This window comes from Chromobacterium sp. CCUG 30098, from assembly GCF_059916605.1.
Genome location: NZ_JAUCGS010000001.1, coordinates 1 through 57671, shown reverse-complemented (window position 1 = coordinate 57671; position 57671 = coordinate 1). Strand labels below are relative to the sequence as shown.

Below are 57671 nucleotides of genomic sequence, written 5' to 3'. Positions count from 1 at the left end.
GCTGGCGCTGGGTCTTCTTCGTCAATCTGCCGGTGGGTCTGGCCAGCCTGTGGTTCGTCTGGCGCTATCTGCCGGCGATGCGCCGCGCCGGCGCCGCGTCCAAGCTGGACTGGCAGGGCGGACTGCTGATCGCCGCGCTGCTGGGTTCGATGCAATTGCTGGTGGAATGGCTGCCGCTGCACAAGCCGCTGTGGCTGATGGCCGGCCTGGGCCTGAGCGGCCTGGCCGCGCTGGCCGGCCTGCTGTGGTGGGAGCGGCGCTGCCCCAACCCGCTGCTGCCCTTGGACATGCTGAGCCACCGCAGCCTGGCGCCCTTGTTCGGCCTGTCGCTGTTGCTGGGCGGCGGCATGTTCGCGGTGATGTACTACGCGCCGCTGATGTTCCAGGGCGGCTTCGGCCTGTCGCCCAACCAGGCCGGCCTGCTGGTGACACCGCTGGTGGTGTGCATCACCCTGGGCAGCATCCTGAACGGCCGCATCGTCACCCGGTTGCGCCGCCCCACCTTGCTGCTGGGCCTGGGCTTGCTGCTGTTCGCCTTCACCGCCGGCGCGCTGGCCTGGGTGGACGCCGGCACCGCGCACTGGCTGGTGGCCGCGCTGATGGCGGTGGGCGGCTTGGGCCTGGGCCTGTTGCTGCCCAATCTGACCATCTTCGTGCAGCAGAGCGCGCCGCGAGAGCAACTGGGCGTGGCCACCGCCATGATTCAGTCCACGCGGATGATAGGCGGCATGTTGGGCACCGCGCTGGTGGGCGTCTTCGTCACCCACCGCTACGTCGCCGGCGTCGACGCCCTGCCGGCCGCGCCGCAGTGGCAGGCCTGGCTGCGTGATCCGCAAATCCTGCTCAGCCCGGACACCGCCGCCCGTTTCGAACAACTGACGACGGCGGCCCGGATCAACGGCGGCGCCTTGCTGGACGCCTCGCGGCTGGCGCTGGTGGACGCTATTCACCTCAGCCAGTGGCTGGTGGCGGCGTTGGCGGTGCTTGGCTTATTGCTTGTGCGGCGAGTCCCGCATGTAGAATTGCGCGATGTCAAAACCAAGACGGCGGTAATCCATGACTGAACGCGCTCCCAATCTGCTGCAGCAAATCGGCCGCACCGGCCGCGCCATGTACGCGGCGTTTGAACAGCAGGTGGGCTATCCCTTGCCGCGCTGGCGCATTCTCGCCGCGCTGACCGATCTGGAGCAGGCGACGCAGAAACAGCTGGCCACCCGGCTGATGATGGATCCGGGCGCGTTGACGCGGCAGTTGAAGGGCATGGAGGAGGAGGCTCTGGTGCGGCGCATCACCGATCCGGCCGACAACCGCCAGACCCTGGTGACGCTGGCGCCGGCCGGACAGGCGCTGATAGAGGAGGTGCAGCCCAAGCGCGAGGCGTTTTTCCGGCATGCGCTGGCGGATATTCCCGCCGAGCAGATGGAAACCGCGCTGGAGGTGATGCACCGGCTGGAGCAGCGCTTCCGCGGCCAGGATTAGAGCCGGCGCCGCCGGCCGGCGGCGCTCATTCCTGCGGCTGCCACTGATAGGTTTTCAACACCGCCTTGATGCGGCCGCTTTTCTGCAGACGGTCTATCGCCTGGTTCAGCTGCGCCACCTTGATGTCGGAATGCGGCGCCACCGCGCACATGGTGGGCATGAAGGTGACCACCAGCGGGTGCAGCTTGAACTGCGCCGCGTCCTGCGGCCAGTTGCGCGCCCAGGCGGCGAACTCCAGTTCCGACACGATGGCGGCGTCGCTCAGCCGCTTTTGCACCGATTTGATCAGCAGCTCCATCCGCGCCTCCTCGTTGTGAGAGGCCGGGTTGCCGCGCCAGAAGCGCTCCAGCGTCGGGTAGTTGTAGCCGCGTATGGTGACGATGCGCTTGCCGGCGAGGTCGTTCACCTGGCGCACCTCGGTGGCTTGCTTGAGCGTCAGCGGACGCTCCAGCTGCGGATAGATCTCATGGGTCCAGCCCAGCCGCGCGGCGTTGCCGAACCAGTCCGGATTGGCGTTGCAGACGATGTCCACCCGGCCCGATTCGATGGAGGCCTCCACCCGCTTGCGGGCGATCAGAATGAATTCCGGACGCAGGCTCAGCTCAGCCGCCAGCATCTCGCCGATATCCTTGGACAGGCCGCCGCGCAGGTGCTCGCCGTCCGGCGACAGCATCACCACCGGCGCCGCGTCGGTATCCGCCACGCCTATCCGTAAACTGCCCGCCGCCCACGCCTCCCCGCACCATGCCGCCGCCAGCCCCGCGAGCAGCCACAGCTTATTCGTAATGGCCATATGGATGTTCTCTCTTTATTCTTAAGCAAGCGCCCGGACAGTTGATTGCGAGTGTTAAGATGAGCTTTTGAGTCCGTTGCGCTTGTTATCGTTGTAGACAAAAAAAGTTCAGCCGCCATGACAAAAACATCCTCGCATCCCCTCCGGCAACACCTATCCCAACGCATTCTGATCCTGGACGGCGGCATGGGCACTATGATCCAGCGCCATCAGTTGGAGGAGGCCGATTATCGGGGCGAGCGCTTTGCCGATTGGCCCAGCGACGTCAAGGGCAACAACGATTTGCTGGCGCTGACGCGGCCGGACGTGATCGGCGGCATTCACCAGGCCTATCTGGACGCCGGCGCGGACATCATCGAAACCAACACCTTCAACGCCACCTCCATCGCCATGGCGGATTACGCGATGGAAAGCCTAGTGTGGGAAATCAATCATGCCGCGGCCAGGCTGGTCAAGGAACTGTGCGAAAAGGCCAGCGCCGCCAATCCGGCCAAGCCGCGTTATTGCGCCGGCGTGCTCGGTCCCACCAACCGCACCTGTAGCATCAGTCCGGACGTCAACGACCCGGGCTACCGCAACGTCAGCTTCGACGAACTGGTGACGTCCTACACCGAGGCGATAGACGGCCTGGTGCAAGGCGGCGCGGACCTGCTGCTGGTGGAAACCATCTTCGACACCCTGAACGCCAAGGCGGCGGTGTTCGCCATTCACAAATACTTCGACGAGCGGCCGGACACGCCGCGGCTGCCCATCATGATCTCGGGCACCATCACCGACCAATCCGGCCGCACCCTGACCGGTCAGACCACCGAGGCCTTCTACAACTCGCTGTCCCACGCCGACGCGGTCAGCTACGGTCTCAACTGCGCGCTGGGCCCGGACCTGCTGCGGCCCTATGTCGAGGAGATGGCGCGGGTGTCCGCCGGCTATGTGTCGGTGCACGCCAACGCCGGCCTGCCCAACGCCTTCGGCGGCTACGACCTGGAGCCGGAGGCGATGGGCGTGTACGTCCGAGAATGGGCGGAGTCCGGCCTGATCAACATCGTGGGCGGCTGTTGCGGCACCACGCCGGAACACATCGCCGCCATCGCCCGCGCGGTGGACGGCGTCGCGCCGCGTCCGCTGCCGGCGATAGAGGCCAAGTGCCGGCTATCCGGCCTGGAGCCGTTCAACATCGGCGACGGGGATCTGTTCGTCAACGTCGGCGAGCGCACCAACGTCACCGGCAGCCGCGCCTTCGCCAAGCTCATCCTCAACGGCGACTACGCCACCGCGCTGGACGTGGCGCGCCAGCAAGTGGAGAACGGCGCCCAGGTCATCGACATCAATATGGACGAGGGCATGCTGGACGCCCACGCCGCCATGGTGCGCTTCCTCAACTTGATCGCTTCCGAGCCGGACATCGCCCGCGTGCCCATCATGATCGACTCCTCCAAGTGGGACGTGATCGAGGCCGGCCTCAAGTGCATACAGGGCAAGGGCATCGTCAACTCGATCTCCATGAAGGAAGGCCGGGACAAGTTTGTCGAACAGGCGCGCTTGATCCGCCGCTACGGCGCCGCGGTGATCGTCATGGCCTTCGACGAAGCCGGCCAGGCCGACACCTACGCCCGCAAGATAGAAATCTGCGAGAACAGCTACCGCATCCTGGTGGACGAAGTGGGCTTCCCGCCGGAAGACATCATTTTCGACCCCAATATCTTCGCCGTGGCCACCGGCATCGAGGAGCACGCGCGCTACGGCCTGGACTTTATCGAAGCCACCGGCTGGATCAAGCAACAGCTGCCGCACGCCAAGATTTCCGGCGGCGTGTCCAATGTCTCCTTTTCCTTCCGCGGCAACAACAAGGTGCGCGAGGCCATCCACGCCGTCTTCCTCTACCACGCCATCCAGCGCGGCATGACCATGGGCATCGTCAACGCCGGCGCGCTGGAAGTCTACGACGAGGTGGACCCGGAACTGCGCGAACGCATTGAAGACGTGGTGCTGATGCGCGCGCCCAAGGACGGCGGCGACGCCACCGAACACCTGATCGCGCTGGCGGAAAAATACAAGGGCGAAGCCGCCGGCGAGAAAAAGGGCGAAGACTTGGCCTGGCGCGCGCTGCCGGTGGAAAAGCGGCTGGAGCACGCGCTGGTCAAGGGCATCACCACCTTCATCGTCGAAGACACCGAGGAAGTGCGGCAGAAAGCCGCGCGCCCCATTCATGTGATCGAAGGTCCGCTGATGGACGGCATGAACGTGGTGGGCGATCTGTTTGGCGCCGGCAAGATGTTCCTGCCGCAGGTGGTCAAATCCGCGCGGGTGATGAAGGCCGCCGTCGCCCACCTGGAGCCCTTCATCGAAGAGGAAAAGATCCGTCTGGGCCTGGCCGACGCGCCGGCCAAGGGCGTGATCATCATGGCCACGGTCAAGGGCGACGTCCACGATATCGGCAAGAATATCGTCGGCGTGGTGCTGCGCTGCAATAACTACCAGGTGATCGACCTGGGCGTGATGGTGCCCTGCCAGAAAATCCTGGACGCCGCCATCGAACACAAGGCCGACATCATCGGCCTGTCCGGCCTGATCACCCCCAGCCTGGAAGAAATGAGCCATGTGGCCAAGGAAATGCAGCGCCAGGGCTTCAGCGTCCCGCTGCTGATCGGCGGCGCGACCACATCCAAGGTCCACACCGCGGTCAAGATCGCCCCGCACTACCAGCACCCGGTGATCTACGTGCCGGACGCCAGCCGCGCCGTCGGCGTGTGCTCCAACCTGCTGTCCGACACCCTGCGCGACGGCTTCGTCGCGGAAAACCAGGCCGAGCAGGACCGCGCGCGCGAAGGCCACGCCAATAAGGCGAGCCGCAAGGTGGTGAGCCTGGAACAGGCGCGCGCCAACAAGGAGGCGATAGACTGGGCCGTCTACCAGCCGCCCACGCCGCAATGGCTGGGCGTGCGCCGTTTCGAGCGCTACCCGCTGGCCGAGATCGCCGCCTACATCGACTGGACGCCGTTCTTCCAGAGCTGGGAGCTGGCCGGCCGCTTCCCGCGCATCCTGAACGACGAGATCGTCGGCGAATCCGCGCGCGCCTTGTATGAGGACGCGCAAGTGATGCTCAAGCAGATCATTGCCGAGAACTGGCTGGGGGCTAACGCGGTGATCGGCCTGTTCCCGGCCGCCAGCGTCAACCACGACGATATTGAAATCCGCGATCCGGACAAGCGCGCCAGCCTGATGAGCTGGGTGGGCCTGCGCCAGCAACTGCCCAAGATGGACGGCAAGGCCAACTGGGCGCTGGCCGACTACATCGCGCCGCGGGACAGCGGCGTGCAGGACTATATCGGCGCCTTCGCCGTCACCGCCGGCATCGGCATCGAGCCGCACGTCAAACGCTTCGAGGACGCCGGCGACGACTACTCCTCCATCCTGCTCAAGGCGCTGGCGGACCGGCTGGCCGAAGCCTTCGCCGAACTGATGCACGCCCGTGTGCGTCGCGAGTTCTGGGGCTATGCCGCCGCCGAGCAGCTGGACAACGAAGCGCTGATCGACGAAAAGTACCAGGGCATCCGCCCCGCGCCCGGCTACCCGGCCTGCCCGGACCACACCGTCAAGACCGCGCTGTTCGAGCTCTTGGACGCGCCGGCCATCGGCATGACGCTGACCGAAGGCTATGCGATGCTGCCCACCGCCGCCGTGTCCGGCTTCTACCTCAGCCATCCGGCCTCGCGCTATTTCGGCGTGGGCAAGATCGAGCGCGACCAAGTGGCCAGCTACGCCCAACGCCGCGGCGTCAGCGTGGAACAGGCGGAACGCGACCTCGCCCCCAATCTGGGCTATGACGCCTGAGGCGGGCAAGCCCTGGCCCAGGCTGCTGTTGGGCAGCCTGATCTTCGGCGTCGGCGCCTGGTTGCTGTTCAGCTTCCGCGACCGCTACGTGGTGCTGTTGCTGGCCGGCGCGCTGCTGGCCTGGCAAGCGCTGCCGGCCGGCTTTAAAACCCGCGCGCTGCTGTTGAGCGCGGCCGCCTGTCTGCTGGACTTAGCCGTCTCCGGGCTGGGTCTGTACCGCCTCGTCGGCGTCGGCGGCCTGCCCTTGTGGCGAGTCGTCTTGTGGCTGAGCTTCAGCTGTTGGTGGTTGCGGTTGCTGGCGGTCTGGCGGCCGTCGCCGCGTCTGCTGGCGCTGGTCGGCGCGCTGGCGGGGCCGCTGCTCTGCTGGTGCGGCTTGCAACTGCGCGCCCTGCAAGCCGGCGCGCCGCTGTGGCTGACGTTGCTGGCCTTGGCGCCGTTATGGGCGGCCTTGCTGGCCTGGACGCCGCGCTTGCTGCCGATGGACCAAGGATCGGCGGCGCAGGCGTGATTGTGGATAAGAAGGCGGTTCTTGCCGACCTGTGGATAAACTAATGCGTTGTCGCGTTCATGCCTTGAGCGCATTTGGCGTCCCCCTGAATAAAAACCGCATCGTTTACGATGCGGTTTTTATTTATTTAATCCGAAAAATCATAATTCAATCCAAAGTTAATTAAATATGGATTATTAAAACTGTTTGGGAAGCGGTGAAAATTAACAAAGCGGCTATTTCAGTTTCAGCACAATCGTATCGCGGCGCGTCACAGGCGGATTAGCCGTGTGCGCAGTAAGAAGTTTTAATAAAAACTTATGACTTTGTTATTTTAACGGCGGCCTGGCATGGAAAATTCACACATGAAAATCATTTCGAAAATCACATAATCATTGCAACCGGACGGCAGGCTCGCAACGAGGAATTGGCAGATTCCGAGCGAATCAAGGCGGCCTCGTCCGGTATTTTTGGATGATGAAAACCGCAATAACGATTTTGAAAAGGATATTCCGTGAATAAACTCATTGTCGCCGCATGCCTGTTGGCCAGCGTGCAATTGACCGCCGCCGCGCCGTTCTCTCCCACCGAAACCCATTACGTCAAATTGGATTTCCGCGGCTCGTCCGGCGGCAATATCTGCGGCGGCTCGCTGGTGGGGCCGGACCTGGTGCTGACCGCCTCGCACTGCATTCTGGACAACTGGAACAGCGTGACCGCTCATTACGGCCGTCACTTCGCCCAGCGCGTGGAAACCGCGCGCAACAACGCCAAGCCCAACTGGATCAAGTTCGACCACAACGGCGTGGCGGTGGACCTGGCCCTGCTGAAACTATCCCGCCCCATCGCCGGCCTTGACGGCGCCAGAACGGTGCCGGTGGTGGCGCAGGAGGACTGCAACGGCGCGATAGGCGCGATGCAAGCCAATCTGCGGATGGCGGAGACCGGCGGCCAGCTGGCGGCCAGTCTGATGGACGTCCGCGTCGCCAATATCCAGCGGCTGGGGCCGTCGCCCTTGGCCAACGGCGTGTCCCTGCTGGCCAACGGCACGGTGGGCCGCGGCGGGGACTCCGGCAGCCCGTTGCTGTCGCCCAAGGGCGTGCAAGTGGGCGTATACAACGGCAACGCCGGCAATGTCTCCGCCTACGCCGCATTGTGCAAATACGCGGGCAGCATCAAGGCCTGGTCCGATGTGCTGAGCCCGTCCGGCAGCCAGACCCCGCCGCCCGGCGACTGGGTGTGGCCGGACGCCGCGCGACGCTGAAACCGCGCGTCCAATACGAAAGCAGCCCTTGGGCTGCTTTTTTTGCGTTGGAGTCGTTGAACAGCTTCTTCGCCGTTCAGAACACCTCGATATCGGTCAGATGATGGCGGCCGGTGCGGTTTTCCTGGCAGAAAACCTTGACGCGCACGGTCAGGCGCGACTCCGGTTTTCCTATCCTCGACATGCTTCTTGTACGAACAACTCTACAAACGCATAATCTGCCGTTTTGAAAATAATTCTCAATTACAAAAATGCACTCGCGCCTTGCTCTCTCTCTCATTCTGGCGGGCAGCCTGGCTGTGGCCGCCTGCTCCGGCGGCCCGGCCGCCCAGCCGGTCCGCACCGGCGTCTTCGTCGATAGCCCGGTAGCGGGCCTGGACTACGACAGCGGCAGCCATGCCGGCAAGACCACCGCCAACGGCGAATTCCGCTATCTGGACGGCGAAACCGTCGTCTTCCGCATCGGCCAGCTGGAACTGGGCCGTAGCCTGGGCGCGCCCCAGCTGACTCCGCTGCAACTGGCCGGCAGCCAGAACCCGGCGGATCCCAAAGTGCTGCGCCAAGTGCAGCTGCTGCTGACGCTGGACGAAGACGACAACCCCAACAACGGCATCCAGATCAGCGCCGACACCGCCGCCCGCTTCCGGCGCAGCATGCGCTTGGAACAGGCCGGCGATCTGCAAACCCTGCTGGACAGCGCCGGCATCGCCCGCAGCGTGGTGGCCGCCGACTACGCGGCCAGCCACTTCCGCCTGAGCCTGGCCGTGCTGCACGAACAGCCGCCCGGCCCGCGCTTCACCGCACTGGCCGAAGCGGACGGCGCACCGCTGACCGACGCCGGCGAACGCGCCGGCTGCGTGAAAGACAAGCAGACCGGCCTGATCTGGGAAGTGAAATCCGTGCAAGGCCTGCGTAGCCAATTCCACAGCTATTACGCCAGCGCCAGCCGCAATCCGGAACGCCCGGCCCAATGCGAACCCGGTCAGGAAGACTGCCTGGCCGTCACCTACACCGAAGCCGTGAGCAAGCAAAAACTATGCGGCTTCGAAGACAGCGAAGAAGACATCGCCGCGGAACGCGGCTGGCGGCTGCCCACCGAGCGCGAACTGAAAACCCTGCTGGACTGGAGCCAGTACGACCGCTCGCGCGGCCTGCCGGCCATGGACCGCCACGTCTTCCCGGACGCCGAAGCCGCCTTCTACTGGACCGCCACCAGCCGCCGCGGCGAAGGTTCGCTGGCGGTGGCCTTCGACGACACCCACCGCACCCTGCCCAGCGTCAGCCTCAGCCTGGGCCAGCCGGCGCGGCTGCGCCTGGTGCGTGGCCCCAAACTGGCCGACGATCCCAACCCGGAACAGAATCCGCCTAAGCCGCCGGCCTACATTCCGGTCAGCGCCGACGGCCAACTGGCCGCACCGGCCCAGGCCGCCTGCGTCGACGACAACCAGCATCCGGACGGTTGGCGCGACATCATCCTGTGGCAGGCCCGGCCGCGGCCGGCCGGCGCGGCCAGCCTCAACCCGGCGCTGGCCGCGCTGCAACAGCAGCGGCTATGCCAGCAGGACAACTGGCGGCTGCCCACCGTGGCCGAGGCCATCCGCTGGCTGCAACTGCAACAGGACCCGGACTATCCCGGCGCCAATGCCGCCGCGCGGGTATGGGCGCGCGACGCCGGCGGCGAACTCTACGGCCTGGACCGCGACGGCGGGAAACAGAGTGCTGCCCGGCTTGCTGCTGAGGCCGAGCAGCCGCTGCTGGTCGCCCTCTCCATCCGTCCGGCCAAACCGCCGCTGCCGGACAGCGACGGCGAGGCGCCGGACGCCGCCCAGCTGGCGCAATGGCGGACCAGTTACAGCCAATACCAGCCAGGCGCGGAGCGCCAGGCGGCTTGGCCCGCGCCCACGCTGGACGCGTCGGCGCAAGCCGGCTTCCGTGATCTGGGCCTGCTGCCCGCGGCGCCGTTTCCGGCCGACAACCCCTATAGCGCCGCCAAGGTTGCGTTGGGCGACAAACTATTCCGCGATCCCCGGCTGTCCCGCAACAACCGCATCGCCTGTATCAGCTGCCACGCGCCGGAACACGGCTGGAGCGATCCGCGTCCGGTGTCCCAAGGCCACATCGGCCAATTGGGCGGCCGCAACGCCATGACCCTGCTCAACACCGCCTACGTCGGCTCGCTGTTCTGGGACGGCCGCGCCGTCAGCCTGGAAGAGCAAGCCAAGGGCCCGGTGGTCAACCCGCTGGAAATGCATCAGCCGCTAGGCCAGGCGGTGGCCAAGATCGCCGCCGTGCCGGAATACGCGCCGCTATTCGCCGCCGCCTACGGCGACAGCCGGGTGGATCTGGACCGCATGGCCAAGGCCATCGCCACCTTCGAGCGCACCCTGATCAGCCAGGACAGCGCCTTCGACCGCTTCCTCAAGGGCGAGCGCGCCGCGCTGAACGACCAGGCGCTGTGGGGCCTGCACCTGTTCCGCACCAAGGCGCGCTGTATCAACTGCCACAACAGCCCGCTGCTGTCCGACAACCAGTTCCACAACACCGGTCTCAACTACATCGGCCGCGACAAGGAAGACCTGGGCCGCGGCGGCGTCACCGGCTTGCGCGCCGATCTGGGTAAATTCCGCACCCCCACCCTGCGCGATCTGCTCTACACCGGCGACTACATGCACACCGGCGACATGCCGCTGGATGAAGACGGCGCCGGCGTGATCGAGTTCTACAACAGCGGCGGCAATCTGGTGGAAGCGGTGGGCGTGGAAAAATACACCCTGCCCAAGCCCTCGCCGCTGCTCAAGCCGCTGGGCCTCAGCACCGCGGAAAAGCAGGCGTTGCACGCCTTCCTGCAAGCCTTGTCCGGCCCGCCGCGGCTGCGGCCGGCCAGCGAAGCCGAGCTGTTCCACCGCTGAGAAACGCTTACGCTCAGCCATGGCCCGGCCTCGCCGCCGGGCCGCGTTCGCGCTGGAATCCACTGGCGCAAACGCCGTTTACGGTTTATTTCAAAATATCGCGCCATGACATGCGCGTGTTTTGCAAGTGGAAACCGTGAACAACAAGGGGAGATGCGATGGCGTGGTCTTTGCAAAGAGCTTTCAATAACGCCGGGAACGGCGCCAACGCCGCCGGGGTGTGCGAGGCCGCGGTCTGCCTGTGGCTCAAGCACATCCAGGACCGCGTGGGCAAACGCAACTGGGGCAGCAGCGCCGGCGACTACCTGCCCACCACCCAACAGGCGGACGCGCTTTACCAGCAGTTCGACAACGGCGCCTATCTGTTCCGCTTCGCCTCCTACCTGGAGCAGCAGGTCTATCCCTCGGTGGCCGCCCACAATCGGGTGGGCGACGCCAATCACGCGGAAACCTTCGGCCTCACCTTCTGCCACTACTGCAACAACGCCCACGGCGCCAGCGCCCAAGCCTGGCAAGACATCATCGAAAATCGGATGGTGCGCGGCGACGCGCTGTTCCTCAACCTGATGCATAACGGCGGCGCTTCCGGCCACGCCGTCGGCGTCTATAAGGGCAGCGACTATATCTGGGTGTTCGATCCCAATAGCGGGCTCTACCGCGGCAATGTCAGCGCCGGCTGCTGCCGTGCGGCGGACTTGTTCCGCGCGGCGCAATACCTGGCCGGGCTGACTACCGGCTACTGGAACGAGACGGTTTACTATGGGCTGCATATGCGGGCCTGAGCCGAGCGCCGCGTAAGACCGCGGCGTGCGGGCGGGTGAGCGAAATTTGATAGCAAGGAAACAGGGGTTTACTCACTATCGAAACCATTCGCTTCATCATCCCGCTCGTTTCAGCCCATGACCACACTCAATCTCAATACCTTCGTCCAGGCGGCTAGGCTTGGCGGCAGAGTCGTCGTCAATGAAAAGACGCCTGAACCCACGGTGACCGTCGCCAGCCAAGGCTTCAAGGGTCGGCTCTATGCCTGCCTGTCCCAACTACCGCTGCTGAAAAACCTGGAAGCCGTCAAAAGCTATAGCCAGCGCGTACAGGCTGAAAACCAAACCGCTCTGGGCGTCTTCATCAACACGCTCTCCCGGCGTTATGGCCAGGAAAGCGCCCAAGCGGCGCTGGACAGCATGGGCCGGCTCCAGGGCGCGCCGCTCAAGCAGCGGGTGGTGGAGCAACTGATTGCCGTGGCCGAACGCTTTCATGGCCAGGGCGACGCCAAGCCCTTGGCGCGGCAAGTCGTATTCCGCTCTTGGGAATGCAAGGGCATGGATCATCCCGGCCACGCCTCCGTCACCATCAAGAACAAAATCGATGTGAACGCCAATAAGCATGTGCAGGAGCACATCAGCTGGTGGCCGTTTAGCGACGCCCAGGGCGGGCAGATCGGCCGTCTGTTTGGCCAGCGGCAGGGTGGTTCCCTGAGTAGCTACCGGGAAGACAAGCAAGAAGAGGTTTCCAGCCGAACCGCGCAGAAACTCAGCGACGGCGAAGACGCGCGTCAGCAACTGGGTACCGCGGGTTATAAAGCCGCCAGCCAGGAGCTGATGGCCAAAGCCCAGTACTACCCCCGCGCTGAACAAAAACGCACGCGGGACGGCGGCTGGGGCGTCAGCGCCCGCAAAGTCTATCTGCCGATGATGGGACGCAATAAAGAAGTCGCCGCCAGCGGCAAAACCGCCAAATTCGTATTGTTCGGCCTCAATGAAAAAGCCATCCTCCACGAGGCCCGCCACGTCAAGCAAGAAGCCGCTGAAGGCCGGATTGGCTATACCCTGGCCAGCACTGAGGAAAACTGCGCTTCCATGGCGCTGCGCATGCTGCGCGCCGGCGGCGCGGAAAACTTCGTGCCGTTCAGCGCCAGCTGGGTAACCGAAGACCCCAACAAGGCCCATGCCTATGCCGAGCGCCTGCAAGCCAGGATGGACAGCCTCAACCGCCAGGTCGCCGACATCGGCGAGCGTTGCAGCGGCATGCTGCAACAGCCCGGCGTCAAAACGGAATGGGACGCTTTCCTCAATCAGGGCCGCATGGGCGAACTCAAGAGGGAAATCAGTCAGCTCAAGCAACAAATCAACAAGGAAAGAAGACCGGAAGCCCAAGCCGTGCAACGCCAAGCGCTGAAGGAGCGCAATGCCCAGCAAGTCTTTCGCATCGGCGCCCACTTCGAGCAACTGGCCGTCGGCAGAGCGGACGCCCTGGCGCTGGCCAAGGCCATGCGGGAAGGCGCCCCCAGTATTGACGACGACGCGGCCGTCCTCACCCGTAAAACCGCCGGACTGGTGGAGGCGTTGCACCACTATCAGGAGAGCCATCCCCAAGGCGCGGAGCAACTGAGCCTTGCCGCCCACGCCATGATCAAACGCAGCGAAGAGCTGATGGGCCTCGCCATTCAATAAGCGTTGTGGACCCTTGCCGGTTTGCTCACAAGGTATCTCTATGGACAAAAATGCAGAACTTCTAGACAGCCTGGGCCGCGCCATCGGCATGGAACTTACGCTGGACCCGCACGGCCAGTGTTTCCTGCTGCTGGACCAGCGCTTGATGCTCTCTATTCGCAGCCTGCCCGACAGTCTCATCCTGTACGGCATGCTGGGTGAATTCAGCGCCAACGGCAGTGCCGGGTTCTGGCAACAAGCGCTGGCCCTTAATCTGACGCTGGCCGAGGCCGGCGAGGGCAGCTTGGCGTTTGACGACAGCACCGGAGCCGTCATGCTGGTCAAACACTTGCCCAGCGATACGCTATCGTCCCATGACTTCATCGAAGCCGTGGACCGATTCGCCGCTCGCTTGGAACAGCTGATCGCCTCGTTGGGAGAGATGGAAAGCTTCGATGCGCCCACCGGCTTGCGTTGCTGATTGAGGAAGTCTACCCCCAGGCTTCCTCCTGCTCTTGACCCCACCCGCCACAGCGGCAACAATCCGCCCTGTGCCGCGCAATGGCGGTACTGGGTAGAGCAAACCCGATTTTAGTAAGGCCAGACACCTCGTTCGCGAGGTGTCCGAACGTCATTGGCACGACCTTTTCAAGGGCGGGCAATGGCGGGGAGGCCTATGGCCTGCCGGTCCTTACTACCGGTTTTGCTCACCCTGTCATGTGCCCGCCACCCTGAAGCAAACGGGGTGTTCTGGAATCCCTAGTAAGGAGGTCCTGCCATGAGTAATCCGTATTTTCCCCCGCGCCGCCGCTATAAAGGCGTATCAAGAGAAGCCGTCGAAACCCTGTTGCCCTTCGTCAGCTTCATCCCCGGCCGCACTTATCCCCATTACTGGCAGATCGAGCCCAGCTACGACTCTTATCCACAGGCCTGCGCCGACGGCCGCGAATACGCCGCCCATCTGCTGCAATGGCTGAAGGACAATCCGCTGTTGGTCGGCTCCGGCCTGCTCGGTCGCATCGCCCGCGACATCGACTTCGCCAATGCGCAGCAGCGCGGCGTTTGGGTGGCCTTCTTCAACCATCTGGAACGCGTGCTGGCGTTGGGTCTGCGTCGCCTGGACGTGTTCGCCCATGTCGATGGCCAGCACGACTACCACCGCGCGGTGGAGGCGAGTTTTGAGTTGGAGGGGAAGGTGAGGAAGGTAGCGTTGACGCTTAAGTAAGCCAGAGAGGAGGAGAAGCCCGGCGTTGCTGGGCTTTTTTTCAGTTAAATCCATACTCTATTAGATCAATAAAGCATATGAGTTTTCTAAAATAAGTTGCATAGGAAGAAGCGGAAATTTTATTTTCATTCTCTAAAATGAAAAGCTTTACTGTTTCGATGTCTATTTGATCAGTTTTTTGAAATGGGATCAAGATGGCTGCTTTTTCTGCAGATGTTGATTCTATTATTTCTCTAGTGTTTTTTTCATGAAAATAAGAAGAAAAATATTTCTTATATTGACTGGTTCTATAGCTTTCTATGCTGTGTCTAAAGAGTAGTTTTCCAATGGGTGAAAATTCTGATTGATTCAATTCATCTGATGAATTTATATTGCATGACCGTAAATACCTAAAGCCAGGGATGTATTTGTTCGGTAATTTTTCAAAGGAGGGGTATGATTCTCTTAATAAGTCATCTGGTTTGAATTTGCTATCTTTTCTTATTATATCAAGGAATATGTCATTAATTGATACTCCTTTATATCCTGTTTTGGCTAACTCTTGTTGTTTTGATGCTACGCCAACACCAACTACAAATTCGACGTCTTCCTTGTTTTCAATTTCATCAATGTCGACGAGTGCGAGTCTCTTTTCTGGTTCACTTGATTTTACCAAATCATACATTTGTTCTTTGCAGTATCTTAATATTCTAGCAGGGATCTTCCTTTTTGTTGTTTCTATAGCCTCATATATGTCAATAAAGTCATTGGTTTTTATTACGGTGATATTGAGTCGAGAGTCACCAATTGCCATTAAGGATGGTTGTATAGAGGGGGTGTTGTCTGTTGACCTTTGGATGAATATTAAGTTCTTCCCGAATGCATCTAGCTTATCTTGTCCAAGGCAGTTTACAATTGAGGAAATAATGTTTTGAATATTTTTATCACTAATTGAATATCCAATAAATATAATTGGATGTTCAATGAATATGGTTATTAGTTTGGCAGCAAGGTATGGGTTTTTTTTATCAAAGCTTTCATAATCCTCTTTCGTTAAGATGAGAGAGTTTGGTTGGCTAGAGCAGCCATGTATTTTGTAGATTTCAGCAATTGACTGAGGGTTTGAAAAAAGCAACTCTTCTTGGCCAATAAAAACTTTGTAATCTGGAAATAGTTCTTCTAAAAATAAATCCCAATTGGTTGTTATAATGCCGTCGACGTTTATATTTGATAGCGCTTTTAGCTCTTGGCTTAGTTTTTGATCCTTCGGTTGGTTGTGACTCAGGTTTTTTAGGTAATGTGCTATTTCATGCTTTAAAGCGGAAGAGACTCCATTTATGCCTTGGGAGAATTTTTCTCTTGAGGTTCTGAAGCAGTCTTCTTTCCACCAAGCCTCATTAAAATCTTTTGACATTTCACTTGCTGCACTTGGCAAGTCTTGATTGTGCTGCGAAGAGTAATAGCCAAACTCTTTAATGGAAGTGCAAAATTTGCGTAGGAGCTCATCCCATTGTTCAAGGCCTATATATCGTCTTGAAAACCCAGAGCCGATAAATAAAAAGGGGGCACCAGAGTTTTTCCCTAACAAATTTGTCAACGCTTGGGTAATATGGGAAGTCATATATCGCCATTTGCTTGGAATAATTTGAAAAAAGCTTAATACAATTAAGCCACACCCACACTTCCATGCGTCACAAACCCCGGCCGTTGAATCAGGCGCTGATAATAGGTGTGCGCATGCGGCAGTTCCGGCTTGTCGAAAGGCGTCAGTTGCCAGCGATGGATGGACAGGCCGAGCACGATGTCGGCCAGGGTGAAATCGTCGCCGCAGATATAGGGCGTATCCTGCGAAGCCAGTTGGCGGTCCAGGATGGCCATATAGTGGCCCCACTGTTGAATGCTGGCCTGGATCCGCGCCGGGTCCTGATGTTCCGGGCTGTGGCGGCTGAGGCCGTGGAAGGCGTAGCCCCAGGAGCCGTTCAGCTCGGTGGCCTGCCAGTCCATCCACTTTTCCACCTGGGCGCGGCTGCGCGGATCGGTGGGCAGCAAGTGGCTGGCCCGGCGCGAGTCGGCCAGGTAGCGGCAGATGGTGTTGGATTCCCACAGCACCAGGCCGTCGTCCACCACCGCCGGAATCAGCGCATTGGGGTTGAGCGCCAGAAATTCCGGGCTGCTGGCCGGCTGGAAGCCGCGGCCCCAGTCTTCGCGTTGGTAGTCGATGCCGATTTCATGACAGGTCCACAGCACTTTGCGGACATTGATGGAACTGGTGCGGCCCAGGATGCGCAGCATGGAAATCTCCGGCGATGATGTTGGGATGGACCGGAGCAGTGTAGTCCTGCAGAGTGGGGGTATGCCATTGAAATGGCGAGTTGTGGCGAGGATGCGCCAGCTTGGCCGGGAGCCGAGGGGTCGGGCTTGGCAAGTGCAAGGCCCTTGTCATATGATGGCTGTCGATTTGGGCCGATAGCTCAGCTGGGAGAGCGCTGCGTTCGCAATGCAGAGGTCGGGAGTTCGATCCTCCTTCGGTCCACCAATTCCCCCTTCTTGTTTTTCCTGCGTGCAACAGGCACGAGGGAGTTCGTAAGCATCGGGATAAGGTCCGTGCCTATAACACTGAACTGCGTATCGCTATCCATGCAAACCCGCCGAACGGCGGGTTTGTCGTTGCTATGGTGTGCTTATTTTGAAGTCGTCGTCCAGCGCCACTCTCTAAGAATGTGTTTACGATCTCGCGAGCTAAGGCGAGACAAGGCGAAAACGAGCGAAAAAGCGGAATGTACTCGTGGTACATGAGCATTTTGAGCTCGGTTTCAACGCCGTATCGCCGACGCGCAGCAGATCGTAAACAGGTTCTAATGGACGAAGGTTCGGCCAGGGCGGTAATCCCCCTCAAGGAAAGCAATGATAGCTTCCAAGCTACTGCTACTGGCTGAACACCAGTGCTGGTCCGCCCTAGCGAGTGCTCATCAACCTAGCGGCGGTGTGCGCGGCGGGATCAGGCGCTTGTTGCCGGTGGCTTCAAAGGCGCCAGCGAAGCGCAGCAGGGTGTTGTCATCATAGGCGCGCCCCGCAAAAGTCAGCCCCACCGGCATGCCGATATCAGCCATTACCCCCATCGGTACGGTAACCGTCGGGACGCCAAGATGACGGATGGCGAGGTTGCCATTGGCTACCCAGACGCCGTTGCTCCAGGCGATGTCGGCGGAGCGCGGATTGACGTCCGCGTCCGCCGGGCCGACGTCGGCCACGGTGGGAAACAGCACCGCGTCCAGCTTTAGCTGATCCATCCAGTCTTCCAGATCCAGCTTGCGGGTCTTTTCCAGACCACGCAGACCATCCGGCACGCTTTCAATCCGGTCATAGGACTTGAGGCCCCGCTTGGCCATGTTGACGTACTCGTCCATGCCGGCGGCCAGGTCTCCTTCGCGGTTTGGCAAGGTGCCCGGATCGTGCGGGAAGATCTTCGGACCATCCACGTCAGCCAGTTTGTTGAGCTTGGGGTCGCCGTTGGCGCGCAGGAACTCATCGAAGGCCCAACCGGACAGCTCCCACAGCTCGTCATTGAGGAACTCGGCTGAGACGATGCCGCGGTTGAATACGGTGGGCGCGCCGGGACGATCGCCTTCACAGTTGGAAACCAGCGGAAAATCCACTTCGATGACTTCTGCTCCGGCGGCTTCCAGTGCCTGACGGGCCGCGTCCCAGAGATCGATCACCGACGCGCGGGTATGGATGCGCTGTCCGGTGGGGCCGCCAATGCCAGGCGCCTCGCTGGTGCCGGCCAGTTCGTCCTTGTTGATGTACATGCGTGGTATGCCAAAGCGCTTGCCTTTGAGTATCTCGGGCTGAGCCAGCAGGTCGGAATAGGAATCTGGCCGGACCGCCGAGGCTTTGGGAATCTCCACCCAGGACTGCAGGCGCCATAGGTCGCCACGGCTAATCGAGTCGTCGGCGACGATGACGTCGAGCACTTCGAGCAAGTCTGCCATGGTGCGGGCGTACGGCACGACAACGTCCATGGTCGGTGTCAACGGCCAGTTGCCGCGTACCGAGATGACCCCGCGCGACGGTGTATAGGCGCACAGGCCATTGTTCGAGGCCGGGCCGCGGCCGCTCGACCAGGTCTCCTCGGCCATGCCGAAGGCGGCGAAGCTGGCGGCCGTAGCGCTGCCGGCGCCATTGGAAGAGCCGGAGGCAAACGGTGCGGTCAGGTAGTTGGCGTTGTAGGGGCTTTCGGCGCGGCCGTAGCAGCCGCGCTGCATGCCGCCATTGGCCATGGGCGGCATATTGGTCTTGCCTAGGCAGATGGCGCCGGCTGCGCGCAGGCGCGCTATGGTGAAGGCATCGTGTTGGGCGACCAGATCCTTGAACGCCGGGCTGCCTGAAGCGGCGGTCAGCCCCTTCACCAGATAGCTGTCCTTGGCGGTATAGGGGATGCCGTCCAGCGGGCTCAGTGTTTCACCACGGGCGCGACGGGCATCGGACGCCTCGGCCTCCTTGATAGCATCCGGATTACGCACCACCACCGCATTGAGCCTAGTCTCCGTCGCGGGGCCATCGTAGGCCTCTATCCGCGCCAGATAGGCCTTGACCAGTTCAACCGCTGTCGAACGCCCGGATTCGAGCGCTGCGCGCAGCTCGGCAATGGATAGCTCGGTCACCTCGATCATGCTACTACCTCCACTAATAAGACGGATTTCACCCCGATCGGGGTGACCGTTTCCTGCATGCACAGGCGGGTCATGCCGCACGGTAGCCGGCGCACGCATGGGTTGTTCTGCAATATGGCGGCTAATCTACAAGAGATAGCGTCATGCGGGAAAATGATTCATTTTGATGTACTTATTCATACGGCGAATACCGGGGCGGCGTCATGTTGTGCGCCGCATCATCGGATTCGATGAGCTTGCGCATCAAATCGCGCAGCCAGTGCAGCGCAGGATTACTATCCTGTACTGGGTGCCAGATGCAGTTAAGGTGATAGCCTGGCAGTTCTTCCGGCAGCGCAACCATTTTCAACGGCCAGTAGCCCGCTATCATCGCCGCTACTTTCTTAGGCAGGATAAACAAATGATCGGTGTTGCTGACAATGGCGGCTGCAGCCATATAGCTTTGGCTGTGCACCGAAATCTTGCGTTGCAAGCCGCGCTCGGCAAGAAAATCATCCATTGGCGACTCCTGATTGCCTAGCGGCGCGTGGAAGACATGCGGCAAGGCAATCAGATCCGGTAGTGTCAGCCTATCGCTCTGGAGAGGGTGGTCATGGCGCAAGATGCCGATCAGCGGCTCCTTCAGCCAGGTTTCCCGGCACAGATAGCTGGGGATGGACATGTATTCGTCAAAACCCAGCAGGAAGTCGATTTCACCGTCGGCAAGCGCCAGTTCCGGAATGTCTTCCCGCAGGATGGTGATGTCGATATGAACGTTAGGCGCGGCCTCCGCCAGTTTTTTCACCAGGGGCGGAATCAGCACGCACTCTACATAATCCGTGGTGCACAGGGTGAAGCGACGCACCGATGTTGCCGGGTCAAAGGCCTCCGGCTGGCTGAAATGGCTTTGCAGCAGGCTGAGCGCCTGATGGACGCCCTGTTGCAGATAGAGCGCTTTTTGTGTCGGCAGCATGCCATGCGGCGAGCGCACCAGCAGCGGGTCGTCGAAGAATGTCCGCAAGCGATTGAGCGAGTGGCTCATCGCAGGCTGGCTGACAAACAGCTTCTCTGCCGCCCGTGTGACACTGCGCAGACTGATCAGGGCATCCAGTGCCAGCAGCAGGTTCAGATCCAGTTGATGCAGTTTCACACTATTCACCGTATTTATGAAAGTATTCGTATTGTTCATTTGCTGAATAGTTTGGCTCTCCATAGACTGCGTCTGTCAATCACTTCGTCGTTCATGGCAGAGGAAATCTGCCGTTCGAGAAGGCTGATCCGCCCGGCGAATGTGCATTGGTCGAGCTTCCATATCGCGCAGATCGGGAGACGTGCCGAGTCTGTCATCCGCAACTGCACGATCTATTGAATACTTCTGATGGCATTTATCAAGTCGATGGTGATCAAAATGAACAGTAAAACGCACAATAACAGTCTACCTGCCGCCGATGGTTTTCACATGCCGGCCGAGTGGGCAGAGCATCAGGCGGTATGGATGATCTGGCCGCAGCGCCCGGATAACTGGCGTCATGCCGGACGCGAGGCGCAACAGACCTTTGCCGCCATCGCCAAAGCCATTTCGGCGGCCACGCCTGTGTTTATGGCCGTGCCGGAACCGTTCATGTCACAGGCGCGCGCCGTCATGCCGTCCGAAGTCTCCCTGGTGGCAATGAATAGCGATGACTGCTGGATGCGCGACAGCGGACCGACCATGGTGATTGATCAGGCGGGCCATCTGCGTGGCGTGGACTGGAAGTTCAATGCCTGGGGCGGCTTCAATGGCGGGCTGTACCATCCTTGGGATCAGGATAGTGAAGTTGCGAGCCAGGTGTTGGCCCACCATGGCTTTGACCGCTACCTGGCTCCGCTGGTGCTGGAAGGCGGCTCGATTCATGTCGATGGTGAAGGTACGCTGCTCACCACCGCGGAATGTCTGCTCAATCCCAATCGCAATCCGGATTTGTCCCAAACCCAGATTGAGGCCTTGCTTTCCGAGTATCTGAATGTGACGCACTTCATCTGGCTGCCGGAAGGCGTGTTCATGGATGAAACCGACGGTCACATCGACAATATGTGCTGCTTTGCCCGTCCAGGGGAGGTTGTGCTGCACTGGGTCGACGATGAGCAGGATCCGCAGTATCCGCGTTCGCAGGCCGCCTACGAAGCGCTGTCCAAAGCGCGCGACGCCAAGGGCCGCCAGCTCAAGATCCACAAGATGCTGGCTCCGGGCCCCTTGTTCTATGAGCAGGATGAAACGGCTGGCGTGGTGGCGAGTGGGCAGGCAGTGCCGCGTGAGGTTGGCGAGCGCATGGCCGCTTCTTATGTCAATTTCCTGATCAGCAACGGACAGATTATTTTCCCGCTGCTCGATGAGCGTACCGATGCCGCGGCAGCCAGCCGGCTGCAGGAGATCTTCCCTGAGTACCGAATTGTCGGCGTCCCGGCACGCGAGGTACTACTTGGCGGCGGCAATATTCACTGCATAACCCAGCAGATTCCGGCAGGCAAGGCTAGCTGAGGCGCTATCGTACACGGCGGGTGAATTCCCGCCGTTTCTGTTTGCCATGAGCCGAGTTTGCGTAGAGTTTTGCGTACGGTCGGCTTATGGTTCCCAAGCGCGGGCAGCATGGGGTGTCGGTCGCATATCTCCCCATTAGGCCAGCCCCTGGCGCGCGAAAAAGTGCGCCGGCGAGTCGCCGAAGGCGCGCCGGAACATCGCGATGAAGTTGCTGGGCGAGGCATAGCCCAAGTCGTCGGCCACCTCGGCCACGGCGACGCCGCGCGCCAGCATTTCCATGCCGCGTATCAACAGCGCCTGCTGCCGCCATTGTCCAAAACTCATGCCGGTATGCGCCTGGATGTGGCGGCGCAGGGTGCGCGGCGACATCGCCGTCGCGTCCGCGCAGTCGGCCAGCGCGTGTTGGCCGGCCGGCCCGGTCAGCAGGCGATGGGCCAGCTCCGCGATGCGCGGATGCTCCGATATCGGCAAGCAGAGCGCCTGATGCGGCGCTTGCCGCAACTCGTCCAGCAGCACCGCGGCGATGCGTTCCTGCTCCGGCCGCCATTGCGCGTAATCCGTCCAGGCCACCGCGCGGCGCACCGCGGCGCGCATCAGTTCGGTGATCGCCAGCACCTGCGGCTGCGGATTAAGCGTCCGGCTCCAGTCCGGGCTCAGCAGCAGGCTCCAGCCGGTCAGCGCGCCGCTGACGCGCACCCGGTGCGGGACGACGGGCGGAATCCAGCCGGCGCGGTGCGGCGGCAGGACCCAGGCGCCGCGCGGGGTGCGGATCTGGATCAGGCCGGTTTCCACGCATAGCAGCTGTCCGCGCGCATGGCTGTGCCAGTCGTATTCGCGGCTGCCCAGCCGGTAATCGCTGTCTTCCCGGTCGTTGCCGGGGACGGCGATCAGCGGCGGGCCGCCGGTCCATTCGCTGAGGTCCGGCGCGTCTTCCGGCGGCGTGACGTCGATCTTGGCCATTTTTCACCATTTGTTGGCAAAACAGCGTTATAGCAGCTTTGGCGGAGGCGCGCACAATCGTCGGCAAGGGTCGGGATGGCCGCCGGTGCGGCGGCGGTCCTGACCGGGTTTCCTCCTGATGAGCAAAGGACAAGCTATGCAATCTCTACGCATTGGCATCGTCGGCGCCGGCCTGGGCGGGCTGTGCCTGGCCCAGGGCCTGGCGCGCGCCGGCGTCGCCGCCACGCTGTTTGAACGCGACCAGGCCGCCGACAGCCGCTGGCAGGGTTATCGGCTGCGCATCGACGGCGATGGTCAGCAGGCCTTGCGGCAGGTCTTGACACCGCGGCTGTTCGAGTTGTTCCGGCAAAGCTGCTCGCTGGGCGGCGACGATTGTTTCGTCGATCCGCAACTGCGCGCCTGGTCGGAACGCAAGCCGGCGCATTGGCGGCCGTCGGCGCAGGACGAGGACGCGGCGGAGCGCGATCTCAGCGCCAACCGCCAGACACTGCGGGAAATCCTGAGCAGCGGCCTGGAGGACCGGATCCGTTGGGGGCACGCGCTGCGCGGTTTCAGGGAGACGTCCGGCGGCTTCTTGCTGGATTTCCAGGACCGGCCTGAGTTCGAGGTGGATGTGCTGATCGCCGCGGACGGGGTGGCGTCGACGGTGCGCCGGCAGCTGGCGCCGGACGGAGATCCGGCGGACGAGGGCGCGGTGGTGCTTTACGGCCTTACGCCGCGGGACGCGCTGCCGTCCGAGGCGTTGACGCCGGAGTTGGGTCAGGGCGTGTGCGTGGTGTTCGGCGACGGTCTGACGGCGGTCATCGAGGCGATGCGTTTTCGCGCGCCCTTGCCGGAGTTGGCGCGGCGGCTGGCGCCGGAAGCGGCGCTGAGCCCGTTGCCGGATTACTGGTATTGGGCCTGCGTGGCGCGGGCCGAGGATTTGGGCGGCGCGCTGCCGGCGGAGCGCTTGAGCGGCGACGCGCTGCGGGCGCGGGTGCTACAGGCGACGCGCGGCTGGCATCCGCGTTTGCAGGCCGTTTTCGCGCATGGCGATCCGCAGTGCCTGGGCGCGCGCGCCATCCGCATGGCGGCCGAGGTGCCGGCCTGGCGGGGCGAGCGGGTGGCCTTGCTGGGCGACGCGGCGCACGCGATGAGCCCGGCCGGCGGGCTGGGTGCCAATACCGCGCTCTGCGACGGCGCGGAACTGGCGCGGGCTTTGGCGCCGGCGGGCACGGCGGCCGAGGCGGCGGCGGCGCTGCGCGTTTGGGAGCGGGACATGCGGCGTCGAGCCGAGCGCGCGCTGGGGGCCTCGCGCGAGGGCAGCGCGCGCTTGCTGCAAAGAACGGCCTTGTGAGACGCGGCCGCCGCCATGGCTTGGCGGCGGCGGGCCTTACTTGCCGTTTTTGATGATGTGCTCGATATTGCGCTCGGCCAACGCTGAGATGGTCAAGGAGGGGTTGACCGCGCCGGCGCTGCCGGGGAGCAGCGCGCCGTCCATCACGTACAGGCCGGGATGGCCGATGACGCGGCCCCAGGCGTCGGTGGCCTTGCCTATCACCGCGCCGCCCAGCGGATGCGCGGTCCAGTTCATGCCGGTGACGCCGGCTATGATTCCTGGAAAGCCCGGGACGGTGCCGGTGGCCGCGGCGATTTTATCGTTCACTGTTTTGGCCGCGGCCACGCTGTCGCGGTTGCCGTTCTTCGGCCAGTTCAGCTCCACGCGGTCGGTGGTCGGGTTATAGCTGAAGTGCCCGCGATTGCTTTGATCGAAGGCCATGCCCAGCGAACCGATCACCGTGGTCAGGTCCAGCGGCAAGCCCGGCACGTACCAGTTTTCCAGGGTGAGCGGCAGCCCGCTGTTCGAGTCGTGGATGCGGGAGGCGCTGGGCGTGCCTTGGGTGGCCAGCGATATCGTGCTGAAGCTGCGCGTGACGATGGTGTCGCCGTTGCTGCCCCAGCCTTGGCCTATGTGTTCGTTGAGATTGCGCAAAGTGCCCTGCGCCCGCGCCTTGACCAGCAGTTCCGAGCTGCCGATGGAGCCGGCGGCGAGAAAGAGCCGGTCGCAGTTGAGCCGGTAGCGGTCCAGTTGCCGGCCGTCGGGCGCGCGTTTGACCACGTCGACCTCGTAGCGGCTGCCGTCCCAGGCGATGCTGAGCACCTCGTGGCCGGGATAGATCGCGGCGCGGCCGGTGGCCTGCGCCTGGGCCAGGTAGTTCTGGTTGAGGTCGAATTTGGCGCCGTTGGAGTTGCCGTGGTTGGACATGCCCATGGTGGCGGAGGGCCAGGATTGCGTGCGCAGTTCTTGGCGGATCACGTCCCAGTTGAAGATGGAGTCGTTGGCCGTGGTGGTGTAGCCGGCCTTGCGCACCTGGGCGTCCCAGACGCGGGAATGGTGGAAGGGGATGCTGCTGTAGATGTCCGTCGGCATGGCGTCCAAGCGCAGCATTTGCCGGACTCTGGGGTAGTAGGTCTGGTTCATTTCCGCATAGCTGACCCAATGGCCGAACAGGGCTTCGAAATAACGCTGTTCCGGCTGAATCATCACCCCGGTGAACACCACCGATCCGCCGCCGACGCAGGCGCCGCGCCAGACGTTCATATTCGGGTAATCGGTTGAATCCAGCACTCCGCCGAAGGAGTCGAAATACTTGTTCACGCCTATCAGCATCTTGGCCTGGCGGCGATGCCAGAACGCGCGTCCGTCCGGGAAGGTGTCGTTGGAGAAGATGTCGCGTTTCGGGCCCTTGGGCCAGCGGTGACCGCGTTCCAGCACCGTGACCTGCTGACCGGCCTGGGCCAGACGCAGCGCTGAGATGGCGCCGCCAAAGCCGGAGCCTATCACCAGATTGGGGGTGTAGGCGGGCGGACGCGGCACGGGCTGGAACAGTTCGGGAATCAGCCGCTGGTATTTGGCCAGCTGGAAAGCGCTTGAGCCGAGGAAGGCGGAGGCGGGCGCCGGCAGCATCAGGCCGGCGGCGCCCGCGCTCGCGCCCAGCAAGAGCTGGCGTCGGTTCAGCTGCGCGGCGAGCGGGGAGGAGTGTTCATTGTCCGGGAGGTAAGCCATGGAATCGCCCTTTCTTGTGGAAGAGCCTATTCAAAGCCCGCTGTGCGTCGTGAGGCGTTGCACGGCGAGTCGCGCTTCTCGCTCCGCCGTTTTCATCTTGTCTCGCCCTTGCTCGCTAGGTTTTGACCGGGCTCTAAGCAGCCATTTCGGCTAAACAATTTGCTTATTAAGTAAGCGGGTAGATTCTTGTCTAGCCATGAGAGTGGGCGATACTGTCATTTATGACAATTATTTAATTGACATTAAATCATTTTTGAAACAATTAAATTGATAATAAGCCATCAAGCCGCAGTGTCGGGCTTGGTTTCAGAACCCTGCGGCGGGCGCGGTCCCAGCCAGCCCGGCCGCCGCAGCGGCGCGGACCGGCTCGCTAAACCGTTTAGGCCGTGGCTTCAAACGCCGGAGGGTAGCTGACGCTGCCGGAAGGCAGCGGCGCGCCCAAGCTTTGCGCCATGAAGTATTCGGCCGGCACACCCGGCAAAATCAGGCCTGGCCGCGCTTGGAAGCCGAAGCGCGCGTAGTAGCCGGGATCGCCCAACACCACGCAGCCCGACGCGCCCAGCTCGCGCAGCGCGGCCAGCGCCTGTTTCATCAGCAGGCTGCCTATGCCCTGGCCCTGTCGCTCCGGATGCACGGACAGCGGGCCGATGCCGTGCCAGCCGGCGGCGCCGGAGGAGACGAGCACCGGCGAGGCGGCGATGTGGCCCAGCAGACGTTCGCCGTCCAGCGCCACGATGGAAAGCGTGAGCTGGCCGCTGCGGCGCAGCGCGTTGACGATGAAGTGCTCGGTGTGGCTGGAGTGTTCTTCGGCGAGGAAGGCGGCCCGGGTCAGTTCGAAAATGGCGTCGATGTCGCGGTCTTGTTCGTTTCTCAGCATGAGAGTCATAGCGTTCTCCTGGCGCGCCAGCGCGGCCGCCGCTTTTGCGCGGCTGCGCGGCGGCGGTGGTCATTGGTTGTCGAGTTGGCCGCGCACGGCGCGCAGGCCGGCCTTATTGATTTGGTAAGGCTGGCCGTTCTTGGAGCTGATCAGGCGTTTGGTCCTGAGCTTCTGGAACACGAGCAGGGTGCAGTCGGACAGCAGATACCCTTCACGGGTATAGCATTCCACGGTGAAGATACGGCCCGCGTCGTCGCGCAGGTGCGCGATGCGGCCGCCTTTGGCCAGGACGTGCAACGTCCTTTGCTCCGGCTTGGAGATATTCATATTGGATGATCGTTCGGCAATCAAATGCGAAAACGGGCAGCCGCCGCGATGCGGGCGCTACCAGCTCAGGGGCATTTTGATAACGGCCAGCCGGGAAACCGGGCGGCGTTATCGGATTGCTGCAATCTCCAACATGCAAAGCCTTTGCGAGGATGAAAGAAGGGCGCTCATCAAGATGAGCAGGTCAAAATTCTAAGCGGATAGCTAAGTAAAATCAACAGTCTGCGCGCTCAGCGCCAATTCCAGCTGACAATCGAAAGGCTCCAGCGCCAGTTGCGGCGCGTACGGCCAGCGAGCGGGCGCGCAGCCGCAGGCTTCGTAGAAGTCGACGGTTTCAACGGCGGAGTGCGAGGAGATGTAGAGCGCGTCCGCGCCCAGCGCCTGGCCGGCGTCGGCTGCCGCCGCCAGCAACGCGCGCCCCAGCCCTCGGCCGCGCCAGCGGCGGTCCACTTGCAGTTCTTTCAATTGCCGGTAGCCGCCGTCCGGGCCCAGCGCTTGCGGGTTGATGGCGGCGAAGCCGGCCAGGCCGCCGTCCATGTCCAGCGCCAACACCGCGCCGTCGGCGGCGATGCGCGCCAGTTCCCGCGTCAGCTCGCGTCGTTCCGCTGGGGACCAGTCGTCGATGAAGGGCTCGGCCACGCATTGCCGGCCATCGGTTCCGGCGCGATAGACCAGATCAACATCCTGACGGCGCTGGAAGGCGTCCAGCCAGTTGGCGGGGATGTCGCGCGGGCTCAGCCGGCGGATGGGCGGTGCAGACGGGCGGATGGACATGGCTCGGATGAGGGTGGCAAGAACGGAATTATCTCAGAAGCTGTTCAAAGTCCGCTGCGCTTTGTGAGACGCGGCGCGGCGAGCGCGCTGGGGCTGGATGGTTTTGGCGCCGGCTCCGGAAACGCGGCGTGTAAGCCGTTGATATCCTATTTGAATTTTATCTATCAATCATGCGTATTGATAGATAAAACGAATTAATCGATTCAATTATTTCAATTTTCACAGATATTAACAGAATGTTAGGATTCATAAAAATCAAAGGCATAGCGTAGCCCCGCCGCGCCGAATAAGGGTTTGCAAGAGCTTGCCCTGTTCGAGCGCGGCGTGTCGCGAGCGGAGTGCCTGAATGCAGTGACAAGCCAGCGCCGCCGGCGGAGCCGCGTCGCGCCCCTGGACCGAACCGCGGCCGGCCATGGGTTTTCGGCGGGAATGCGCGTCTTCGCGTTTATCCCGCCCTAAGCCTGGAGCCGGCGGCGGGCTTGCCTGCAAAGACTTGCCTTAAGTGAATTCCATCAATCTGAAGAATGTGGTCTGTGAAATGAGTAATAAAGCATCTGAAGCAAAGCGTTTGTCCTCGCCCTCCCTGGCCTTGAGCGCAGTGAGCCTGGCCGTGGCCTGTTCCTGGTCCGCCTTGGCGAGCGCCGACACGATCTCCAGCGTCGGCAGCAATAATGTCTACGGCGCGGGTTCGGTGGACCCGGCGGTGGCGAGCAACAGCAATAACTCCATCTATGGCGTGGGCGCCGGCAGCAATATGAACGGCACCAACAACTCGGCCTTTGGCGCCGCCGCCGGCGTGAATGTGACGGGGAGTTACAACACCTCGATCGGTCAGAACGCGGGCACCAATGTGCAGGGCAACAATAACGCTTTCATGGGCAACGACTCCGGCTACAACGTGACCGGCGACGCCAACGTGGGCACCGGCATCAACACCATCCGCAACGTCACCGGCACCGGCAACACCGGCAGCGGGGCCAATGCGGCCCAAGACATTCAGGGCGATTTCAACGCCGGCCTGGGCAACAACTCCAACCGCAACGTCTCCGGCAGCTACAACACCAGCAGCGGCACCTTCTCCGGCTGGAACATCAAGGGCAGCAACAATACCGCCAACGGCGCGAATGCCGGCAGCAATGTCACGGGGGACAACAATACCGCGGTGGGCAGCTATGCCGGGCGCGGCGTGACCGGCAGCGGCAATTTCGCCGCCGGCAACCAGGCCGGCCAGAATGTGTCCGGCAGCAATAATGTGGCCATCGGCAATCATGCCGGTTCCAACACCAATGCCAGCAATGCGGTGGCGGTGGGCGACAATGCCGCCGCCAACGCCAACAATGCGCTGGCGCTGGGCAGCAACGCTCAGGCCAGCAACGTCAACGACGTCGCCTTGGGCGCCAACAGCCGGACCGCGGCGGCCAATCCCACCGCCAGCGGCGTGGTGGACGGCGTAACCTACAGCTACGCCGGCGCGGCCCCTTCCAGCGTGGTGAGCGTGGGCAGCGCGGGCAATGAGCGTCAAATCAGCAATGTCGCCGCCGGCCGGGTGAGCGGGACCAGCACCGACGCGGTGAACGGCAGCCAGCTGAACGCGACCAACCAGGCGGTGCAGCGGGTGAGCGCCAAGGTGGACAACGCCGGCGCCGGAACCGCGGCGGCCTTGGGCGGCGGCGCGTCCTACAACGCTCAGACCGGCGCGGTGAACGGTCCGAACTACACCGTTTACGGCAATACCGTGAACAATGTCGGCGATGCGATCGACCGGCTGCAGAAAAGCGGGCCGGTGCAGTATTCCGATCCCAGCGGCCGGACGACGACGACAAGCGCCGGCAACGACGTCACCCTGGTGGGCGGGGACGGCGGCAGGCCGGTGACCATCCACAATGTGGCGGCGGGCGCGCAGGGCACGGACGCGGTGAACGTGGACCAGCTGAATGCGGCCAACTTCAACAATCAGCAGCAATTCAAGCAGCTCAGGTCCGATCTGTCCGATACGCGCCGCGACGCGCTGGGCGCGGCGGCCGGCGCGATGGCGATGGCCGGCCTGCCGCAGGCATTCCTGCCCGGCAAGAGCATGTTGGCCGTGGCCACGGCCACCACCGGCGGCGAGTCCGCCATCGCGGTGGGCTTGTCCTCGCTGTCCGACAACGGCCGCTGGGTGGTGAAGTTCTCCGGCTCCACCAATACCCGCGGTCAGGGCGGCGCCAGCCTGGGCGCGGGCTTTCAGTGGTAAGCGGCAGGCAAGATCAATCAGCTGATAGTGAATGAGAGAGATGATGAAACAAGCGATATTCGGCGGCGCTTTCCGCTGCCTGCTGCTGGCGGCCGCCGGCGCGGCCTTGATGGGTTGCGGCAGCAGCCGCCTGAGCAAGATCACCGACGACGGCCGTCTGGCCGAACAGGCCAGTCCGGTCTGGCCCGGCATTGAAGACAACCGCTGGCAGCCGGAAGGCAGCGTGCCCAATCCGGACAATCTGGCCAAGGTGCAGCCGGGCCTGAGCAAGGAACAGGTTTACGGCCTGATCGGCCGCCCGCATTTCGCCGAAGGGATGATCGATGTGCGGGAGTGGGATTATGTGCTGAATCTGAGCCCCAAGGACGGCGGGCAAGCTCGGGCTTGTCAGTACAAGCTGCTGTTCGACAAGCGGATGAAGCTGGCTTCGGTGATCTGGCGGCAGGAAGCCTGCGCCAAGATCGCATCCTAAAGCCTGATCCGACGCCGGAACCACGAAACGAAGCGCCTTGACCGGCGTTTCGTTTTTTTTGCGCGCACAGTCCTTGCTGAGCGCGGCGCAAAAAAACGCGCGGCCCAGAGACCGCGCGTTGCTTGCAGGGACGAGCCGCGCTTATTTCAGATCGAAGCGGTCCAGATTCATCACCTTGTTCCAGGCGGCGACGAAGTCGCGGACAAACTTCTGCTGCGCATCGTTTTGAGCGTAGACCTCGGCCAGCGCCCGCAGCTGCGAGTTGGAGCCGAACACCAGGTCCACCCGGCTGCCGGTCCACTTGAGCGCGCCGGTTTTGCGGTCGCGGCCTTCGTACAGCTCATTGGCGCTGGAAGCCGGCTGCCAGGCCACGTTCATATCGAGCAGGTTGACGAAGAAGTCGTTGCTCAATACGCCCGGACGAGCGGTGAACACGCCGTGCGGCGCTTGATCCGCATTGGCGCCCAGCACGCGCAGGCCGCCCACCAGCACGGTCATTTCCGGCGCGCTCAGCGTCAGCAGCTGGGCTTTGTCCACCAGCAGCGCCTCCGCGGGCAAGGAATAAGCCTGTTTCTGATAATTGCGGAAACCGTCCGCCTGCGGCTCCAGCACGCTGAAGGATTCCACATCGGTCTGTTCCTGGCTGGCGTCGGTCCGGCCCGGCGCAAACGGCACGCTGACCTTGTGGCCGCCGGCCTGGGCGGCCGCTTCCACCGCCGCGCCGCCGGCCAGTACGATCAGGTCGGCCAGCGACACTTGCTTGCCGCCGCTCTGCGCGGCGTTGAAGTCCTGGCGGATGGCTTCCAGCGCTTTCAGCACGCGGGCCAATTGCGCCGGCTGGTTCACCGCCCAGTCTTTTTGCGGGGCCAGGCGGATGCGGGCGCCGTTGGCGCCGCCGCGCTTGTCCGATCCGCGGAAGCTGGAGGCGGAGGCCCAGGCGGTGGACACCAGTTCGCTGACCGACAGGCCGGAGGCCAACACTTTGGCCTTGAGCGCGGCGATGTCCGCGTCGTTGATCAGCGGTTGACAGGCCGCCGGCAGCGGGTCTTGCCAGATCAGGTCTTCGGCCGGCACTTCCGGCCCCAGGTAGCGGGCCTTGGGCCCCATATCGCGGTGGGTCAGCTTGAACCAGGCGCGGGCGAAGGCGTCGGCGAAGGCGGCCGGGTTTTGATGGAAGCGGCGGGCGATGGGCTCGTAGATCGGGTCGAAGCGCAGCGACAGATCGGCAGTGGTCATCATCGGCGGGTGTTTCTTCGCCGGGTTGTGAGCGTCCGGGATCAGGTGTTCCGGTTTGACGTTCTTGGCCACCCACTGATGGGCGCCGGCCGGGCTCTTGGTCAGTTCCCAGTCGTAGCCGAACAAGGTGTCGAAATAGCCGTTGTCCCACTGCGTCGGATTGGGTTTCCACGCGCCCTCGATGCCGCTGGTGGTGGTGTATTCGCCCTTGCCGTCGCCCAAGCGGTTGATCCAGCCCAGGCCTTGCGCTTCCAGCGGCGCGGCTTCCGGCTCCGGGCCCACCAAGGCCGGATCGCCGGCGCCGTGGGCTTTGCCGAAGGTATGGCCGCCGGCCACCAGGGCCACGGTTTCTTCATCGTTCATCGCCATGCGGGCGAAGGTTTCGCGCACGTCGCGGCCGGAAGCCAGCGGGTCCGGGTTGCCGTCCGGGCCTTCCGGGTTCACGTAGATCAAGCCCATCTGCACCGCGGCCAGCGGGTTGTCCAGCTGGCGGTCGCCGGAGTAGCGGCTGTTGGCCTCGGCGCTGGTGGCCAGCCATTTGGTTTCCGCGCCCCAGTAAACGTCTTCCTCCGGCTGCCAGATGTCCTGACGGCCGCCGCCGAAACCAAAGGTTTTGAAGCCCATGGATTCCAGCGCCACGTTGCCGGCCAGGATCATCAGGTCGGCCCAGGAAATCTGCTTGCCGTATTTTTGCTTGATCGGCCACAGCAGACGACGCGCCTTGTCCAGATTGCCGTTGTCCGGCCAGCTGTTGAGCGGAGCGAAGCGCTGATTGCCGGTGCCGCCGCCGCCGCGGCCGTCGGCGGTGCGGTAGGTGCCGGCGTCGTGCCAGGCCATGCGGATGAACAGGCCGCCGTAATGGCCCCAGTCGGCCGGCCACCAGTCCTGAGAGGTGGTCATCAGCGCCTTGAGGTCGTTTTTCAGCGTGGGGTAGTCCAGCTGTTGGAAGGCGGCGGGGTAGTCGAAGTCCGGGTCCAGCGGATTGGAGGCCGGGGCGTGCTGGTGCAGGATGTTGAGGTTGAGCTGGTTGGGCCACCAGTCGCGGTTGGATTGGGCGTTGACCACGGCCGGATTGCCGGTGGCGTGATGGAACGGGCACTTGGACGCGCTGCTCATGACAGACTCCTTAGGTCAAGGTGTTCAATGACTTGCTGGGATCAGCTTAGTGAAGCTTGCCGCGGGAAGCCATTGAGCAATTTCAATCAGCTCTATGGCTTCCGTCAATCAATCATGCTTTGGCGATAGTTAGTTCATTGGGCGCGCCGCATAGTTCCTGGGCTTGGGAATTAAGACGCGGCTTCAACGCCCTTGTCTACAATCCCGCGGAAGTACAGCGGACCCTGAGCAGGCTCTCCGAGCCTGTTCAAAGTCTCGCGAGCAAGGGCGAGACAAGGCGAAAACAGCTGAGGAAGCGGAATGTACGCGTGGTACATGAGCATTTCGAAGGTGTTTTCAACGTCGAATCGCTGAAGCGCGGCAGACTTTGAACAGGTTCTAAGGGTGTGCAAGGCGTGGGCGGATGCGCTCGCGCTCGTGCGCCAGGAGCCAGGCCTTGCGCTCCAGCCCCCCGCCGTAGCCGGTGAGCGCGCCGTCTTTGCCCAGCACGCGGTGGCAGGGGACGATGATGGAGAGGCGGTTGGCGCCGTTGGCGGCGGCCACGGCGCGGACGGATTGCGGGCGGCCCAGCCTTGCGGCCTGTTCCTGATAGCTGCGGGTGCGGCCGTAGGGCACGCTCAGCAGCAATCGCCAGACCGCCTGCTGGAAGGCGGTGCCGGGCAGGTGCAGCGCCACGTCGAAATCGCGGCGCGAGCCGGCGAAGTACTCGCCGATCTCGCGTTCGGCCTGGCGCAATAGCGGGCTGTCGCCGTCGGTGATCTCGGCGGACAGCAGGCGGCGCAGCGCCGCCAGCTCCGCGTCCACGATGGGCCGGTCGGTGAACTCCAGCAGGCACAGGCCATCCTGGCTGGCGCAGGCGATCATGGCGCCGAGCGGGCTGTCGAAGCGGCGCAAGAGCAGCGGCCCGGCCTGGCGGGCGGCATGGACGTGAATCGCTTGGGGCATGGTTAAGCCGGCTTACTCGCCGTTGCCGACCGCGTCCGGCTCGGCCGGCACCAGCTGCAGCAAGTCGCCCGGCTGGCAGTCCAGATACAGACAGATCGCCTCCAGGGTGGAGAGCCGGAAGCCCTTGACCTTGCCTTGCTTCAGCAGCGACAGGTTTTGCTCGGTGATGCCGATGGCCTGGGCCAGGTCCTTGGATTTGACCTTGCGCTGGACGAGCAGCATGTCCAGATGGATTTTGATGGGCATGTGTCGCTTTCAGATGAATTGCTTATTTTCGCACGCCAGCGCAATGCCTTCTCGCTGAATGCGCGCAATGATCATGACCACCGCGGCAATGAACAGGCTTTCCAGGTTTTCGGTGTGGAAGCTGACGGCGATCAGCCGCTGTCCCTCCGGCCGCATCATGGTCAGCCAGGCGCTGATCATCGGTTGGGAGACGAGGTCCGCCAGCACCCAGAGCGCCACGCTGGAGCCCACCTTGGATAATAAGGACGCGGAGCGTTCCGTAAAGTATTCCCTGCGCGCATAGAGCTTGAACAAGCGGTGCAAGGCATACAGGCCTTGGGCCAGGATCAGCAGCGGGATGCAGGACAGGACCGCGCCGCCGGCGCGTTGCCACAGCGGCAAGCTAGGGAGATCGAACTCGCTTGAGCCGTAAAACCCTCTGACGGTGTCAACCGTGACGGTCAAGCCGGCGTCGATGATGGACTTGGGAAAGAGCCAGAACAGGATGTCCAGCAGCAGCATGGCGCCAATGCCCAAGACGGTGATGTAGGCCATGGCGGCGCAATAGCGGCTCAATCGCGTGGAGTTCATGAGGGTTCCTTGTGACGGGTTGGAAAGACAATGAGGCCGGAATTATGAAAGTATCGCAAAACAATTATTTTTTATTGTAAAACGATCATTTTTTGCTGTGCAAGTTTGATTTGCATGCTGTTGCGGCAAGCACACGGCTTGGGCCCGCCGCCGTGCGGCGCGCGGTGAGCCCTCAAGCCTGGCTGGGCGCGGCTTTTGGATTGTTTGGAGGCGTGTTGCGTAGCAGATACATATGGAACGACAAATTATTATCGTTTAACAATAATTAGTTTATGTAATACAGTCATCGTCTTTTGCGCGGAGGCGGACCGCCCTCGCGCGCTGTCTCAAACCCTGCCCGGCGCGTTTAGGCGCCGGTGCAAAGAAAGAGCCTGGACGATGAGCGATGCAAATCAAGCGAGCGGCGCGCCGGAGCCCCCGCCTGGGCGGGCGGCCGCATGGCCGGCGCCGGCCCGTGTTTAAGACCTTGGGCCGCGGCCGGCGCGCGCGCCTGCTGTGCGTCTTGCTGGTGTGGGGGCTGGCGGCCTGCAGAGGAGAGGGCGCAGGCTTGAGAGCGGCGATGTCGCGGCCGTTTCAGGCCTTGACCGCGCTGGCGCGCGGGCCGGCGGGTTCAGCGGTCTATCCGCGTGGTCATCAGGATGGCGGTGCTGGTGCGCTCCACGCCGTCCAGCGCGCCGATGCGGTCGATCAGCCCGTCCAGCTCGGCCACGCCGGCGGCCTCCACGCCGGCGATGAAGTCGTGGACGCCGCTGACCGAGTGCAGGGTGCGGACCTGGGGCAGCCGGCGCAAGGCGCTTTCAATCGACGGGCTTAGCCGCGGCTCGGCGGCGATCATCACCAGCGCGCGCACTTGGGCGGCGTCGTGAGCGGCGCTGGTGCGCACGCTGTAGCCCAGGATCACGCCGCCGCGCTCCAGTCTTTCGATGCGGCTTTGCACCGTGGTGCGGGACAGGCCCAGCCGGCGCGCCAGCTCCGCGGTGGGCGCGCGGGCGTTTTCGCGCAGCAGCGTGAGCAATTGCTGATCGGTGGCGTCCATGGCGGCTCCGTGCGGGGTGGGCGATTTGGCGCTATGCCGGACTTTTCGTCAATCCGATCAATAATATCCGACAGTTCGTCGCTATGCGCGCTGCAATTTGCCGAACTTGATTCGAGAATGAGGCTTCCCCTGAGACGAGGAGCGAAGCGATGCGGGATGCGATCATTGTGGGCGGCGGCCACAACGGCCTGGTGTGCGCCCATTACCTGGCGCGGGCCGGGCTGAAGGTGACGGTGCTGGAACGGCGCGGCGTGGTGGGCGGCGCGGCGGTGACCGAGGAATTCCATCCCGGCTTCCGCAACTCGGTGGCCGCCTACACGGTGTCGCTGCTCAATCCCAAGGTGAGCCGCGACATGGAGCTGGCGCGTCACGGCCTGAAGGTGGTGGAGCGGCCCTTGTCCAACTTCCTGCCGCTGGACGACGGGGGCTATCTGAAAGTGGGGCCGGGCCGCACCGCGGCCGAAGTGGCGCGTTTTTCGCGCCGCGACGCCGAGCGGCTGGACGATTACGCGCGGCATCTGGACGCCGCCGCCGAGCTGCTGCGCGAGCTGGTGCTGCAAACGCCGCCCAATGCGGTGGCGGGCGGCTGGCTGAACGCCTTGCCGGAGCTGCTCAAGGCCGGCCGGCTGGGGCGGCGGCTGGGCAAGCTGGAACTGGCGCAGCAACGCGAATTGCTGGACTTGTTCACCAAGTCCGCCGGCGATTATCTGGACGGCTGGTTCGACAGCGATCCGATCAAGGCGGTTTACGGCTTCGACAGCGTGGTGGGCAACTACGCCAGCCCGTACGCGCCGGGTTCGGCCTATGTCCTGCTGCACCATGTGTTCGGCGAGGTCAACGGCCGCAAAGGCGCGTGGGGCCACGCGCTGGGCGGCATGGGCGCCATCACCCAGGCCATGGCCCGCTCGGCGCGCGAGCGCGGCGCGGAGATCCGCACCGACAGCGCGGTGCGCGAAGTGTTGCTGGACAAGGGCCGGGCGGTGGGCGTGGTGACGGACCGCGGCGAGCGGCTGGACGCGCGCGTGGTGGTGTCCAATCTCAATCCGCGGCTGCTCTACACCCAGCTGCTGGACCCGGCGGCGCTGCCGGCGGATTTCCTGCGTAGGATGCAGAGCTGGCGCTGCGGCTCCGGCACCTTCCGCATGAACGTGGCCCTGTCCGAGCTGCCGGATTTCAGCTGTCTGCCGGGCAAGGCGCAGGCGGAGCACCATGGCAGCGGCATCATCATCGCGCCCAGCCTGGCCTATATGGAGCGCGCTTATCACGACGCGCGCGAACGCGGCTGGTCCGGCCGGCCCATTGTGGAAGTGCTGATCCCGTCCACGCTGGACCCGTCCTTGGCGCCGCCGGGCCAACACGTGGCCAGCCTGTTTTGCCAGCACGTGGCGCCGCAATTGCCGGACGGCGCCAGCTGGGACGATCACCGCGAAGAAGTGGCGGACCTGATGATAGACACCGTCGCCCGCTACGCGCCCAATTTCAAGGGCGCGGTGCTGGGGCGGCAGATCATGAGCCCGCTGGATCTGGAGCGCACCTTCGGCCTGGTGGGCGGCGACATTTTCCACGGCGCGCTGGGCCTGGATCAGCTGTTCTCGGCGCGGCCCATGCTGGGTCACGCCGATTACCGCGGCCCCATTCCCGGCCTGTACACCTGCGGCGCCGGCGCTCACCCCGGCGGCGGCGTCACCGGCGCGCCCGGCCACAACGCGGCGCGCGAGGTGCTGCGCGATCTGGGGCGCCGCATGGCCTGAGCGCCAGGCAAAAAAAAGCCCGCGGCGCGAGCCGACGGGCCAAAGGGCTATCAAGAGGGAATCAGTAGAAGCGGTAATCCAGGGTCAGGCCGACGGTGCGCGGCGCGCCGACCACGCCCAGATTGTTGCCGCGCGCCGGCAGCTGCGCGTACAGCACGCCCTGGTTGCCCAGATTGTTGATGTAGCCGCGCACCGTCCAGGCGGCGCTTTCGTAGCCGGCGTTGAGGTTGGCCACGGTGTAGTCGCCGGCGGTGCGGCTGCGTTCATTGTTGATGTCGGAGTAGTAAGACCCCACGCGGTTCAGGCTGCCGCCGACGAACAGGCCGTGATCCAGCCGCTGTTTGAAGCCCAGGTTCACCGTCAGATGGGGCGCGTAGTTGAATTGATTGCCCTGGATGCCGGGGTTGGCGGCGTCGCTCTGAGTCACCTTGGTGTTCAGCAGACCCAGGCCGGCGCTCAGCATCAGCCGCGGCGTGGCCCGCGCCTTGGTTTCCAGCTCCAGGCCGTAGCTTTCGCCCTTGGGAATATTGGTGAAGCGCGAGCCCAGGATGGCCTGGTAGCCGGTGTACTGGTTGAAGAAGGCGTTGACGTTGAGGCTGAGACGCTGCTCCAGGAAGCTGGAGCGGCTGCTGGCCTCGTAAGCGGTGACTTCTTCCTTGTTGTAGGTGTAGTACTCGTTGTTGTTGTCCAGGCCGGAGCCGCCGGCGTTGTAGCCTTTGCGCACCGAGAAGCCCAGCGTGGTGTCCGGGCTGTATTTGTAGCTGAGGCCGGCCTTGGGCAGGAACAGCGTTTCGCCGATATCGAAGTCGGCGCGGGCCTGCTTGGGCATGCCCGGCTGCAGCGTGGTGTTGCGGCGCTGCGTCTCCCGCTCCACGCGGCTGCCCAGATTGAGGCTCCAGCGTTCGTTCAGCGCCAGCGTGGCCTCGCCGTAGACGGCCAGGGTTTTCAGCTTGTCCTTGGCCGCCACGCGCGGCGCCGCGTTCATGTCCTGATCCCTATCGTAGTAATACGCGCCCACCACGCCGCTGAGCGCGCCGTTTTGCGGCGCATAGCTCAGCCGCGCCTCGGCGGTATTGCTCTTCTCATCCAGCCGCATGCGGAAATCGCTGCTGTCCACGAAGGCGCTGACGTTGTCGGCGTGGCCCAGCAGCAACTGGGCGCTCCAGGCGTCGTTGAACTGGTATTGCAGATCGGTGCTGACGGTGTTGTTGAAGGAATCCTGATAACGCGCTTCGGTGGACAGGCGGTGGTATTGGTAATCGAAGTAATTGCCGTCCACATAGTTCAGGTATTCGCCCTTGTTCTTGCGGTGCGACACCGTCAGCTTGGCGCTGAAGCCGGGCAGGGCGTGGGGCTTCCACAGCAGTTTGCCGCGCGCGCTGCTGTGCTTGAGGTCGGACGGGTCCCACGGCGTGTTGCCGCCCGGATAATTGACGTAGCTGTGGCCGTTCAGGCCTTCGGCGGCGATGCGGAAGGCCAGCTCCTCGGTGATCGGCCCGGACACCATGCCGGCCAGCGTGGCCTTGCCGTTCTTGTTTTCGTAGCCGGCGCGCAGCGCGCCCTCCCAATCGAAGCTGGGGTCCTTGGTGTTGATCACCACGGCGCCGGCCAGCGTATTGCGGCCCTGAGTGGTGGACTGCGGGCCGCGCAGCACTTCTATCTGTTCCACGTCCCAGGGGCTGGCATCCACGTAACGCTGGCCGTTCCAGCTTTCCGGCATGCCGTCCACCGTGGTGCTGACCCGCGGGCGGGAGCCGGAAACCAGGGTGTTGTAGCCGGTGCCGGGGCCGGTGCCTTCCACGCCGCGGATATTGACGATGCCGGCGCCGTTGCTGCTGGCGTTGGGCGTGGCGGCCACGCTGTCGTACACCGATTTGTCGCCGCCGTGATCCATGTCGCGGATCACCGTCACCGCGGTGCTGGTGTCCTTCAGCGAGCGTTTGAGCTTTTCACTGGTGACGGTGACCGTGGGCAGCGCGGTTTGCTGGTCCTGAGCGTCGGGCGCCGCCAGCGCCGTGTGCGAGAGCGTCAGGCCGCCGATGCCGGCCAGCGCCAGCCGGGCGGACAGGGCAAGGGGAAGGCGTTTCAGATTGTGTTCCATCGTGCTGCGATTCCTGTTTTTTTTGTGCGTGACTTGAGATCGGCGCGCTTCTGAAGTTCGGCGGCGTCGTCTGGCTGGCGAGGAATCGTTGGCTATTGCGGCGAGGGGAACGAGGAGCGCGGACGGCCCTTGCGGGTCGTTGCGATCACCAGGGGCAAATGATAGTATTTCTCATTCGCATTATGCAAATAAGGTGCGAACATTCTTGCTCAAGCACCGCGGAAAACGCCAGGAAACAAGATGCAGACAATGGAAGAAACGGCGTGGAATCAACACGCTGCGCGCAGTGCGGCTTGCTTGCAACACCCTGAGGCGGGCCAGCCGGCCTGGTGGGAGCGTCTGGCCACCGTGGGCGCGCCGCTCACCGAACGCCTGCCGGACGGCAGCGTATGCGTGACCTTCCTCTGGCGGGACCCCAACGGACCCGCCGCCCGTTCTCCGCTGGCCCGCGTCTACGTGGACGTCAATTCCGTCACCGATCACCATCGCGCCCAGCCGCAGTCGCTGGCGCGGCTGGGCGACACCGACGTCTGGTGGTGGCAGACCGAGCTGCCGGCCAACTGGCGCGGCAGCTACGCCTATATTCCGGTCACCGCCGAGCAGGCCCCGCCGGCGCCGGACGCCGACGCGCGCGCCAGCCGGCTGCGCCACCGCCAATGGTGGCTGGACATCATGAGCCGGGCGGCGGCGGACCCGCTCAACCCCCGCGCCGGCTATGTCAGCAGCTGGGGCGCGCCCTTGTCCGCGCTGCACCTGGACACGGCGCCGGACCAGCATGCCTGGCAAGCCTGGGATCTGCGCCGCCAGGGCGCGGATCCGGCGCGGCTGAGCGTGATCCAGTGGGACAGCGCGCGGCTGGGCAAGACGCGCAGGGTCTGGCTGTACCAAACCGGCGCGCTGCCGGCCAAGGAGCGCGGCGAGCGGCCGCTGGCCATTTTGCTGGACGGCCAGCACTGGGCCGAGCGCATGCCGGTGTTCGCCGCGCTGGACGCGGACACCCGGCGCGGCCGGCTGCCGCCGGCGGTTTATCTCTTGGTGGACGTTATCGACAACCGGCATCGGGAGCAGGACCTGCCCTGCAACGCCGATTTCTGGCTGGCGCTGCAACAGGAACTGCTGCCGCAGGCGGAGCGCGTCGCGCCGTTCAGCGCGCGGCCGGAACGCACGGCGGTGGCGGGGCAGAGCTACGGCGGCCTGGCGGCGATGTTCGCCGGCCTGCGCTGGCCGGAGCGCTTCGGCTGCGTGCTCAGCCAGTCCGGCTCCTTCTGGTGGCCTTACGTGGAACTGCACGAACGCGCCCGCGCCGTCAGCGAACGACGGCTGCCCGGCAGCCGCGGCCGGCTGACGGAACAACTTGAGGCCGGCGAACTGCCGCCGGGACGGCTGCGGGTTTATCAGGAAGTGGGCAGCCGCGAAGAAGTGATGCTGGACGTCAACGCCAGCCAGCGCGCGGCGCTGGAGCGCGCCGGCCATTGCGTGCGCTACCAGGCGTTCGAAGGCGGCCACGACTGGCTGTGCTGGCGCGGCGGCCTGCTGGACGGACTGGCCTGGCTGTGGCGGGAGCCGGCGGAAGGTTGAGCCGGCGGGAGGGGGCTGAACTCCGGTTCTCAAGCCCCGCGCGGAATCACCATCGGCGTATGGCTGACCGGATCGTCGATGATCAGGCAGCGCAGGCCGAACACCTGTTCGATCAAATCCGCGGTGACGATGTCGCGCGGCGCGCCCTCGGCCACGATGCGGCCGTCGCGCATCGCGATCAGATGGCTGGCGTAGCGACAGGCGTGGTTGATGTCGTGCAGCACCGCCACCAGCGTGCGGCCGCCGTCGCGGTTCAAGCGGCGGAACAACTCCAACAGCTCAATCTGATGCGCGATGTCCAGATAGGTGGTCGGCTCGTCCAGCAGCAGCAGCGGCGTTTGCTGCGCCAGCGCCATCGCCACCCACACCCGTTGGCGCTGGCCGCCGGACAATTCGTCCACCAGCCGGTCCGCCAGCGCGTCGGTGCCGGTGGCCGCCAGCGCCAGGCTCACCGCCTCCTCGTCCTCCCGGCTCCATTGCCGCAACAGGCTCTGATGCGGGTAGCGCCCGCGCGCCACCAGGTCCGCCACGGCGATGCCGTCCGGCGCCACCGCGCTTTGCGGCAGCAAGCCCAGCTGCCGCGCCACCGTCTTGGCCGGGAAACTGTGGATGTCGCGGCCGTCCAGGCACACCTGGCCGGACAGCGGCTTCAACAGCCGGCTCAGGCTGCGCAGCAAGGTGGATTTGCCGCAGCCGTTGGGGCCGATGATCACGCTGAAGGAGCCGTCGGGGATCCGCACGTCCAACTGCTCGCAAATGGTGCGCTGGCGGTAGCCCAGCCGCAGGCGCTCGCCGCGCAGCCGCGGCAGGTCCGCGCCGGCCGCCGGCGCGGCGTCCAGTTTCAAATTCAGGGAAGTCACGGTTTTCGGGCTCCGGTTTGACGCAGCAACAGCCACAGCAGATACAGGCCGCCAATGCAGATGGTGACGACGCCCACCGGCAGCTGACGGGGATAGAAGAACTGCTGGGCGCCGTAATCCGCGGCCAGCAGCAAGAGCGCGCCGGTCCAGGCCGCGGTCAGCGGGCTGGTGGCCTGGGTGCGGCGCAGGCGCAGCGCGATTTGCGGCGCGGCCAGCGCGATGAAGGAAATCGGCCCGGCCGCGGCGGTGGCGGAAGCGATCAGCGCCACCCCCAGGCCCATCAGCCACAGCCGGGTGCGCTCCGCCGGCACGCCCAGCGCGCTGGCGCAGTCGTCGCCCATCTCCAGCAGGCGCATGCGCTGCTGCAGCGTCAGCGCCGCCGCCATCGCCAGCAGGCAGCACAGCGCGGAGGGCAGGCCCTTGTTCCAGGTCATGCCGTTGAGCGTGCCCGCCCCCCAGGTGGCCGCGCTCATCGCCGCCTCCAGGCTGGCGTTGATCAGCAGCCAGTGATTGAGCGCGCTCAGCATGGCGCTGACGGCGATGCCGACGATGATCAGGCGGAAGCCGTGCGCGCTTTGCCGCCAGGCCAGCAGATACACCAGGCCGGCGGACAGCAGGCCGCCGGCCAGCGCGCCGCCGGCGATCTGGAAATGGCCGCCGTTGAACAGGGTGATCACCACCAGCGCGCCGGTATAGGCGCCGGTGTTGAAGCCCACCACGTCCGGGCTGCCCAGCGGGTTGCGGATCAAGGACTGGAAAATCGCGCCGCTCATGCCCAGCGCCGCGCCCACCACCAAGGCCATCAATACCCGCGGCAGCCGCCATTGCTGCACCACCGCCACCTCCAGCCGGCCGCCCTGGCCTTGCAAGGCCTGCCACACTTGTTCCAGGCTCATGGGCAAGGCGCCGGCGCGCAAGCTCATCGCCGCCAGCGCCGCGCAGGCGGCGGCCAACAGCAAACAGGTCCACAGCCCGCCCAGCGCCAGCCGGCCGTTGCAGCGGCCGTCCGGGCTGCCCCAGCTCAACACCGCCGGCTTCACGAGCGGCCTCCGGGCGCGGCGTGGCGGCGCGCCAGCCAGATCAAGGCCGGCGCGCCGATGAAGGCGGTGACGATGGAGACTCGCAGCTCGCCCGGCGTCAGCAGGCGGCCGACGATGTCCGAGCTCAACAGCAGAATGGGGGCCAGCAGCAAGGTGAAGGGCAGGGTCCAGCGCAGATCGGCGCCGCCCAGCCAGCGGGCCAGATGGGGAATCATCAGGCCGATGAAGGCGATGGGGCCGGCCACGGCGGTGCTGGCGCCGCACAGCAGGGTGATGGCCAGCACCGCGCCGGCCTGGATCAGCAGCGGCCGGCCGCCCAGGCTCACCGCCAGATCGCTGCCCATGCCCAAAGTGTTCAAGGGCCGCGCCAGCAGCAGCGCCAGCAGGCCGCCGGCGGCGATGACCGGAGCCACCAGCGCCACCGGGGTCATGCTGCGCACGTCCAGCGTGCCGGCGTTCCAGTAGCGCAGCTGATTGAAGGCCAGCGGGTCCAGCAGGGTGATGGCGGTGGACAAGCCCATCAGCACCGCGCTGACGGCCACGCCGGCCAGCACGAAGCGCAGCGGGTCCATGCGGCGCCCGCGCGCGCCCACCGCGTACACCAGCAAGGTGGCGCCCAGCGCTCCGGCGGCGGCGCAGCCCAGATAGCCCAGCTGGCTGTCCACGCCCCAGGCCGCCACGCCCAGCACCATGGCGAAGCTGGCGCCGGCGTTGACGCCCAGCACGCCGGGGTCCGCCAGCGGATTGCGCGACAGCGCCTGGATCAGCGCGCCGGACAGGCCCAGCGCCGCGCCGGCCAGCAGGCCCAGCAGGGTGCGGGGCAAGCGGCCTTGCAGCACGATCACGCTGTCCGGATCGCCGCCGCCGTGCAGCAGGCTGCGCCATACGACGGAGGCCGGAATCGATTTGGCGCCCAGCATCAGGCTTAACAGGGCAATGGCCGCCAGCGCGGCCAGGCAGCACAGCAACAGAGTCAGGCGGCGGCTTGGCGGCGCCGTGGGCGCGAGCAGGGCCGAGGCGGGACGGATTGACATGATCAAATGCAAATGATTCCTAATACAGACTGCTGATGTTACCATGCGGCATCCATAACGGAACACCATCTTGCCGGGCGCGCGCGGGAAGCAAACCACGCCGTCCGCCGGGCGCGCCGGCGCATGCCAAGCGGCCTCCACCCCTGTCGAGATAAAACTTTGTCATGAAAAAGTCGCCTATCTTCGTTGATTTCAGCCTGCTCAGGCTCAACCCGCATTTCCGCTCCATCTTCATCGCCCGCATGATCTCGGTGTTCGCCTTCGGCATCCTGATGGTGGCGGTGCCGGTGCAAATCCATCAGCTCACCGGCTCCACGCTGCAAGTGGGCGCGGCGATGGCGCTGGACGGCGTCGGCATGTTCGCCGGCCTGATGTGCGGCGGCGTGCTGGCGGACCGCATGGACCGCCGCCGGCTGATCCTGCTGGGCCGCTCGCTGTGCGGCCTGGGCTTTCTGGCGCTGGCGCTCAACGGCTTCATGACCAACCCCTCGGTGCTGGCGCTCTACGTGGTGTCGGCCTGGGACGGTTTTTTCAGCGGCATCGGCATCACCTCGCTGATGGCGTCCATCCCGGTGCTGGTCGGCCGTGAAAACCTGCCGGCCGCCGGCGCGCTGAGCATGCTGACCATGCGCATCGGCGGCGTGCTGTCGCCCTTGCTGGGCGGCCTGATCATCGCCGCCGTCGGGGTCAACTGGAACTATCTGCTGGCCGGCGTCGGCACCCTGGCCACCCTGATCCCGCTGACGCGTTTGCCGTCCTTGAAGCCGCAGGGCGGGGAGCCGGCGCACCCGCTGCGTTCCTTGCTGGAGGGTTTCCAGTTCCTGTGGCAGAACAAGGTGGTGGGCGCGGTGGTGGCGGTGGGCACGCTGCAAACCCTGCTCAGCGCGGTGCGGGTGTTGTATCCCTCGCTGGCAGAGGACGGTTACGGCGGCGGCGCTTTCGAGGTGGGCCTGATGTATTCGGCGGTGCCATTGGGCGCGATGATAGGCGCGTTCACCAGCGGTTGGGTGGGCGGTTTGAGCCGCCCCGGCGCGGTGATGTTGAGCTGCGTGCTGGCTTCGTCGCTGAGCATCGCCTCCTTGGGTCTGGTCCATCATCTGGCTTACGGCCTGCTGGCCTTGGCCTTGCTGGGTTATTTCGGTTCGATCGCGTCCTTGTTGCAGTTCACCTTGGTGCAGGGCAATACGCCGGATCATTTGCTGGGCCGGGTGAACAGCCTGTGGAACGCGCAGGATGTGGTGGGCGACGGTCTGGGCGCTTTGGGTCTGGGCGCGCTGGCGCGGGCCTTGGCGCCGTTGACGGCGGTGGGCTGGTTCGGCGCGGCGGCCGCGGCGGCCAGCCTGGCGATGTGCGGGGCTTTTGCTTCTTTGCGGCGTTTGGCCGGCGGCGCGGCCGCCGAGGCGGAGGCGGCCGGGGAGCCGGCGCGGCAGGGGGCGGGGTCCTAGCGCCAAGGGTTTGTGGATGCTGATGTGCTTGCAGGGCGGAAACCTCGGTTGGGGTTTTCGCCCTTTTTGCATCCTCTGATATGAAGCACTGCCGGGTGCGGGGAGTTTGAATCCGCTGCGCGGATATTGATTTAGGTGCCGCTTTCCGCGCTGACCGAGCGAGGCAAGCGCAGCGTCGCGAGGGAATAAGACGGGGAGGGGGCGGGCCGCCGCCCCCTTCCATCCCCGCTCGTCCCCCAGGACGCGAAACCCCGAAGAAAAAGGGGCCTGCAAGGCGCGGCTGAACTCGCGATTTGCTAGCGTCAAATCGCTCAAACAAAGCAGCCGCTTAAAACCTTGCAGACCCCTTTTTCTCCGGCGCGCCCCGAGGGGACACTTGGTCGCTACACGAGGTGGTCTTTTTTCGAAAAGAGAGAGTGATTTAGCTTCGTGGGTTATTTTTGTGGATAACTATCCAGTTTGACCCTGTCTGTGGATATCTAGGGCAAATCAAGAAGAAGCCATGTACTCGACACGCCCCTAGTCCCTTCAAGCCTGCCGTCGGGTGGCAGGCCCGAGGTCTTAAGCGGCTGCCTGTTCGAGCCGCGCGACGTTAGCGCGCCATCACTGAGCGAATCAAAGATTCGCACGTAGAGAGTTCAGCCGCGACTCGGGCCTGACGGGAACCGGGGGGAAGCCGTAGGCCAGGCTTGCAGGGCGGCCTTTGGGGTAAAGGGGAATTTGGCCGAGCAAATTCCCCTTTCCGTTCGCCGGGCGGAACCAGCCCTAAATCATCATCCGCGCAGCGGATACAAAACCCATACACCTCGCCAAAGCAACCACCCCACCTTGACCCAAGACCCGCCCTCGGCAACAATCCTCAGGTTGCCGCCCACATGCGGCACACGGGATTGGCGTCTCGTTAACAAACTCGGATATAGGCCTCCGCGCATATATTCGTCATCTCTCCATGGCTGTACCTGATTGGCAGGTGCGTTGTGGGAGAGTGCCTGCACTCGCCGGTTAGTTTGTTCCGGTACGCCAATCCTGCTCCGCGCCTGCCTAATACCTCAGCCTTCCCCGGCAGGTGGTTTATCTTGTGTCACAGCAGGAGAAACACCATGCATCACGCTCAAACCTTTCCCCGTCGTCGTCGCTACAAATTGCGCTCGCTGGAACAGCAGGAAGCGCTGCTCCCCTTCGTCCGCTTCTGCCCCGGCCGCACCTATGCGCATTACTGGCAAATGCCCGTGCCCAGCAAGGACTACCCCACCGACAACGCCTACGGCCGCGAATGCGCGGCCCACCTGTTGCAATGGCTGAAGGACAATCGGGAATACGTCGGCAAGGGCCTGCTCAGCCGCGTGGCGCGCGACATTGATTTTGACGACCGCGACGGACGCGGCCAGTGGGTGGGTTTCTTCAACTACCTGGAAATCATGATGCTGTTGGGCGCGGACCGGGTCCGGGTCTACCGCCATGTCGATAGCCAACACCAGATCTACCTGGCGCTGGGACAGCGTTTCAGCCTGGAAGCGCGCTTCCGCCGCATCCGCTTGCGAAACCGCTAAACGTCTTGCGGTGGGTATCGCTGCGCTCCACCCACCCTACGGTGGAGGGTCTTGTAGGGTGGGAGGAGCCGAGAGGCGATACCCACCAAACCCCGCCATTGAGACCCAAGCATTGATCCCATCGCGTTTCCGCGTGGGTATCGCTGCGTCCCACCCACCCTACGGCGGATGGTCTTGTAGGGTGGGTGGAGCCGCTAGACGATACCCACCGACACCGTTTGCCGCCGAGCCGGCGCACGCAAAAAAGCGGGGCAGCCCAAAGCGGCCCCGCTTGATTCCTGCTTGCTTGAATGTCCGCCGAGGTTCCAATGCCTCATGCCGATGTGGCAGACACTGTCGCGCGGCTTACTGGCCGTGCTTCTCCTCGCCCAGCTTGTCCAGATAACGCAGGATGCGGCCGCTGTCCTGCTCCAGCTTCTGCATCCGCTCGACGATCTCCTGCTCGTCCAGCGGGCCTTCCTGGCCAAACACCGCCAGCGCGGCGCCGATGTGCTGGCTGGCCTGCTGCTCGGTGGCCGCCAGCTCGCTCCAGGAGCGGGTCTGGCCAAAAGACTGCTGGCCTTGCAGTTGCAGCCAGCCTTGCAGCTCGCTGCCCTGCTCCAGCGGCTTGGCCTCCTCTATCGAGTGATAGGCGGTCTGCTTGAAGATCACGTGGCCCACCTTTTGCAGGCTGAGCTGGGATTTGTCGTGCACGCGGTTCACCTGCGCCATCACCTGCTGCGACTGCTCCACCTGGCTGCTGAAGCGCTGGCGGAAGGTTTCCACCGAGTCCTTGACCTGGCTGGCCACATTGCCGGCGGCGCTGGCCTGGGTCTGCATATTGCCGATGCGCAGCGACAGGTTTTCCAGCACGTCCTGCACATTGTTGGCGGTGCTCTTGCTGCGTTCGGCCAGCTTGCGCACTTCGTCGGCCACCACGGCGAAGCCGCGGCCGGTTTCGCCGGCGCGGGCGGCTTCAATGGCGGCGTTCAGCGCCAGCAGATTGGTTTGGTCGGCGATGGCGGAGATGTCGGCCAGCGAGGTTTCTATGCCCTGCCATTCCTGGGCCAGCGCGGTGCTGGCGGTGTCCATGCTGCTGACGCTGTCGGCGATGGTGTCCAGGTGGCCGGACAGGTGTTGGGCGGTTTCCAGGCTGACGCGCGCGCCGTCCGCGGTGTCCTGGGTGATGGCGGCCACGTCGGCCATGGCCTGGCTGATGTCTTCCAGATCGCTCTGATTGCTGGCCAGATCCTTGCGCAGATGCGGGTTGTTCAGTGCGGCCAGCTGCGAGGACAGGCGGTTGCGGCGGATGTAGCCGTCGTTGTCGGCCATGGTCTGGATGGCGTGGTTGACGCTGCCCAGCGAGCTGGCCAGGATGCCCGGCAGGCCCTGGCTCAGCGGGCGGCGGCTGTAGTCGCCGGCGCTGATGGCCTTGAAGCAGGTGTTGATTTCCTTGAAATAGGTTTCGATCAGGTCGAGGAAATCGTTGAGCTGCCAGGCGAGCTTGCCCACTTCGCCCAGGTTGCGGGTGCCGGTGGCGCGGTGGTGCAGTTCGCCGGAGCTGGCGTAGCCCAGTTGTTCATGCAGGGTGTTGAGCAGGCCGAAGATGCGGCCGCTGTGGCGCCACAGCAGCAGGGACAGGGCGATGGAGACGGCCAGCAGCAGCGCGTCCACGATGTGGCCGACGATTTCCGGGAACAGGAAGCCGTCCAGCAGCGAGAAGGCGACCAGCAGGTTGAAGCTGATGATGCACCAGCCCAGCTGGGTGCGCAGGAAGGGCGGTTTTTTGTCGTGGTTCATGCGGCGACTCCCGGCGCTTGCAGCACCTGGGCGTTGAGGGACAGGATGAAGTCCTGATAGCTGACGCCTTTTTCCGCCAGCACTTGCAGCAGCCAGGCCACGGAGGCGTCAGGTGCGGTGGCCTTGTTGTGGCTGGCTTCGATCTGGCGCATCTGGGCGTAGACGGGTTCTATGGCCTTGATCGCTTCCTGGCTGGGCGGCCGGCGCACGGAGTAATAGCCTTGCAGTTGGCCGCGCAGATCGTAGTCCGGGGTGACGTTGGCCAGCACCCAATAGTAGTCGCCGTTTTTGCTGTGGTTTTTCACCACGGCGAAGAACTCCTGGCCCTGTTGCAGGGTTTTCCACATCAGCCGGTAGGCGCCGCGCGGCATGTCGGGATGGCGGATCAGATTATGCGGTTTGCCCAGCAGTTCGTGCTCGGCGTAGCCGGCGATGCGCATGAACACGCGGTTGGCGTAGGTGATGTGGCCGGTGGGGTCGGTCTTGGTGATGATCAGTTCATGAGGAGCGAGCCGGATTTCCTTGCTGGCCGGGCCGGCGGCGGGGTGCGTCATGGTCTGTTTCTCTCTTATTTGTCGATTGCATAACCTCTAAATGTTCATTTTCGGCCACTGGCCCAGTAGGGGCAAGCGTTTATTTATTTGTACTGCCCATGCTTGACAGGGTGCTGCTTAAATTACTTCTTAATAATCCAGTTCTTACAAAAACAAAAGGATGCCTTCGGCATCCTTTGCGGCGCGGGTGGGCAGGGCGTCAGAGCCGGTTCAATATCTTGGGGCGCGCGGCTGGCATGGAAGCGGTTTTCAGAGTTTGACGATCTGGCGGATCTGGGACACGCAGGCGCGGGCATCGTCTATCAGCTTGGCGAATTCCGGGCTGTTGATCTCGGCGTGGCTGAGCCAGCGCACCTTATTGCTGATCCGGTACTGGACGCGGATGCCGGCCGGGGTTTGCTGCTGCTTGGCGTTCACCTCGTACCAGGGGGAGCTGACCTTGCACTCGAAGGCCGGCTGGATGGCCTTGGCGCCCTTGAGCAGCACGTCGGACTGCATGGCGCTGGCGTCGCCCAGGTAGACGTCGGCCAGGTTGCCGTTGCGCTTGTAGCTGTCGAAGCTGTCCCACACGCCCTTGAAGTGGGAGTCGTAGAGAAACAGGCCGGAGATCTTCTCCAGCATGCGCGGGTCGCGCACGCTCATGCGCAACGGGTAGACGGACGGCACCATGAAGGAGGTCTTGTCGCGCTGGACCTTGCAGCCTTCCGGTTGATTGCTCAGCCGGTTGCACAGGCTTTGGTCGGTGGCGCTGACGCCCTGGTAACGGTCTTGCAGAATGGTGTCGATCAGCGTGGAGTTGCCCAGTTCGATATCGGCGCGGACCTCGGCGCTGCCGTCGGCCTGCAGCGCGTTTTCGCGTTTGATGTTCAGATCGGTGCGCGCCGGCTCCATCGGCACCTGGGTCTGGCTGACCACGCCGTCCTTGCCGATGATGAAGGCCCAGCGGTCTTGCAGGTCAGACATGATGCGGCCGGGCTGGAAGAAGGGGTTGGTCGGGTCCAGCCACCAGGTCTGGCCGGCGATGTCGGCGCGGACGATCATGTGGTTGGGCGCGCCGATGCCGGGCAGCAGCAGCGGCGGGGCGAACTTGCCGCGGTAGATCAGCGCCGGCTCGGCGGCGACGCCGGAGCGGCGCAGCATGGCGGTCAGCAGGGTGGAGAGGTCTTTGCAGTCGCCGTAGCCGTGCTTTTCGATTTCCGCCAGCGTGAACGGCACCAGGCCGCGTTCCGCCAGACGGGTGTCGTTGAGGTAGCGGTAGTTGCGGTTGATGTGCTGCATGAAGGCGGCCGCCTGCTCCGCGGCCGGCTTGCCTTGGTTGGCGGCCACCACGGCGGCGGCGGCCGGCGGCAGCGGCGCGGCCAGGATTTCGTTGTAGCGGCGGGCGTGAGCGCCGAAGTGGTCTTGCGGCTGGTCCGAGGTGGCGATCACCAGCTGCGGCCATTCGCGCAGCGCGCTGTTGTTCCACTCGTTGATGTAGTTGAGGTAGCGCGGCCGGCGCAGCGAGACCTTGACGCGTTTGCGGTCCGCGCTGGCGTCCACCGCGTAATCGTCCAGCATCATGCCGCGCCAGATCAGCGGGCGCGTGGACTGGATGTCGAAGTTGAAGCTGTCTTCGCGCGCTTTTTGCGGGCCCAGGTCCAGTTGGTAGCGCAGCTGGCGCACCAAGGGCTGCGCCACGCTGTGGGTCTTGATGCGGTAGGACACGGTGCTGCCCACCGACAATTCCGGGAAGGCCATCCAGGTTTGCATGTCGCGGCTGACGCCAGCGTCCGGATTGGGCGCGGCGCGGGTTTCGATCTGGGATTTGCCCAGTTTGATCACTTTGCCGTTGGGCTGGATCACTTCGGCCTGTTCCACCCGCAGGCGGTCTTCGGCCGGGTAGGTGAAGTCGATGCGGGACAGCTGTTCGCGGCCGGAGGGGTGCAGGATGGTGAATTGCTTGCTGGTGACGCAGTCCAGGCTGTTGTCTTTATTGTGCTGGCAGCTGATGGCGGTTTTGACCGCCAGCGGCGCTTCGCTGACCGGTTGCAGCGCGGCGGCGCTGAAGCTGCTGTAGAGGCCGGCGGCCAGCCCGAGAGTGAGTGTACGCATAGTGGAATCGAAAAGTGTGATGTTGCGGTGATGATTATACGGCGCGAGGGCGGAGAAAACGCGCATCCGGCGTCCGCGCCGCCGGATGGGGTCAAGCGTTCCATATTCGCATATTAGCGCTTGCGAATGTGTGTGCTTTTTGTGTGAACGGCGTCATAGCGCCGCAGAGTCGATAAGGGGGTAGGGCTCGTCGGCAGGCAATGCTGGGCTGACAGACGAGCGGCCGGCGGGCGCCGGCCTGCTCGCAGGCGGTCTTTACGGCGCTTCGGTGGCGAAGCCGATCTTGCTGATGCCGCCTTGTTGGGCGCTGGCCAGGGTTTTGGCCACGGTTTCGTAACGCACGCTCTTGTCGGCGAACAAGTGCAGCTCCACTTGCGGGTTGTCGCGGGCGGCGGCGGCGAAACGGGCGTCCAGCTCGCCTTCCGGCACTTTGACGTCGTTCCAGAACACCGCGCCGGCGGCGTCTATGGCCAGGCGGATTTCCTTGGGCTGGCTCTGCTGCGCGGCGGCGCTGGCCTGCGGCAGATCCAACTTGACGGTATTGGTCAGCAGCGGGGTGGTGATGATGAACACCACCAGCAGCACCAACATCACATCCACCAGCGGGGTGGTGTTGATGTCGGCCATTGGGGCGGAGCCGCCCTTGTCGAAACTACCGAAGGCCATCGATCTCTCCGGACTGAGTCAGCAGCTGGGCGTGCAGATCGTGGGCGAAGTAGTCCATGTCCTGAGCCATGATGCGCTGCATGCGGGTCAGGGCGTTGTAGGCCAGCACAGCGGGGATGGCGGCGGCCAGGCCGGCGGCGGTGGCCACCAGGGCCTCGCCGATGGGGCCGGCCACCGCGGCGATGGTGACCTGGCCGGCCGCGCCGATGTTCACCAGCGCGTGGTAAATGCCCCATACCGTGCCGAACAAGCCGATGAAGGGCGCGGTGGAGCCCACCGAGGCCAGCACGGTCATGCCGGTTTCCTGTTTGCCGTTTTCCTGGGCCAGGCCCTTGCGGATGGCGCGGGTCAGGAATTCGTCCAGATCGCAGCTCTGGCCCAGCGGGCGCTCAGCCTGGCTGCGGTAGTGGCGCAGCGCGGCCAGGCCCTGGCGGGTGAGGTTGGCGAAGGGCGCGCGGGAATCCTGCAGCTGGGTTTCCGCCTGTTTCCAGTTGGGGGCGTCCCACAGCGCGGCCTCGGCCTGCTTGTTGGCGCGGCGGATATGCCAGGTGCTGACGCCGCGAACCAGGATCAGGTACCAGGTCAGCACCGACATCAGGACCAGGATCATGAACACCGCGACCAGCACGGCGTCCCCTTGTTGGAATACAGTCATTAGATTCATGGTTTTGCAGGCTTCAAAGAAAATTCAATGGGAACGAGAAAAGTGGACGGAATGGGCTTGCCGCCGCGTTGGGCAGGAACGAAGCGCCAGCGTTTGACAGCTTCCAGCGCAGCGTTGTCCAGCCGTGGGAAACCGCTGCTGGTGGCCAGCGTCACATTCCGTGGCTGGCCCTGGGCGGATACATGCACCCGTAGTCGAACGGTGCCGGTTTCGCCTTCCTCGATGGATTGTGCCGGGTAGACGGGCTTTGGGTTGTTCAGCTGTCGGTCGCGGAAATAGGGTTTGCGAGTAGCTGTCGTCGTCCCGGCAGCGGAATCAAGAGTGTGCTCGGCTACGGTGGGGGCAGTTGTTGCCATGGTGCCACTGATCAGGGCCAAGACGATGGTCGTGGCCACCAGCATGGAGCCATGCTGATGAATTGCCGCTGCGGATTTCATGATCGGCCAGACTTCAAAGAAAATTCAACGGGAACGATAAAGGTGTAGGCGATAGCTTCATTGCCGCGTTTGGCCGGGGTGAAGGTCCATTTCTTCACCGCCGCCAGGGCGGCGCGGTCCAAGCGCGGGAAGCCGCTGGTGTTGGCCAGCGCCACGTCCAGCGGCTGGCCTTGGGCGGATACGTGCACCCGCAGCTGCACGGTGCCGGTTTCGCCTTCCTCGATGGACAGCGCCGGGTAGGCCGGCTTGGGATTGTTCAGATAGCCGCCCCGGTACATCGGCTCGGTGATCGAGGGTTTAGCGTCGGCGGACTGGCCGCGCGAGCTGCCGCCCTCGGCGGAGCTGGTGGCCGCGCTGGGCTTGCTTTCCGCCGCGGGGGCGGCGGTGGGCACGCTGATGGCCTTGGCGCTGGGCGCGGCCGGCGTGGGCGTGGCCATTACTTTGGGTTTGACCGGAGTCGGCTTCGGCGTCGGGGTGGGCTTGACCTGCGGCGTCGGCTTTTTCTCGGGCTTGGGCTGCTGCTTGGGTGCAGCCGGCGCGGCGGCCTTGCTGGGCGCGGCCAGGCTGATCATTTCCATGCTGGCGACGCGCGGCAGCGTGATCGGCGCCTGCATCGCCACTGCGCCGCCCATCAGCACGAAGACCAGGGCATGCAGGCCCACGGTGCTGGAGAGCGCCGAGTATTGAAGAATTCGCTGGTTCATGACGGTGATGATAATACAAACTATTCTCATTATCCAAGCTGGAAAACGCGTATATCCTCACGTCATTGATGTGGGTAAATAAATGACGGGAAAAGGATTTTGCCAAGCCTCGCGTCCGCCGGCGCGCCGGAGCGGCCCGGCGCTTGCAATCCATGGTTTTGCCTGCATATTTTGCAGCATTGGCCACGGCGGAGTGCCGGTGGCGACATTATTGGAATACAAAACATGCAACAGTTCGACGGAACCACCATCGTGTCCATTCGCCGCGGCAATCGCGTGGCGCTGGGCGGGGATGGCCAGGTCACCCTGGGCAACATCGTGATCAAGGCCTCGGCGCGCAAGGTGCGCAAGCTGCACGGCGGCAAGGTGCTGGCGGGCTTTGCCGGCGGCACCGCCGACGCCTTCACCCTGATCGAGCGTTTTGAAGCCAAGCTGCAAAAACATCAGGGCAATCTGCTGGTGTCGGCGGTGGAACTGGCCAAGGACTGGCGCACCGACCGCATGCTGCGCCGGCTGGAGGCGATGCTGATCGTCGCCGACAAGAACAGCACCCTGATCATCACCGGCAACGGCGACGTGCTGGAACCGGAGCAAGGCATCGCCGCCATCGGCTCCGGCGGCGCCTACGCCCAGTCCGCGGCGCGCGCGCTGTTTGAAAACACCGATCTGGCGCCGGAAGTGGTGGTGAAGAAGTCGCTGGAGATCGCCGGCGACATCTGCATCTACACCAACCACAACCATGTGATCGAGCTGTTGGACGACGCCGAAGAGCCGGAAGGCAAAGAGCCGGCAGCCAACTGAGCCGCCCGATTCAAGAATCAAATCGCCGGGAGCGCCGCTTCCGGCTGGAGAATGTCATGACGCAAATGACCCCGCAGGAAATCGTCCACGAGCTGGACCAACACATCATCGGCCAGAACGCCGCCAAGCGCGCGGTGGCGGTGGCCTTGCGCAACCGCTGGCGCCGCCAGCAGGTGGCCGAGCCGCTGCGCAGCGAAATCACCCCCAAGAACATCCTGATGATAGGCCCCACCGGCGTGGGCAAGACCGAGATCGCCCGCCGCCTGGCCAAGCTGTCCGGCGCGCCCTTCATCAAGATAGAAGCCACCAAGTTCACCGAGGTGGGCTATGTCGGCCGTGATGTGGACACCATCATCCGCGACCTGGTGGAAGTGGCGATCAAGGACACCCGCGACGCCGCCATCAAGCGCAACCGCCCGCGCGCGGAAGACGCGGCGGAAGACCGCATCTTGGACGTGCTGCTGCCGCGCCCGCGTCAGCAGGCCGGTTTCTTCGGCGGCGAGCCGGAAGCGGAGGCCAAGCCGGAAGACGGCGCCACCCGCCAGAAATTCCGCAAGATGCTGCGCGAAGGCGCGCTGGACGATAAAGAGATCGAAATCGAAATCGCCGCGCCGGCGGCGCAGATGAATGTGATGGCCCCGCCGGGGATGGAAGATTTTGCCAGCCAGCTGCAAGGCATGTTCCAGGGCATGGGCTCCGGCAAGAAACAGACGGCCAAGATGAAGGTGACGGAGGCGCGCAAGCAGTTGATCGACGAGGAAGCCGCCAAGCTGGTCAACGACGAGGAACTGCGCGCCGAAGCGCTGAAGAACGTCGAGCAGAACGGCATCGTGTTCCTGGACGAGATCGACAAGGTCACCAGCCGCAGCGAAGGCCAGGGCGGCGCCGACGTGTCGCGCGCCGGCGTGCAGCGCGACCTGCTGCCGCTGGTGGAAGGCACCACCGTGTCCACCAAGTACGGCATGGTCAAGACCGACCACATCCTGTTCATCGCCTCCGGCGCCTTCCAGCTGTCCAAGCCGTCGGACCTGATTCCGGAACTGCAAGGCCGTCTGCCCATCCGCGTTGAACTCTCCTCGCTGACCGTGGACGACTTCAAGGCCATCCTCACCAGCACCAACGCCTGCCTGACCCGTCAGTACCAGGCGTTGATGGCCACCGAGGGCGTGGAACTGGAGTTTGCCGAATCCGGCATCCAGCGCCTGGCCGAGATCGCCTGGCGGGTCAACGAGAAAACCGAGAACATCGGCGCGCGCCGTCTCTACACCGTGATGGAAAAGCTGTTGGAAGAAGTGGCGTTCGACGCCAAGGCCGGCCGCTGCGAGATCGACGCCGCCTATGTCGACAGCAAGCTGGAGCAGGTGGCCGAGCGCGAAGATCTGGCGCGTTACGTGCTCTGATCCACTCCATATATAGAAACGCGAACGGCGGCCGATGGCCGCCGTTTTTGCATCCGTCTCAGCGCGTCTCACAGGCCGGCTTGGCGGCGGCTGGCACGGCCGCCAAATCGCGGAACGCCTCCGGGTGATGCCGCCAATACCAATCCTTCACCTCCTCGTGGTCCAGCTCCAGGAAAGCCTTCAAGCCCGGCAACAGCAGCATGGGCAGCACGGTGGCCAAATGCAGCAACGCGAATATCAGATAAACCCGGTCCAGCGGCAGCACATGCAGCAGCGCTCCGGCCAGCGCCGGCCCCAGCATCGAGCCTATCTTCACCAGCATCACATTGATGGCGGAAAAGCGCGCGCGGTAATTCTCCGGCACCGCCAGCGTGCGGTGGGTCTGGCCGATCAGCTGGTTCAGCGCGAACATCAGCCCCATCACCGCGAAACAGGCCAGGATCAGCCAAGGGTTGTCGCTGAGCGCCACCACCAGCATCAATACGCCGCAGACCAGCATGCCGAGGGTGCGCGCCTGGTAACGGCTGAAGCGGCGCAGCAGCACATGGGTGAACCATAGCGAACCCAGCAGCATGCCGGCGCTGATCGCCGCCTCGCAACCGCCCAGCCAGGCGGCGGACAAGCCCAGCGCATGCAGCTTGACCGGCAGCAGGGTGGTCACCAGCGGCATGAAGGCCACCAGGGTGATGAATACCGCCAAGGTCCAATAGCGTTCCAGCGGAATGCGCCAGCGCGCGTACAAGCCGCTGCGGATATCTTCCAGCCAGGGGCTGCGGACGGTGCCTGCCGCGCGCGGCGGCACGCGCACATATAAGGAGGCCGCGGCGGCCACCACCAGCAAGAAGGCATAGGCCAGCAGGGTCAGGGTGGGCGAGGTCGCCGCCATCAGGCCGCCGCCCAAGACCGGGCCGATCAGATTGCCCGCCGACTGCGAGCTTTTCTGCAAGGACAGCGCATCGCCCAGCCTGGCCGCCGGCACCATCTCGGCGGCGATGCTCAGCATGGACGGCAGCACGATGGACCAGGCCAGCATGGCCAGCGACTCCACCGCAATCACCCAGCCGATGCGATACCAGCCCATGGCCGCCATCAGCGCCAACAGCAGGGCGCTCAACATCGCCAACAGCATGCCGCCGCCTATCAGCCGGTTCTTGGGCAGGCGGTCGCCCAAGGGCGCGGTCAGCGGCAGCGACAGCAACATCACCAGCGCGGTGATCGAGCCGAACCACGCCATATCGCGCGCGCCGCCGGATTGCACCACCCACCAGCTGATGGCGACGTAACCGGCGCCCATCGCCAGCCCGCTCAGCACGTCGCTCAGCATCAAGGCGTAAAACGGCGCGGGCAGGCCCTCCAATCGTTGACGCAAGGTTTGCTGCATGAGGAGGGCTCCTGGGCGGTGGGGATGCGCTTAGCTTAACAATTAATGACTAAGGCATAAAGTCTGCGTCGAATAATTTGCCGGAAAGCGGGTTTTTCGGAAAAAACGGGGAAAATCTGCCCGCTTTCGCAGCTTATCTGCCGACGACAACAAGCTGGGAAGCCTTGTTTTCCGGCTTGCCCAAAAGTTCTTGTAAAATCCTTTATGGATGATATTCATTTAAATCATTAACTTAGGTGTTGATATCTTAAAAATCCTCTCTTTTTTCAAAATAGGTGTTGACGGAGCGAGGGCTGTAACGTATATTTCACCTCCTCAGCAGACAACGCAGCGGCGGAAACGAAGCGCAGCGGCCTGCACCGATCTTTAACAGAACGAATAACCGATAGGTGTAAGTGCTCGGTCGATGACCAAACACTTGCACTGCAAGA

The 57671-nt window shown here is 63.8% G+C and carries 47 protein-coding genes and 1 tRNA gene (1 of these 48 running past the window's edge); 21 read left to right on the top strand and 27 right to left on the bottom strand.

Annotated features, from left to right (window positions below):
- Together QUG03_RS00240 and QUG03_RS00235 are read left to right on the top strand one after the other, a co-directional pair.
- Positions 1–1064 carry the 3' portion of an MDR family MFS transporter gene (locus QUG03_RS00240; protein WP_486636202.1) on the top strand. 517 nt of this gene lie to the left of the window's left edge, so the window shows 1064 of its 1581 coding nt (coding positions 518–1581); its start codon lies off the left edge, out of view; the stop codon is at positions 1062–1064.
- The gene (locus tag QUG03_RS00235) at positions 1057–1479 is read left to right on the top strand and encodes a MarR family winged helix-turn-helix transcriptional regulator (protein ID WP_107801381.1); all 423 of its coding nucleotides are present in this window, start codon (positions 1057–1059) and stop codon (positions 1477–1479) included. Before QUG03_RS00240 ends, QUG03_RS00235 begins: the two co-directional genes overlap by 8 nt.
- Before the next feature lie 25 nt (positions 1480–1504).
- Here the strand turns inward: QUG03_RS00235 and QUG03_RS00230 are convergent, their stop codons facing one another.
- Entirely contained in the window at positions 1505–2272 is a 768-nt protein-coding gene (locus QUG03_RS00230) for a substrate-binding periplasmic protein (protein WP_107801382.1), read from the bottom strand.
- Positions 2273–2389: 117 nt separating this feature from the next.
- Here QUG03_RS00230 and metH point away from each other — a divergent pair, with 117 nt between their 5' ends.
- The 8 genes from metH (at position 2390) to QUG03_RS00190 (ending at position 14417) form a co-directional block, all read left to right on the top strand.
- Entirely contained in the window at positions 2390–6103 is a 3714-nt protein-coding gene (gene metH / locus QUG03_RS00225) for a methionine synthase (protein WP_500819121.1), read from the top strand.
- A complete protein-coding gene (locus QUG03_RS00220; RefSeq protein ID WP_500819120.1) occupies positions 6093–6611 on the top strand; it encodes a DUF2878 family protein in 519 nt (172 codons plus the stop codon). The genes metH and QUG03_RS00220 overlap by 11 nt, the downstream gene beginning before the upstream one ends.
- A gap of 493 nt (positions 6612–7104) precedes the next feature.
- Positions 7105–7854: a trypsin-like serine protease gene (locus QUG03_RS00215; RefSeq protein WP_500819119.1), complete on the top strand. Its 750-nt coding sequence runs from the start codon at positions 7105–7107 to the stop codon at positions 7852–7854.
- Positions 7855–8105: 251 nt separating this feature from the next.
- Positions 8106–10763 carry a cytochrome c peroxidase gene (locus QUG03_RS00210; protein WP_500819118.1) on the top strand — a complete coding sequence of 886 codons (2658 nt, stop codon included), beginning with the start codon at positions 8106–8108 and terminating at the stop codon, positions 10761–10763.
- Positions 10764–10921: 158 nt separating this feature from the next.
- Positions 10922–11545, top strand: coding sequence for a hypothetical protein (locus tag QUG03_RS00205; protein WP_500819117.1), 624 nt, complete (start codon positions 10922–10924; stop codon positions 11543–11545).
- A 117-nt stretch (positions 11546–11662) separates the two neighbouring features.
- Entirely contained in the window at positions 11663–13213 is a 1551-nt protein-coding gene (locus QUG03_RS00200; protein ID WP_500819116.1) for a type III secretion system effector BopA family protein, read from the top strand.
- 40 nt (positions 13214–13253) lie between these two features.
- The gene (gene sicP / locus QUG03_RS00195) at positions 13254–13673 is read left to right on the top strand and encodes a chaperone SicP (protein WP_500819115.1); all 420 of its coding nucleotides are present in this window, start codon (positions 13254–13256) and stop codon (positions 13671–13673) included.
- Between the two features lie 297 nt (positions 13674–13970).
- Positions 13971–14417 carry a hypothetical protein gene (locus QUG03_RS00190; protein ID WP_500819114.1) on the top strand — a complete coding sequence of 149 codons (447 nt, stop codon included), beginning with the start codon at positions 13971–13973 and terminating at the stop codon, positions 14415–14417.
- A 40-nt stretch (positions 14418–14457) separates the two neighbouring features.
- Here the strand turns inward: QUG03_RS00190 and QUG03_RS00185 are convergent, their stop codons facing one another.
- Together QUG03_RS00185 and QUG03_RS00180 are read right to left on the bottom strand one after the other, a co-directional pair.
- Complete coding sequence (locus QUG03_RS00185; protein ID WP_083860544.1) at positions 14458–16017, bottom strand: SIR2 family protein; 1560 nt, start codon at positions 16015–16017, stop codon at positions 14458–14460.
- A gap of 44 nt (positions 16018–16061) precedes the next feature.
- Entirely contained in the window at positions 16062–16688 is a 627-nt protein-coding gene (locus tag QUG03_RS00180) for a glutathione S-transferase family protein (RefSeq protein ID WP_500819113.1), read from the bottom strand.
- Positions 16689–16856: 168 nt separating this feature from the next.
- On the opposite strand from QUG03_RS00180, the gene QUG03_RS00175 reads away from it, so the two are divergent.
- A tRNA-Ala gene (locus QUG03_RS00175) sits at positions 16857–16932 on the top strand.
- A 433-nt stretch (positions 16933–17365) separates the two neighbouring features.
- On the opposite strand, the gene QUG03_RS00170 is transcribed toward QUG03_RS00175, so the two are convergent.
- The gene (locus QUG03_RS00170) at positions 17366–19069 is read right to left on the bottom strand and encodes an amidase (RefSeq protein WP_500819112.1); all 1704 of its coding nucleotides are present in this window, start codon (positions 19067–19069) and stop codon (positions 17366–17368) included.
- A gap of 172 nt (positions 19070–19241) precedes the next feature.
- On the bottom strand, positions 19242–20198 hold the full coding sequence (locus tag QUG03_RS00165) for a LysR family transcriptional regulator (protein WP_500819111.1): 957 nt from the start codon (positions 20196–20198) through the stop codon (positions 19242–19244).
- A 228-nt stretch (positions 20199–20426) separates the two neighbouring features.
- Here QUG03_RS00165 and aguA point away from each other — a divergent pair, with 228 nt between their 5' ends.
- Positions 20427–21566 carry an agmatine deiminase gene (aguA, locus tag QUG03_RS00160; protein WP_500819110.1) on the top strand — a complete coding sequence of 380 codons (1140 nt, stop codon included), beginning with the start codon at positions 20427–20429 and terminating at the stop codon, positions 21564–21566.
- 135 nt (positions 21567–21701) lie between these two features.
- Here the strand turns inward: aguA and QUG03_RS00155 are convergent, their stop codons facing one another.
- Positions 21702–22526, bottom strand: a complete 825-nt coding sequence (locus tag QUG03_RS00155) for an AraC family transcriptional regulator (RefSeq protein WP_500819109.1) — start codon at positions 22524–22526, stop codon at positions 21702–21704.
- A gap of 136 nt (positions 22527–22662) precedes the next feature.
- Here QUG03_RS00155 and QUG03_RS00150 point away from each other — a divergent pair, with 136 nt between their 5' ends.
- The gene (locus QUG03_RS00150) at positions 22663–23862 is read left to right on the top strand and encodes an FAD-dependent oxidoreductase (protein WP_500819108.1); all 1200 of its coding nucleotides are present in this window, start codon (positions 22663–22665) and stop codon (positions 23860–23862) included.
- Between the two features lie 36 nt (positions 23863–23898).
- On the opposite strand, the gene QUG03_RS00145 is transcribed toward QUG03_RS00150, so the two are convergent.
- From QUG03_RS00145 to QUG03_RS00130, 4 genes are all read right to left on the bottom strand, one after another.
- On the bottom strand, positions 23899–25572 hold the full coding sequence (locus QUG03_RS00145; RefSeq protein WP_500819107.1) for a GMC oxidoreductase: 1674 nt from the start codon (positions 25570–25572) through the stop codon (positions 23899–23901).
- Positions 25573–25951: 379 nt separating this feature from the next.
- Positions 25952–26458, bottom strand: a complete 507-nt coding sequence (locus tag QUG03_RS00140; RefSeq protein ID WP_488876790.1) for a GNAT family N-acetyltransferase — start codon at positions 26456–26458, stop codon at positions 25952–25954.
- Positions 26459–26518: 60 nt separating this feature from the next.
- Entirely contained in the window at positions 26519–26776 is a 258-nt protein-coding gene (locus QUG03_RS00135; protein ID WP_107801397.1) for a YjhX family toxin, read from the bottom strand.
- Positions 26777–26980: 204 nt separating this feature from the next.
- Entirely contained in the window at positions 26981–27550 is a 570-nt protein-coding gene (locus QUG03_RS00130) for a GNAT family N-acetyltransferase (protein ID WP_500819106.1), read from the bottom strand.
- A gap of 568 nt (positions 27551–28118) precedes the next feature.
- On the opposite strand from QUG03_RS00130, the gene QUG03_RS00125 reads away from it, so the two are divergent.
- On the top strand, positions 28119–29783 hold the full coding sequence (locus tag QUG03_RS00125; RefSeq protein ID WP_500819105.1) for a YadA family autotransporter adhesin: 1665 nt from the start codon (positions 28119–28121) through the stop codon (positions 29781–29783).
- Positions 29784–29826: 43 nt separating this feature from the next.
- Positions 29827–30255, top strand: a complete 429-nt coding sequence (locus tag QUG03_RS00120) for an outer membrane protein assembly factor BamE (RefSeq protein WP_253314792.1) — start codon at positions 29827–29829, stop codon at positions 30253–30255.
- Positions 30256–30396: 141 nt separating this feature from the next.
- On the opposite strand, the gene katG is transcribed toward QUG03_RS00120, so the two are convergent.
- The 5 genes from katG to QUG03_RS00095 form a co-directional block, all read right to left on the bottom strand.
- Positions 30397–32607, bottom strand: a complete 2211-nt coding sequence (gene katG, locus QUG03_RS00115; RefSeq protein ID WP_500819104.1) for a catalase/peroxidase HPI — start codon at positions 32605–32607, stop codon at positions 30397–30399.
- A gap of 378 nt (positions 32608–32985) precedes the next feature.
- Positions 32986–33552, bottom strand: coding sequence for a methylated-DNA--[protein]-cysteine S-methyltransferase (locus QUG03_RS00110; protein ID WP_500819103.1), 567 nt, complete (start codon positions 33550–33552; stop codon positions 32986–32988).
- 12 nt (positions 33553–33564) lie between these two features.
- The gene (locus QUG03_RS00105) at positions 33565–33798 is read right to left on the bottom strand and encodes a helix-turn-helix domain-containing protein (RefSeq protein ID WP_227105993.1); all 234 of its coding nucleotides are present in this window, start codon (positions 33796–33798) and stop codon (positions 33565–33567) included.
- A gap of 9 nt (positions 33799–33807) precedes the next feature.
- Positions 33808–34368, bottom strand: coding sequence for a DUF2975 domain-containing protein (locus tag QUG03_RS00100; RefSeq protein ID WP_048415378.1), 561 nt, complete (start codon positions 34366–34368; stop codon positions 33808–33810).
- 610 nt (positions 34369–34978) lie between these two features.
- Positions 34979–35404 carry an Lrp/AsnC family transcriptional regulator gene (locus QUG03_RS00095; protein WP_500819102.1) on the bottom strand — a complete coding sequence of 142 codons (426 nt, stop codon included), beginning with the start codon at positions 35402–35404 and terminating at the stop codon, positions 34979–34981.
- 149 nt (positions 35405–35553) lie between these two features.
- On the opposite strand from QUG03_RS00095, the gene QUG03_RS00090 reads away from it, so the two are divergent.
- Positions 35554–37155, top strand: coding sequence for a phytoene desaturase family protein (locus tag QUG03_RS00090; RefSeq protein WP_500819101.1), 1602 nt, complete (start codon positions 35554–35556; stop codon positions 37153–37155).
- 61 nt (positions 37156–37216) lie between these two features.
- Here QUG03_RS00090 and QUG03_RS00085 read toward each other — a convergent pair whose 3' ends face one another.
- Entirely contained in the window at positions 37217–39256 is a 2040-nt protein-coding gene (locus tag QUG03_RS00085) for a TonB-dependent receptor (protein ID WP_500819100.1), read from the bottom strand.
- A 240-nt stretch (positions 39257–39496) separates the two neighbouring features.
- Here QUG03_RS00085 and fes point away from each other — a divergent pair, with 240 nt between their 5' ends.
- The gene (gene fes, locus QUG03_RS00080) at positions 39497–40834 is read left to right on the top strand and encodes an enterochelin esterase (protein ID WP_500819099.1); all 1338 of its coding nucleotides are present in this window, start codon (positions 39497–39499) and stop codon (positions 40832–40834) included.
- Between the two features lie 29 nt (positions 40835–40863).
- On the opposite strand, the gene QUG03_RS00075 is transcribed toward fes, so the two are convergent.
- From QUG03_RS00075 to fepD, 3 genes are read right to left on the bottom strand one after another with little or no spacing between them, the layout of a single operon-like run.
- Positions 40864–41694: an ABC transporter ATP-binding protein gene (locus QUG03_RS00075; protein ID WP_227106000.1), complete on the bottom strand. Its 831-nt coding sequence runs from the start codon at positions 41692–41694 to the stop codon at positions 40864–40866.
- On the bottom strand, positions 41691–42734 hold the full coding sequence (gene fepG / locus QUG03_RS00070; RefSeq protein WP_500819098.1) for an iron-enterobactin ABC transporter permease: 1044 nt from the start codon (positions 42732–42734) through the stop codon (positions 41691–41693). Before fepG ends, QUG03_RS00075 begins: the two co-directional genes overlap by 4 nt.
- The gene (gene fepD / locus QUG03_RS00065; RefSeq protein ID WP_107802099.1) at positions 42731–43768 is read right to left on the bottom strand and encodes a Fe(3+)-siderophore ABC transporter permease; all 1038 of its coding nucleotides are present in this window, start codon (positions 43766–43768) and stop codon (positions 42731–42733) included. Before fepD ends, fepG begins: the two co-directional genes overlap by 4 nt.
- Positions 43769–43932: 164 nt before the next feature.
- On the opposite strand from fepD, the gene entS reads away from it, so the two are divergent.
- A complete protein-coding gene (gene entS / locus QUG03_RS00060) occupies positions 43933–45213 on the top strand; it encodes an enterobactin transporter EntS (protein ID WP_500819097.1) in 1281 nt (426 codons plus the stop codon).
- Between the two features lie 1100 nt (positions 45214–46313).
- Positions 46314–46763 (top strand): hypothetical protein, encoded by a 450-nt coding sequence (locus tag QUG03_RS00055; protein WP_500819096.1) that lies wholly within the window; start codon positions 46314–46316, stop codon positions 46761–46763.
- Between the two features lie 345 nt (positions 46764–47108).
- Here QUG03_RS00055 and QUG03_RS00050 read toward each other — a convergent pair whose 3' ends face one another.
- The 7 genes from QUG03_RS00050 to QUG03_RS00020 form a co-directional block, all read right to left on the bottom strand.
- Positions 47109–48542, bottom strand: coding sequence for a methyl-accepting chemotaxis protein (locus QUG03_RS00050; RefSeq protein WP_107801412.1), 1434 nt, complete (start codon positions 48540–48542; stop codon positions 47109–47111).
- Positions 48539–49096: a PAS domain-containing protein gene (locus QUG03_RS00045; RefSeq protein WP_107801413.1), complete on the bottom strand. Its 558-nt coding sequence runs from the start codon at positions 49094–49096 to the stop codon at positions 48539–48541. The genes QUG03_RS00050 and QUG03_RS00045 overlap by 4 nt, the downstream gene beginning before the upstream one ends.
- Before the next feature lie 249 nt (positions 49097–49345).
- The gene (locus tag QUG03_RS00040) at positions 49346–51187 is read right to left on the bottom strand and encodes a DUF3857 domain-containing transglutaminase family protein (protein WP_500819095.1); all 1842 of its coding nucleotides are present in this window, start codon (positions 51185–51187) and stop codon (positions 49346–49348) included.
- 255 nt (positions 51188–51442) lie between these two features.
- The gene (locus tag QUG03_RS00035; RefSeq protein WP_048415369.1) at positions 51443–51853 is read right to left on the bottom strand and encodes an ExbD/TolR family protein; all 411 of its coding nucleotides are present in this window, start codon (positions 51851–51853) and stop codon (positions 51443–51445) included.
- A complete protein-coding gene (locus tag QUG03_RS00030; protein WP_107801417.1) occupies positions 51840–52517 on the bottom strand; it encodes a MotA/TolQ/ExbB proton channel family protein in 678 nt (225 codons plus the stop codon). Before QUG03_RS00030 ends, QUG03_RS00035 begins: the two co-directional genes overlap by 14 nt.
- The gene (locus tag QUG03_RS00025; RefSeq protein ID WP_500819094.1) at positions 52514–52954 is read right to left on the bottom strand and encodes an energy transducer TonB; all 441 of its coding nucleotides are present in this window, start codon (positions 52952–52954) and stop codon (positions 52514–52516) included. Before QUG03_RS00025 ends, QUG03_RS00030 begins: the two co-directional genes overlap by 4 nt.
- A complete protein-coding gene (locus QUG03_RS00020; RefSeq protein ID WP_500819093.1) occupies positions 52951–53658 on the bottom strand; it encodes an energy transducer TonB in 708 nt (235 codons plus the stop codon). Before QUG03_RS00020 ends, QUG03_RS00025 begins: the two co-directional genes overlap by 4 nt.
- A 225-nt stretch (positions 53659–53883) precedes the next feature.
- On the opposite strand from QUG03_RS00020, the gene hslV reads away from it, so the two are divergent.
- Positions 53884–54459, top strand: a complete 576-nt coding sequence (hslV, locus tag QUG03_RS00015) for an ATP-dependent protease subunit HslV (RefSeq protein ID WP_107801419.1) — start codon at positions 53884–53886, stop codon at positions 54457–54459.
- A 56-nt stretch (positions 54460–54515) separates the two neighbouring features.
- A complete protein-coding gene (gene hslU, locus QUG03_RS00010) occupies positions 54516–55859 on the top strand; it encodes an ATP-dependent protease ATPase subunit HslU (RefSeq protein ID WP_107801420.1) in 1344 nt (447 codons plus the stop codon).
- 58 nt (positions 55860–55917) lie between these two features.
- Here the strand turns inward: hslU and QUG03_RS00005 are convergent, their stop codons facing one another.
- The gene (locus QUG03_RS00005) at positions 55918–57240 is read right to left on the bottom strand and encodes an MFS transporter (RefSeq protein ID WP_500819092.1); all 1323 of its coding nucleotides are present in this window, start codon (positions 57238–57240) and stop codon (positions 55918–55920) included.
- Between the last annotated feature and the right edge of the window lie 431 nt (positions 57241–57671).

Bases quoted from the DNA above. Each gene is read 5' to 3' on its own strand.
- QUG03_RS00235 (WP_107801381.1), top strand. From the start codon at position 1,057: ATGACTGAACGCGCTCCCAATCTGCTGCAGCAAATCGGCCGCACCGGC.
- QUG03_RS00230 (WP_107801382.1), bottom strand. From the start codon at position 2,272: ATGGCCATTACGAATAAGCTGTGGCTGCTCGCGGGGCTGGCGGCGGCA.
- metH (WP_500819121.1), top strand. From the start codon at position 2,390: ATGACAAAAACATCCTCGCATCCCCTCCGGCAACACCTATCCCAACGC.
- QUG03_RS00220 (WP_500819120.1), top strand. From the start codon at position 6,093: ATGACGCCTGAGGCGGGCAAGCCCTGGCCCAGGCTGCTGTTGGGCAGC.
- QUG03_RS00210 (WP_500819118.1), top strand. From the start codon at position 8,106: ATGCACTCGCGCCTTGCTCTCTCTCTCATTCTGGCGGGCAGCCTGGCT.
- QUG03_RS00205 (WP_500819117.1), top strand. From the start codon at position 10,922: ATGGCGTGGTCTTTGCAAAGAGCTTTCAATAACGCCGGGAACGGCGCC.
- QUG03_RS00200 (WP_500819116.1), top strand. From the start codon at position 11,663: ATGACCACACTCAATCTCAATACCTTCGTCCAGGCGGCTAGGCTTGGC.
- sicP (WP_500819115.1), top strand. From the start codon at position 13,254: ATGGACAAAAATGCAGAACTTCTAGACAGCCTGGGCCGCGCCATCGGC.
- QUG03_RS00190 (WP_500819114.1), top strand. From the start codon at position 13,971: ATGAGTAATCCGTATTTTCCCCCGCGCCGCCGCTATAAAGGCGTATCA.
- QUG03_RS00185 (WP_083860544.1), bottom strand. From the start codon at position 16,017: ATGACTTCCCATATTACCCAAGCGTTGACAAATTTGTTAGGGAAAAAC.
- QUG03_RS00180 (WP_500819113.1), bottom strand. From the start codon at position 16,688: ATGCTGCGCATCCTGGGCCGCACCAGTTCCATCAATGTCCGCAAAGTG.
- QUG03_RS00170 (WP_500819112.1), bottom strand. From the start codon at position 19,069: ATGATCGAGGTGACCGAGCTATCCATTGCCGAGCTGCGCGCAGCGCTC.
- aguA (WP_500819110.1), top strand. From the start codon at position 20,427: ATGGCATTTATCAAGTCGATGGTGATCAAAATGAACAGTAAAACGCAC.
- QUG03_RS00155 (WP_500819109.1), bottom strand. From the start codon at position 22,526: ATGGCCAAGATCGACGTCACGCCGCCGGAAGACGCGCCGGACCTCAGC.
- QUG03_RS00150 (WP_500819108.1), top strand. From the start codon at position 22,663: ATGCAATCTCTACGCATTGGCATCGTCGGCGCCGGCCTGGGCGGGCTG.
- QUG03_RS00145 (WP_500819107.1), bottom strand. From the start codon at position 25,572: ATGGCTTACCTCCCGGACAATGAACACTCCTCCCCGCTCGCCGCGCAG.
- QUG03_RS00140 (WP_488876790.1), bottom strand. From the start codon at position 26,458: ATGACTCTCATGCTGAGAAACGAACAAGACCGCGACATCGACGCCATT.
- QUG03_RS00135 (WP_107801397.1), bottom strand. From the start codon at position 26,776: ATGAATATCTCCAAGCCGGAGCAAAGGACGTTGCACGTCCTGGCCAAA.
- QUG03_RS00130 (WP_500819106.1), bottom strand. From the start codon at position 27,550: ATGTCCATCCGCCCGTCTGCACCGCCCATCCGCCGGCTGAGCCCGCGC.
- QUG03_RS00120 (WP_253314792.1), top strand. From the start codon at position 29,827: ATGAAACAAGCGATATTCGGCGGCGCTTTCCGCTGCCTGCTGCTGGCG.
- katG (WP_500819104.1), bottom strand. From the start codon at position 32,607: ATGAGCAGCGCGTCCAAGTGCCCGTTCCATCACGCCACCGGCAATCCG.
- QUG03_RS00110 (WP_500819103.1), bottom strand. From the start codon at position 33,552: ATGCCCCAAGCGATTCACGTCCATGCCGCCCGCCAGGCCGGGCCGCTG.
- QUG03_RS00105 (WP_227105993.1), bottom strand. From the start codon at position 33,798: ATGCCCATCAAAATCCATCTGGACATGCTGCTCGTCCAGCGCAAGGTC.
- QUG03_RS00100 (WP_048415378.1), bottom strand. From the start codon at position 34,368: ATGAACTCCACGCGATTGAGCCGCTATTGCGCCGCCATGGCCTACATC.
- QUG03_RS00095 (WP_500819102.1), bottom strand. From the start codon at position 35,404: ATGGACGCCACCGATCAGCAATTGCTCACGCTGCTGCGCGAAAACGCC.
- QUG03_RS00090 (WP_500819101.1), top strand. From the start codon at position 35,554: ATGCGGGATGCGATCATTGTGGGCGGCGGCCACAACGGCCTGGTGTGC.
- QUG03_RS00085 (WP_500819100.1), bottom strand. From the start codon at position 39,256: ATGGAACACAATCTGAAACGCCTTCCCCTTGCCCTGTCCGCCCGGCTG.
- fes (WP_500819099.1), top strand. From the start codon at position 39,497: ATGCAGACAATGGAAGAAACGGCGTGGAATCAACACGCTGCGCGCAGT.
- fepD (WP_107802099.1), bottom strand. From the start codon at position 43,768: ATGTCAATCCGTCCCGCCTCGGCCCTGCTCGCGCCCACGGCGCCGCCA.
- entS (WP_500819097.1), top strand. From the start codon at position 43,933: ATGAAAAAGTCGCCTATCTTCGTTGATTTCAGCCTGCTCAGGCTCAAC.
- QUG03_RS00055 (WP_500819096.1), top strand. From the start codon at position 46,314: ATGCATCACGCTCAAACCTTTCCCCGTCGTCGTCGCTACAAATTGCGC.
- QUG03_RS00050 (WP_107801412.1), bottom strand. From the start codon at position 48,542: ATGAACCACGACAAAAAACCGCCCTTCCTGCGCACCCAGCTGGGCTGG.
- QUG03_RS00045 (WP_107801413.1), bottom strand. From the start codon at position 49,096: ATGACGCACCCCGCCGCCGGCCCGGCCAGCAAGGAAATCCGGCTCGCT.
- QUG03_RS00040 (WP_500819095.1), bottom strand. From the start codon at position 51,187: ATGCGTACACTCACTCTCGGGCTGGCCGCCGGCCTCTACAGCAGCTTC.
- QUG03_RS00035 (WP_048415369.1), bottom strand. From the start codon at position 51,853: ATGGCCTTCGGTAGTTTCGACAAGGGCGGCTCCGCCCCAATGGCCGAC.
- QUG03_RS00030 (WP_107801417.1), bottom strand. From the start codon at position 52,517: ATGAATCTAATGACTGTATTCCAACAAGGGGACGCCGTGCTGGTCGCG.
- QUG03_RS00025 (WP_500819094.1), bottom strand. From the start codon at position 52,954: ATGAAATCCGCAGCGGCAATTCATCAGCATGGCTCCATGCTGGTGGCC.
- QUG03_RS00020 (WP_500819093.1), bottom strand. From the start codon at position 53,658: ATGAACCAGCGAATTCTTCAATACTCGGCGCTCTCCAGCACCGTGGGC.
- hslV (WP_107801419.1), top strand. From the start codon at position 53,884: ATGCAACAGTTCGACGGAACCACCATCGTGTCCATTCGCCGCGGCAAT.
- hslU (WP_107801420.1), top strand. From the start codon at position 54,516: ATGACGCAAATGACCCCGCAGGAAATCGTCCACGAGCTGGACCAACAC.
- QUG03_RS00005 (WP_500819092.1), bottom strand. From the start codon at position 57,240: ATGCAGCAAACCTTGCGTCAACGATTGGAGGGCCTGCCCGCGCCGTTT.